At 61.4% G+C, this 57,671-nt stretch carries 52 protein-coding genes (1 of these 52 running past the window's edge); 24 read left to right on the top strand and 28 right to left on the bottom strand.

Annotated features, from left to right (window positions below):
• Positions 1–131, bottom strand: partial view of a M81 family metallopeptidase gene (locus CBB63_RS04115; protein ID WP_286698249.1) — the 5' end (the start) only. The gene continues 1,414 nt to the left of window position 1, outside the view; the window shows 131 of its 1,545 coding nt (coding positions 1–131); it begins with the start codon at positions 129–131; the stop codon falls past the left edge of the window.
• Between the two features lie 134 nt (positions 132–265).
• On the opposite strand from CBB63_RS04115, the gene CBB63_RS04110 reads away from it, so the two are divergent.
• Complete coding sequence (locus CBB63_RS04110; protein ID WP_286698248.1) at positions 266–1,075, top strand: IclR family transcriptional regulator; 810 nt, start codon at positions 266–268, stop codon at positions 1,073–1,075.
• Here the strand turns inward: CBB63_RS04110 and CBB63_RS04105 are convergent.
• Positions 1,072–1,767, bottom strand: coding sequence for a DnaA N-terminal domain-containing protein (locus CBB63_RS04105; RefSeq protein WP_114865642.1), 696 nt, complete (start codon positions 1,765–1,767; stop codon positions 1,072–1,074). The genes CBB63_RS04110 and CBB63_RS04105 overlap by 4 nt on opposite strands.
• Positions 1,768–2,156: 389 nt before the next feature.
• On the opposite strand from CBB63_RS04105, the gene CBB63_RS04100 reads away from it, so the two are divergent.
• The 3 genes from CBB63_RS04100 to CBB63_RS04090 all read left to right on the top strand — a co-directional run bounded on the left by CBB63_RS04100 (position 2,157) and on the right by CBB63_RS04090 (position 6,027).
• Positions 2,157–3,467 carry an AAA family ATPase gene (locus tag CBB63_RS04100; RefSeq protein ID WP_107277637.1) on the top strand — a complete coding sequence of 437 codons (1,311 nt, stop codon included), beginning with the start codon at positions 2,157–2,159 and terminating at the stop codon, positions 3,465–3,467.
• On the top strand, positions 3,464–4,528 hold the full coding sequence (locus tag CBB63_RS04095) for a ParB/RepB/Spo0J family partition protein (RefSeq protein WP_114865413.1): 1,065 nt from the start codon (positions 3,464–3,466) through the stop codon (positions 4,526–4,528). Before CBB63_RS04100 ends, CBB63_RS04095 begins: the two co-directional genes overlap by 4 nt.
• 404 nt (positions 4,529–4,932) lie before the next feature.
• On the top strand, positions 4,933–6,027 hold the full coding sequence (locus CBB63_RS04090) for a TRAP transporter substrate-binding protein (protein ID WP_114865414.1): 1,095 nt from the start codon (positions 4,933–4,935) through the stop codon (positions 6,025–6,027).
• 254 nt (positions 6,028–6,281) lie between these two features.
• Here the strand turns inward: CBB63_RS04090 and CBB63_RS04085 are convergent, their stop codons facing one another.
• Both CBB63_RS04085 and CBB63_RS04080 read right to left on the bottom strand, forming a co-directional pair.
• Positions 6,282–7,673 carry a TRAP transporter large permease gene (locus CBB63_RS04085; RefSeq protein ID WP_005848778.1) on the bottom strand — a complete coding sequence of 464 codons (1,392 nt, stop codon included), beginning with the start codon at positions 7,671–7,673 and terminating at the stop codon, positions 6,282–6,284.
• Positions 7,673–8,251: a TRAP transporter small permease subunit gene (locus tag CBB63_RS04080; protein ID WP_174226630.1), complete on the bottom strand. Its 579-nt coding sequence runs from the start codon at positions 8,249–8,251 to the stop codon at positions 7,673–7,675. Before CBB63_RS04080 ends, CBB63_RS04085 begins: the two co-directional genes overlap by 1 nt.
• A 229-nt stretch (positions 8,252–8,480) precedes the next feature.
• On the opposite strand from CBB63_RS04080, the gene CBB63_RS04075 reads away from it, so the two are divergent.
• Positions 8,481–9,164, top strand: a complete 684-nt coding sequence (locus tag CBB63_RS04075; protein WP_114865415.1) for a YrbL family protein — start codon at positions 8,481–8,483, stop codon at positions 9,162–9,164.
• 15 nt (positions 9,165–9,179) lie between these two features.
• Here the strand turns inward: CBB63_RS04075 and CBB63_RS04070 are convergent, their stop codons facing one another.
• The 10 genes from CBB63_RS04070 to CBB63_RS04025 form a co-directional block, all read right to left on the bottom strand.
• Entirely contained in the window at positions 9,180–10,244 is a 1,065-nt protein-coding gene (locus CBB63_RS04070) for a c-type cytochrome (protein WP_114865416.1), read from the bottom strand.
• Between the two features lie 13 nt (positions 10,245–10,257).
• Positions 10,258–10,842, bottom strand: a complete 585-nt coding sequence (locus tag CBB63_RS04065; protein WP_114865417.1) for a cytochrome c oxidase assembly protein — start codon at positions 10,840–10,842, stop codon at positions 10,258–10,260.
• Positions 10,839–11,246 carry a hypothetical protein gene (locus CBB63_RS04060; RefSeq protein WP_114865418.1) on the bottom strand — a complete coding sequence of 136 codons (408 nt, stop codon included), beginning with the start codon at positions 11,244–11,246 and terminating at the stop codon, positions 10,839–10,841. The genes CBB63_RS04065 and CBB63_RS04060 overlap by 4 nt, the downstream gene beginning before the upstream one ends.
• Positions 11,243–13,810, bottom strand: coding sequence for a cytochrome c oxidase subunit I (ctaD, locus tag CBB63_RS04055; protein WP_286698247.1), 2,568 nt, complete (start codon positions 13,808–13,810; stop codon positions 11,243–11,245). The genes CBB63_RS04060 and ctaD overlap by 4 nt, the downstream gene beginning before the upstream one ends.
• Complete coding sequence (coxB, locus tag CBB63_RS04050) at positions 13,807–14,793, bottom strand: cytochrome c oxidase subunit II (RefSeq protein ID WP_286698246.1); 987 nt, start codon at positions 14,791–14,793, stop codon at positions 13,807–13,809. Before coxB ends, ctaD begins: the two co-directional genes overlap by 4 nt.
• Before the next feature lie 11 nt (positions 14,794–14,804).
• Positions 14,805–16,205 carry an APC family permease gene (locus tag CBB63_RS04045; protein WP_037967033.1) on the bottom strand — a complete coding sequence of 467 codons (1,401 nt, stop codon included), beginning with the start codon at positions 16,203–16,205 and terminating at the stop codon, positions 14,805–14,807.
• 77 nt (positions 16,206–16,282) lie between these two features.
• On the bottom strand, positions 16,283–16,900 hold the full coding sequence (locus CBB63_RS04040; RefSeq protein ID WP_037941363.1) for a DedA family protein: 618 nt from the start codon (positions 16,898–16,900) through the stop codon (positions 16,283–16,285).
• A 45-nt stretch (positions 16,901–16,945) separates the two neighbouring features.
• Positions 16,946–17,692, bottom strand: a complete 747-nt coding sequence (locus CBB63_RS04035; protein WP_286698245.1) for a c-type cytochrome — start codon at positions 17,690–17,692, stop codon at positions 16,946–16,948.
• Between the two features lie 15 nt (positions 17,693–17,707).
• Positions 17,708–19,489 carry a GMC family oxidoreductase gene (locus CBB63_RS04030; protein ID WP_114865422.1) on the bottom strand — a complete coding sequence of 594 codons (1,782 nt, stop codon included), beginning with the start codon at positions 19,487–19,489 and terminating at the stop codon, positions 17,708–17,710.
• 3 nt (positions 19,490–19,492) lie between these two features.
• Positions 19,493–20,170 (bottom strand): gluconate 2-dehydrogenase subunit 3 family protein, encoded by a 678-nt coding sequence (locus CBB63_RS04025; RefSeq protein ID WP_286698244.1) that lies wholly within the window; start codon positions 20,168–20,170, stop codon positions 19,493–19,495.
• Positions 20,171–20,398: 228 nt separating this feature from the next.
• On the opposite strand from CBB63_RS04025, the gene CBB63_RS04020 reads away from it, so the two are divergent.
• A complete protein-coding gene (locus CBB63_RS04020) occupies positions 20,399–21,067 on the top strand; it encodes a L,D-transpeptidase (protein WP_005848752.1) in 669 nt (222 codons plus the stop codon).
• Between the two features lie 82 nt (positions 21,068–21,149).
• On the opposite strand, the gene CBB63_RS04015 is transcribed toward CBB63_RS04020, so the two are convergent.
• From CBB63_RS04015 to CBB63_RS04005, 3 genes are all read right to left on the bottom strand, one after another.
• Positions 21,150–21,446, bottom strand: coding sequence for a hypothetical protein (locus CBB63_RS04015; protein ID WP_005848750.1), 297 nt, complete (start codon positions 21,444–21,446; stop codon positions 21,150–21,152).
• 113 nt (positions 21,447–21,559) lie between these two features.
• Entirely contained in the window at positions 21,560–22,051 is a 492-nt protein-coding gene (locus CBB63_RS04010) for an MgtC/SapB family protein (RefSeq protein WP_286698243.1), read from the bottom strand.
• A gap of 167 nt (positions 22,052–22,218) precedes the next feature.
• Positions 22,219–22,530 (bottom strand): PRC-barrel domain-containing protein, encoded by a 312-nt coding sequence (locus tag CBB63_RS04005; protein ID WP_502695852.1) that lies wholly within the window; start codon positions 22,528–22,530, stop codon positions 22,219–22,221.
• A gap of 136 nt (positions 22,531–22,666) precedes the next feature.
• Here CBB63_RS04005 and CBB63_RS04000 point away from each other — a divergent pair, with 136 nt between their 5' ends.
• Positions 22,667–23,296, top strand: coding sequence for a superoxide dismutase family protein (locus CBB63_RS04000; RefSeq protein WP_502695851.1), 630 nt, complete (start codon positions 22,667–22,669; stop codon positions 23,294–23,296).
• A 138-nt stretch (positions 23,297–23,434) separates the two neighbouring features.
• Positions 23,435–23,680: a DUF1289 domain-containing protein gene (locus CBB63_RS03995; RefSeq protein WP_286698240.1), complete on the top strand. Its 246-nt coding sequence runs from the start codon at positions 23,435–23,437 to the stop codon at positions 23,678–23,680.
• A gap of 44 nt (positions 23,681–23,724) precedes the next feature.
• On the opposite strand, the gene CBB63_RS03990 is transcribed toward CBB63_RS03995, so the two are convergent.
• A complete protein-coding gene (locus CBB63_RS03990; RefSeq protein WP_005848741.1) occupies positions 23,725–24,198 on the bottom strand; it encodes a Dps family protein in 474 nt (157 codons plus the stop codon).
• A gap of 852 nt (positions 24,199–25,050) precedes the next feature.
• Here CBB63_RS03990 and CBB63_RS03980 point away from each other — a divergent pair.
• From CBB63_RS03980 to CBB63_RS03970, 3 genes are all read left to right on the top strand, one after another.
• A complete protein-coding gene (locus tag CBB63_RS03980) occupies positions 25,051–27,144 on the top strand; it encodes a TonB-dependent siderophore receptor (RefSeq protein ID WP_286698238.1) in 2,094 nt (697 codons plus the stop codon).
• Complete coding sequence (locus CBB63_RS03975) at positions 27,144–28,367, top strand: MFS transporter (RefSeq protein WP_286698237.1); 1,224 nt, start codon at positions 27,144–27,146, stop codon at positions 28,365–28,367. The genes CBB63_RS03980 and CBB63_RS03975 overlap by 1 nt, the downstream gene beginning before the upstream one ends.
• Positions 28,360–29,376, top strand: coding sequence for a siderophore-interacting protein (locus CBB63_RS03970; protein WP_286698236.1), 1,017 nt, complete (start codon positions 28,360–28,362; stop codon positions 29,374–29,376). Before CBB63_RS03975 ends, CBB63_RS03970 begins: the two co-directional genes overlap by 8 nt.
• 74 nt (positions 29,377–29,450) lie before the next feature.
• Here CBB63_RS03970 and CBB63_RS03965 read toward each other — a convergent pair whose 3' ends face one another.
• Together CBB63_RS03965 and CBB63_RS03960 are read right to left on the bottom strand one after the other, a co-directional pair.
• Entirely contained in the window at positions 29,451–31,241 is a 1,791-nt protein-coding gene (locus CBB63_RS03965) for a Hint domain-containing protein (protein ID WP_286698235.1), read from the bottom strand.
• A gap of 398 nt (positions 31,242–31,639) precedes the next feature.
• The gene (locus CBB63_RS03960) at positions 31,640–32,389 is read right to left on the bottom strand and encodes a helix-turn-helix transcriptional regulator (protein WP_037941385.1); all 750 of its coding nucleotides are present in this window, start codon (positions 32,387–32,389) and stop codon (positions 31,640–31,642) included.
• Positions 32,390–33,547: 1,158 nt separating this feature from the next.
• On the opposite strand from CBB63_RS03960, the gene CBB63_RS03950 reads away from it, so the two are divergent.
• The 5 genes from CBB63_RS03950 to CBB63_RS03930 all read left to right on the top strand — a co-directional run bounded on the left by CBB63_RS03950 (position 33,548) and on the right by CBB63_RS03930 (position 40,083).
• The gene (locus CBB63_RS03950) at positions 33,548–34,324 is read left to right on the top strand and encodes an enoyl-CoA hydratase-related protein (RefSeq protein WP_114865431.1); all 777 of its coding nucleotides are present in this window, start codon (positions 33,548–33,550) and stop codon (positions 34,322–34,324) included.
• Between the two features lie 101 nt (positions 34,325–34,425).
• Positions 34,426–34,863: an enoyl-CoA hydratase gene (locus CBB63_RS03945; RefSeq protein ID WP_286698233.1), complete on the top strand. Its 438-nt coding sequence runs from the start codon at positions 34,426–34,428 to the stop codon at positions 34,861–34,863.
• On the top strand, positions 34,860–35,765 hold the full coding sequence (locus CBB63_RS03940) for a cation efflux transmembrane domain-containing protein (protein WP_009824232.1): 906 nt from the start codon (positions 34,860–34,862) through the stop codon (positions 35,763–35,765). The genes CBB63_RS03945 and CBB63_RS03940 overlap by 4 nt, the downstream gene beginning before the upstream one ends.
• 110 nt (positions 35,766–35,875) lie before the next feature.
• Positions 35,876–37,006 (top strand): efflux RND transporter periplasmic adaptor subunit, encoded by a 1,131-nt coding sequence (locus tag CBB63_RS03935; protein WP_286698232.1) that lies wholly within the window; start codon positions 35,876–35,878, stop codon positions 37,004–37,006.
• Positions 37,003–40,083 carry an efflux RND transporter permease subunit gene (locus CBB63_RS03930; protein WP_286698231.1) on the top strand — a complete coding sequence of 1,027 codons (3,081 nt, stop codon included), beginning with the start codon at positions 37,003–37,005 and terminating at the stop codon, positions 40,081–40,083. The genes CBB63_RS03935 and CBB63_RS03930 overlap by 4 nt, the downstream gene beginning before the upstream one ends.
• 93 nt (positions 40,084–40,176) lie before the next feature.
• Here the strand turns inward: CBB63_RS03930 and CBB63_RS03925 are convergent, their stop codons facing one another.
• Together CBB63_RS03925 and CBB63_RS03920 are read right to left on the bottom strand one after the other, a co-directional pair.
• Positions 40,177–40,824: an NAD(P)H-dependent oxidoreductase gene (locus tag CBB63_RS03925; RefSeq protein WP_286698230.1), complete on the bottom strand. Its 648-nt coding sequence runs from the start codon at positions 40,822–40,824 to the stop codon at positions 40,177–40,179.
• 123 nt (positions 40,825–40,947) lie between these two features.
• Entirely contained in the window at positions 40,948–42,498 is a 1,551-nt protein-coding gene (locus tag CBB63_RS03920; RefSeq protein WP_286698229.1) for an AMP-binding protein, read from the bottom strand.
• A 201-nt stretch (positions 42,499–42,699) separates the two neighbouring features.
• On the opposite strand from CBB63_RS03920, the gene CBB63_RS03915 reads away from it, so the two are divergent.
• Together CBB63_RS03915 and CBB63_RS03910 are read left to right on the top strand one after the other, a co-directional pair.
• Positions 42,700–43,566, top strand: a complete 867-nt coding sequence (locus tag CBB63_RS03915) for a bile acid:sodium symporter family protein (RefSeq protein WP_114865436.1) — start codon at positions 42,700–42,702, stop codon at positions 43,564–43,566.
• A gap of 10 nt (positions 43,567–43,576) precedes the next feature.
• On the top strand, positions 43,577–45,232 hold the full coding sequence (locus CBB63_RS03910; protein ID WP_114865437.1) for an FAD-binding dehydrogenase: 1,656 nt from the start codon (positions 43,577–43,579) through the stop codon (positions 45,230–45,232).
• A 10-nt stretch (positions 45,233–45,242) separates the two neighbouring features.
• Here CBB63_RS03910 and CBB63_RS03905 read toward each other — a convergent pair whose 3' ends face one another.
• Positions 45,243–45,878, bottom strand: coding sequence for a TetR/AcrR family transcriptional regulator (locus tag CBB63_RS03905; RefSeq protein WP_286698228.1), 636 nt, complete (start codon positions 45,876–45,878; stop codon positions 45,243–45,245).
• Positions 45,879–46,091: 213 nt separating this feature from the next.
• On the opposite strand from CBB63_RS03905, the gene CBB63_RS03900 reads away from it, so the two are divergent.
• Positions 46,092–47,120 (top strand): YeiH family protein, encoded by a 1,029-nt coding sequence (locus CBB63_RS03900; protein WP_286698227.1) that lies wholly within the window; start codon positions 46,092–46,094, stop codon positions 47,118–47,120.
• Entirely contained in the window at positions 47,120–47,995 is an 876-nt protein-coding gene (locus tag CBB63_RS03895; RefSeq protein WP_286698226.1) for a LysR substrate-binding domain-containing protein, read from the top strand. The genes CBB63_RS03900 and CBB63_RS03895 overlap by 1 nt, the downstream gene beginning before the upstream one ends.
• Before the next feature lie 9 nt (positions 47,996–48,004).
• On the opposite strand, the gene CBB63_RS03890 is transcribed toward CBB63_RS03895, so the two are convergent.
• The gene (locus CBB63_RS03890) at positions 48,005–49,273 is read right to left on the bottom strand and encodes a GAF domain-containing sensor histidine kinase (protein ID WP_286698225.1); all 1,269 of its coding nucleotides are present in this window, start codon (positions 49,271–49,273) and stop codon (positions 48,005–48,007) included.
• A gap of 197 nt (positions 49,274–49,470) precedes the next feature.
• Between CBB63_RS03890 and nthA the strand changes: the two genes are divergently transcribed.
• Genes nthA through CBB63_RS03875 form a run of 3 tightly spaced genes read left to right on the top strand, consistent with a single transcriptional unit; the run spans position 49,471 to position 51,079 of the window.
• Entirely contained in the window at positions 49,471–50,097 is a 627-nt protein-coding gene (gene nthA, locus CBB63_RS03885; RefSeq protein ID WP_286698224.1) for a nitrile hydratase subunit alpha, read from the top strand.
• Positions 50,094–50,756: a nitrile hydratase subunit beta gene (gene nthB, locus CBB63_RS03880; protein WP_114865442.1), complete on the top strand. Its 663-nt coding sequence runs from the start codon at positions 50,094–50,096 to the stop codon at positions 50,754–50,756. Before nthA ends, nthB begins: the two co-directional genes overlap by 4 nt.
• A complete protein-coding gene (locus tag CBB63_RS03875; protein ID WP_114865443.1) occupies positions 50,753–51,079 on the top strand; it encodes a nitrile hydratase accessory protein in 327 nt (108 codons plus the stop codon). The genes nthB and CBB63_RS03875 overlap by 4 nt, the downstream gene beginning before the upstream one ends.
• Before the next feature lie 40 nt (positions 51,080–51,119).
• Here the strand turns inward: CBB63_RS03875 and CBB63_RS03870 are convergent, their stop codons facing one another.
• The 3 genes from CBB63_RS03870 to CBB63_RS03860 all read right to left on the bottom strand — a co-directional run bounded on the left by CBB63_RS03870 (position 51,120) and on the right by CBB63_RS03860 (position 54,209).
• Positions 51,120–52,430: a TRAP transporter large permease gene (locus CBB63_RS03870; RefSeq protein WP_005848709.1), complete on the bottom strand. Its 1,311-nt coding sequence runs from the start codon at positions 52,428–52,430 to the stop codon at positions 51,120–51,122.
• A complete protein-coding gene (locus tag CBB63_RS03865; RefSeq protein ID WP_009824216.1) occupies positions 52,427–52,975 on the bottom strand; it encodes a TRAP transporter small permease in 549 nt (182 codons plus the stop codon). Before CBB63_RS03865 ends, CBB63_RS03870 begins: the two co-directional genes overlap by 4 nt.
• Positions 52,976–53,057: 82 nt before the next feature.
• A complete protein-coding gene (locus CBB63_RS03860; RefSeq protein ID WP_005848706.1) occupies positions 53,058–54,209 on the bottom strand; it encodes a C4-dicarboxylate TRAP transporter substrate-binding protein in 1,152 nt (383 codons plus the stop codon).
• Between the two features lie 333 nt (positions 54,210–54,542).
• Between CBB63_RS03860 and CBB63_RS03855 the strand changes: the two genes are divergently transcribed.
• On the top strand, positions 54,543–55,199 hold the full coding sequence (locus CBB63_RS03855) for a TetR/AcrR family transcriptional regulator (protein ID WP_114865445.1): 657 nt from the start codon (positions 54,543–54,545) through the stop codon (positions 55,197–55,199).
• Between the two features lie 9 nt (positions 55,200–55,208).
• On the opposite strand, the gene CBB63_RS03850 is transcribed toward CBB63_RS03855, so the two are convergent.
• Positions 55,209–57,671: efflux RND transporter permease subunit (locus CBB63_RS03850; protein WP_286698223.1), on the bottom strand; the 2,463-nt coding region annotated here is incomplete at its 5' end.

Genomic DNA, 57,671 nt, shown 5'->3' with positions numbered 1-57,671 from the left:
TTCACGTCCTGAAAGGCGTCGATCATCGCGGGGCCACCCACCATAGGGACATAACCGCCACCGGCCTTGAAGGCCGCCATATCCGCAGGCTCGGGCGCAAAGGTATTGGTTTCATGAAGAAATCCGGCCATGGCGACGCGCATCGGGGAACCCACCTTTAAATCATGTAACGCTTCACAAAACTGAATGTATTGCTTGGCGATACGGATGTATTGCCATACGATGCTAGGCACTGACCTATCCTCGCGTCAACCCGGAGTGCTCGATGCCTGACCCCAAACGACCACATTCCTCTGTCGCGTCTAATTTTCAGGCAGATGCCGACAGGCTCTTTGTGCGCTCCGCCGCCCGCGCCATTCACGTGCTTAGCGCGTTTCACGAGGCCGACGGCCCGCTCAGCCTGTCAGACATCGCGATGAAGGCAGAGATCGACCGATCCGCCGCGCAACGTCTTGTGCATACGCTCATGACATTGGGGCACATCCGGCGCAGCCCCGATGACCGCGGCTACCTGCCCGGACTGCGCTTGCTTGACCACACCCACGACACCCTGCGTCTGGACCCTGTGGTGCAGGTCGCCACCCCCGTTATCCTGGAGATGCGCAAATCCATCGCCGAACGGATCGACTTCAGCCTGTATGATGAAACCCGCGTGATCTATGCCCTGCGCATGCAAAGCAAACGCGAAACGTTTTACGCCACACTTGTGGGCCATAGCGTCCCCACCTATTGCACCGCCGGCGGCCGCGCGACCCTCTGCGCCCTGCCCCCCGAAGAAGCGCGCGAGATCATCACCCGCTTCCCGCTGCACAGCTATACCGCTTACACCAACGTGGACCCCGACAGCATCATGAACAGTCTCGAACAGGCCCGTAGAGACGGATTTGCGCAGGTCCAGAATGAATTCGTCTTGGGCGAAGTCGCCATTGGTGTGCCCGTCGTCAACCGTCAGGGCCGCCCCTTGGGGGCCATCCACATCGCCGGCTCGCTTTCTGAATGGAGCGCCGAAGACTTTGCCCGCCGCGCCGCCCCCATCGCCCAAGAAGCCGCCCGCGCCATCAGCGGCAGTTTCTAGGCCTTGAATTCGATCCGCGTCACCGGCCCCAACTCTGCCTCCACCGCCGCGACAAGCGGGCGCAGAAGATGTGTCTCTATATAGCGTTGCGCGAATTTGCTCGGGGTGCGCAGCTCAAGCACGCCCCCTTCGAACGCCACATATTCGAGCTGCGAGAACCACGCCTTGAACTGATCCGCGTTCTCCCGCGATAGGTTCACCATCGCGCGTTGCCACGTACCCGGCCCGCCCTGCGCGGGCTCTGATGCCTCGGGTTTCGCATAATCGGCCAGTTGTACCACCTTGACCGGCGTCTCACTGCGATACCGCTCTTTCATCCGCGCATCGTAATCCGGCCCGACCAGCGGCCAGCACGGCTCTGACAGCCGCGCGATCTGCGCATAGTTCAACCGATAGGCCGCCACCCTGCCCCGCACGCCGCCGCGCGTACAAATCAACAGCTGCGCATCCGTCAGCCGTTTGATCTCGCGTTTCACCGTGCGTTCATTCACCGACCACATCCGCGCCAGATCCCGCTGGCCCACGCTTAGCTCGTCAGCGCGCCAATTATACCGCGAGGTCACCGCCGCGATCAGCCGCATCAACGAGGTCTGCAAGGTCGGTGATCCGTTCAACCCCGCCACGCTCAAAGCGGTCAAAAGGTCGTACTTGATCACCCCGGCTTCAGGGCCGGTCAGCCGCAATGGGTTCATGGTTTTGCCTACTCGATGTATCGTCTTATTTTTATCGGTCAGCTTCTTTGAGCCGATTCCGTTTATGCTTTCTACAAAGCTCTAAATCCCGTCTTCTGTCAACCCGCTGGGAAAAACAGGAATTACCCTTTTCCTTAATCCAAATTCAATTTGGTAAAGGTTAATAGGTTAAGGGGGACGCTAAGGTGTCACCATATCAGGGGATCGCTGTCACCAAAACAGCCTCATATGCCCCTCGCCTGTCACCAAAATCTCTTTGCCCCGCGTTAACCCCAGCGAAATAAACCCGTTCTTCAGGATCAGCGCGCGAATTTCGGGAAAATTAGGTTTTGCCAAATTGCCGAATTCGCGTTATTCGAAATTCGAGGCTTAAAAACGCGAGTAGATAGATGAGAAATCACAACGACCTTCTTAACATGAACGAGCGCAGCTTGGAACAACAGGCCGCCGTGCGCCGCGCCACCTTCTCCCCCGGAGAGATCAAGGCCCTGCGCCCCTTCTCCATCTGGGAGATCAGCCAGTTCATGTTCGACGTCCCCGCCGACACCCTGCGCAAGAAGCTGGCGGACGACCCGACCCTGCCCCAGGGGCTCACCGAAGAGGATGGCCGCCAGCGCTGGTTCAGCCTCGAAGAGATCAACGAGCTGCGCCGCCGTGCCAAATTCCGCGGTCGCAAGCTGCTGCCCGAACGCCCCCGGGGCCGTGCCATGCGCGTGGCCGTGTCGAACTTCAAAGGCGGCGTCGGGAAGACCGTCGTCGCACAACACCTCGCCCATGCAGCCGCCCTTGACGGCTACCGCGTGCTCTGCGTCGACTTCGACCCGCAAGCGACGCTGACCCATTCGATGGGGCTGACCGAGGTCAAGGAAAGCCACACGGTCTGGGGCATCATGTGTCGCGACCTCTGCCGTGAATCCAACCGGATCATGGAAAGCTATGATGACCCCGATGACTGCCCCTACCCCGCCGCGGACGAATTGCCCGAAGACGTGCAATCCATCGGCGCGCAACGGTTTCAGGAATTCATCCAGCCAACCTGCTGGCCCACGATCGACATCATCCCGTCCTGCGCCAACGCGGCTTTCGTGGAATTCGCCTCGGCCCAATACCGCGCGCTGCACAAGGCATGGAGCTTTTTCGGCTGCGTCGCGCGCTACCTCGATGAGCTGCCCGACGATCAATATGACATCATCATTTTCGACTGCCCGCCCGCCATCGGCTACCAGTCCCTAAACGCAGCGTTTGCGGCTGATATTCTCTATATCCCCTCGGGCCCGGGCTACTGGGAATATGACAGTACGACCAGCTATCTGGGCCAGCTTGGCGACGCGATGGCCGATATCTCCGAAGGGTTTGCAAGCCTCGCAGCGGACGCAGGCATTACGCTTCCTAAACAGTTTTCCGACATCCGTTTACTTATGACCCGTTTTGAATCCAACAATCCGCTGCACAGCGCCATGATCGACGCGTTCAAGAACGTCTTCGGCGCCGACGTCTGCGCCCACCCGATTGAAATGACCCGCGCGGTTGAACAATCGGGCCGATTCCAGATGTCGGTTTACGAACAGGACTATCGCCAGATGACGCGCGAAACATGGAAACGGGCGCGGCAAAGTTTCGACCGTGCCTATGACGAGTTTTTGCAAACCGTGCTCGAAGCGTGGAAAGAAAACGGAAAACGTAAGGAGAAGGCAGAATGAGCAGTAAAAACAAATTCGGCTTCGCCCCGGTAGAAGCCCCCACATCCGGCAGCCGCCGCAACCGCCAGCCGGGCCCCATGGGCGCCGCCGTGCGGGACGTGGCCGAAAACCTGCAAGAGGCAACCGAAGCCAAAATCGAACAGCGCCGCCGCAATGCCGAAGACGCCAAGACTTTCCGGCAGGCCCAAGGCGAAGGCCGCGTGCTCTACCAGATCGACCTGTCGGAAATCTTCACCGACGATCTGCCGCGCGATCGCCTCGCGCTGGAAGAAGTCGCCCAGTCCGACGAGATGGAGGAGCTTAAATCCTCGATCCGCGAACGGGGGCAGCGCGAACCGGTCGAGGTCTATGTCGGGCCGAACGGGCGCTACCAGCTCAAGAAAGGTTGGCGCCGGTTCACCGCCCTGTCGCAGTTGTTTTCGGAAACCAAAGACGACCGCTTTGGCACGATCACCGCGCGGGTAGAAGTGGGCGAGGATGACCGCATTTCGCGCTATGTGGATATGGTCGAAGAGAACGTCGTGCGCGAAGACCTGTCCTTTGCCGAGATGGCACAGGTGGCGATCACCGCCGCCAAGGACGACGCGGTAGAAGAGATCGACCCGGCAGAGCTGGTGACCCGTCTTTACAGCGCGCTGCACAAGACCAAGCGGTCTTACATCAAAAGCTTCGTCTTCCTTCTCTCTGCTTTGGAAGGGAGCTTGCAGTGGCCCAAGGCCGTGCCGCGTAATCTGGGTGTCGATGTCGCGCGCGCGCTGCGCACACCGGATCAAGCAAGCGTCTTGCAGGAGAAACTCTTGGATGCCTCGACACCGGACGAGCAGAATAAAATCCTCAAGGATTTTCTGACCACCTCGAACGAGCCGACAGAGAAGCCCGCCTCCAAGGCAGAGCCGAAGCAGAAGTTTGAATTCTACGTCGGTCAGACCAAGGTCACCGCCCGCCACGGCGAATGCCGTTTGATGAGCGATATCGATTTTGCCACCATGCCCAAGAAGCAATTGGAAGAAGCCGTGCGCGCCTTTGAAGAGGTGCTCAGCAACGGGCCGCGCATCCGGTAAACGGTTACCCATGGGTAACCACTGCCCGCCCGGTTACCCATGGGTAACCACCGCGCTTCGGGTTACCTATGGGTAACCGGCAAGGGTAAATGAGAGGGATAGCAGGGAAGGGGGCGCAGAAGCGTCCCCTTTTTTTGTGCGTTGAAGGCGCGAAGAGCGCAATTGCCCCATTTCCCAATAAAACAAGGGGTTTTCGCCGCGAATATCGGCTTAACGCTTTGATTCAAAACAGCTTTGCGGTTGAAAGATGCAGATTTCACCGTGATTCCGCCCTATCAGCACCAGAACCCGACGTTGACCCATGGACATCCCCTGAAACGCGGGATTAACGTGCGCCCATAGGGGAGGGCTGGCAAATGTCAGAAAGACCTTATCGACATATTTTTGATCTCGGGAGAAACATCATGGATCGTCGTTCATTTATTCGTGGCGCAGGCGTTGCGGGGGCAGGGGCCGTTGCTTCATCGCTGGCTGCACCCGCCGTCGCCCAAGGCAACATTACCTGGCGCATGGTCACAACCTGGCCGAAAAACTTCCCCGGTCTGGGTGTCGGCGCGCAGCGTCTGGCCGACCGTATCACAGCGGCCTCCGGGGGCCGTCTGACCGTGCAGGTCTACTCCGCAGGTGAGCTGGTGCCGCCGCTGCAATCGCTGGACGCCGTGATCGATGGCTCCGCCGAGATGAGCCACGGTGCCGCCTATTATTGGCAGAACAAATCGCCCGCGCTGTCCTTCTTTACCGGCGTGCCCTACGGCATGACCACGCCAGAGCTGACAGCCTGGATGCGCTATATGGGCGGTCAGGAAATCTGGGACGAGATCTATGACCAGTTCGGCGTTCAGGGCTTCCTGTCGGGCAACACCGGCACGCAGACAGGCGGTTGGTTCCGCGACGAGCTGACCAGCCTTGACGATGTCAAAGGCGTGCGCTTCCGGACCCCTGGCCTTGGTGGTCGCGTGTGGGAGAAGCTGGGCGCGACCGTGACCAACATGGCCGCGGGCGAGATCTTTCAGGCGCTGCAATCGGGCACGCTGGACGCGGCCGAATTCGTCGGCCCCTACAACGATCTGGCGCTCGGCTTCCATCAGGTTGCCAAGAACTACTACATGCCGTCCTTCGTTGAATCCGGCCTCGCGACCGAGCTTGTCGTTGACAAGAAGAAGTATCAGGAACTGCCCGAAGACCTCCAGGCGATCATTCGTGATGTGAGCCAAGCGGAATACGATCAGGTTGCGGCGGACTTCTATGCCAACGATCCACGCGCGCTGAAAACGCTGGTGGAAGAGCACGGCGTGACCGTCCGCAACTTCCCCGACGACATCATGGAAGCCGGTGCCAAAGCCTCGGTCGAGGTGGTCGAGGAACTGCGCAGCAGCGACGACCCGCTGGTCAAGAAAACCGCCGACAGCTTTGTCGAAGCACTGAACCTTGTCCGCACCCGGACAGAGAACATCGACAGCCCCTACATTCAGGCGCGTCAGAGCTTCCTGAAATACTAAGATCCGTCCCTCGGATACAGAAAAGGCCCGGTGGTAACACTGGGCCTTTTCTCGTGATGGGGCAGGGGCCTAATCCCCGTCCCGCCCGGTGGTACACCGGGCATCGCCCTCCCTCCCCCCGGAGGGCGATATTGCGACGTCGCGCCATCTGCATCGGTCAGCGGTTGATGCACCGGGGGCTGCCACTATCAAACCTGGGCGTCGCCCCCCCAGGGAGGGCGATACCCTTAGCGTGTCAAAAGATAAGGTGGCCTTTAGCCTGCGATCAGTTTGGGCAACCAGGTTACGATCTGCGGGAACATGAACAGGATCGCAATCGCCACCACTTGCAGCATCACGAAGGGCAGGATGCCCTTGTAGATTGCGCTGGTGGGCAGGTCCGCCGGGGCGACGCCGCGCAGATAGAACAGCGCAAAGCCGAAGGGCGGGGTCAGGAACGACGTTTGCAGGTTCACCCCCACAAGCACCCCCAGCCAGATCGGATCGACATCCAGCATCAGCAGCACCGGTGCGGTGATCGGGATCACGATAAAGATGATCTCGAAGGTGTCGAGGATGAAGCCCAGGAAGAACATGATGATCATCACCACCGCGACCGCAGCGAGCGTACCGCCCGGGAGGTTGCTGAGGAATTCATGCACCAGATTGTCGCCGCCCATCATACGGAATACGACCGAAAAGACCGAGGCCCCGAGCAGGATCACAAAGACCATGCTGGTGATTGTGGCCGTCGATACCATCGTCTCTTTGAGCACGCCAAAGGACAGACGCCAGCGCAATGCGGCGAGGATCATGGCCCCGACGGCACCGACGGATGCGGCCTCTGTCGGGGTGGCGATGCCGCCCAGAATAGACCCTAACACGGCCAAAATCAGTGCCAGAGGCGGGACAAGCGCCACAAAGACCTCGCGCAGCAGCTTTGATTTCTCATCCGCTGGAACGGGGGTGGCAGGGCAGGATTTAGGGTCTGTTGCGGCTTTGAACAGCACATAGCCGAGGTAGAGCGACACGAGCAGCAGCCCGGGCAGCAGGGCCCCGGCAAAGAGGTCCCCGACAGAGACGGGCGTAGGGGCAAAGTTGCCCTTGGCCATCTGCACCTGCGAGTTGATACCCGACAGCATATCGCCCATGAAAATCAACACGGTAGAGGGGGGGATGATCTGGCCCAAAGTGCCGCTGGCGCAGATCACGCCGGTGGCCAGTTTCGGGTCATAGCCCGCCCGCAGCATCGCGGGCAGCGAGATCAGCCCCATCGTCACCACGGTCGCGCCCACCACACCGGTTGAGGCCGCAAGCATGGCCCCGACCAGCACCACAGAGATCCCGAGCCCGCCGCGCATATTGCCGAACATCTTGCCCATGGTGAGCAACAGTTGTTCCGCGATCTGGCTGCGTTCCAGCATCACCCCCATGAAGATAAACAGCGGCACGGCGACGAGCACTTCGTTCGTCATAAAGCCGATATAGCGGTTGGGCAAAGACCCGAAGTTGGACGGGTCGAACACGCCCAAAGCCATGCCTACACCGCAGAATAGTAACGATGTCCCGGCGAGGGTGAAGGCTACGGGGAAGCCCAGAAGCAGAAAGCCGATGACCCCAAAGAACATCAGCGCGGCGAGCATCTCGCCAATCATGATCGGGTCCATCAGGCGGCTCCCTCGGTGGTGGCGGGTTTGATGGCGTCCGGGCTGTATTGCATCGCGGCGGGCACAAGATCAGCCCTGCCGCCAAGCACCAGAATGGACCGGATCGCCATGGCAATGCCTTGCGCCGCAATCAGGGCCGCAAAGACGATGATAAAGGTTTTGAGGATATAAAGCCCCGGCATCCCGCCCACATTGGCAGAGCCTTCGTGATAGCCCCATGCGCGCTGCACGAAGGGCATCGAATAGATGTAGACGATCCATGTGAAGGGCAGCAGAAAGACGAACACCCCGATCAGGTCGGTGATGGCGCGGGTGCGCAGTTTGGCGGGACGGTAAAAGATATCGACGCGCACGTGATCGTCGCGCAGCAGGGCAAAGCCTGCCACCGCGGTGAACATCGCCCCGTTCAGCCAGATATAGAGATCCTGCATCCAGACGTAGCTGGTGGCAAAGAGGTATCTTTGTACCACTACGGTAAAGCAGACGACGACAATGGCCAGCGCGAGCCAGGAAAAGACTTTTCCGATAATCAGATTAACAGCGCAGATGAGGGATGCTACTCCAGCGAGAAAACGCACATTCCACCCTTTTCTATGGTTTCTATCGTTCTTAACGCATGTCAATCAAAGTGCCGCAGGGGAATGTCAAGCGGGGTCTCAGCATTTCGCTGTGCGAAATATTGCGCATCCGCGGCGGCCGCCCGCCCTTTTTACGATACTTTTTGACAGTGTTCGCAACTTTAGGTTACGCATGCGCTGTGACACGCTCTGCTTAGTAAGTACCAACAGTTATAGATAAATAGTGTAGATGACACAGTCAGCCGAATTGCTTCAGATGGAAACCGGTACGTTGCTTAAACAAGAGCAGGGCCGGGCGGTCTTTGCTGTGAAAGCGCCCGATGATCTTGTTGTGAAAGTACCGATGGAGGCGCTGCAGGCGGCGGACACCGGGCGGGTCAGACCGTTTCTTTACAAACATTTCCCGACGACGCGACACCGCATGCTGTTGCGCCAGTTGACCCATGACATTGAAGTGCGGATTCGCAGCCATGACGCGGGTATTGCTTCGCCGATTGCATTCACCAACGGGGTGATGCGGACGGATATGGGGCTGGGGCTGTTGATGCAGCGGGTCGGGCCGGAAAGCGGAGGTCTGGGGATGACGCTGGACGAATTCGTCGCGCGGGATCTGCTGGATACGGCGGCGCTGAAGGCGTTGAACGATTTTTCGCGCGCGGTCTTTGCGCTTGGGGTGGTGGCCCCGGGGTTGAACTCCCGTAGCATCGTCTGGGGACAGCAGGAGGGTAAGTGGCAACCGCTGATCGTGGACGGGTTTGGCGACCCCAATGTGATCAAGCTGCGCAGCTGGGTGCCCTATCTGCGGCACCGTGCCCTGCACCGCGGGATGGAGCGGACCGCCCGCGATGTCGGGCTGCATTGGTCGCGGCGCAAAAAGATGTTTCTGCGCAACGATTTTGACGCGCTCAACTAGGGTTGCCCTTTTTGCCTACTCCGCCGGAAGCTGGGAATAATACAGCGCCAGCGCGTCGATCTCGGCATCTGACAGATTGCGAGCGGCTTTTTCCATCAGCTCTTTGCGGGGGCCGCCGCCGCGTGTGCCATCGCGCCAAAGCTTCAGCTGCTGCGCCAAATAGGGGCGCGGCTGGCCGCTGATGCGCGGAAACCCGGGTTTGGTCTGGTCCAGACCGGGGCCGTGGCAGGACGCGCAAGACGGCGCGTCGATATTGCCAATGGCGGCGACGCCGGCCCCTTGCTCCATCAGCTCGAGCTCTGCCGGGGGCAGGGGGGCTGTCGGGGTCGGGCCATCGGGCGCGGATGCGGCATAGTGGCGGATCACGCGGGTCAGGTCATCGGGGGGAAGCTGCGTTGCTGCATGGGCCATAAAGCCGCTGTCCCGTGCGCCGGTGCGATAGGCGGTGATCGCGCCCTGCATGTACCCTTCGTCGAGGATATCGAGGCGGGGGATATGGCCGTTGCCTTTGCTGTCGCCCGTCGCGCCGTGGCAGGAGGCGCAATAGGTCAGCGCGGTGTCGTCGGCTGGTGCGTCTGACGCCAGCAGCGCGTCAAAGCCCGCGCCTTCCATCTCGCGGACATGGGTGAGAAAGGCGACCATGGCCCAGATTTCGTCCTCGCGGTTTTCGGCGGGCCAGTAGGGCATGCCGCTCATCTTGACGCCATCCTTGACGATGGTGAACAGATGTTGCGGCTGCCAGTCGGCGACGGCGTCGGTGATATGGGGCGGTTCCGGCGACATGGCGTCGGAGGTGGCGGAATGGATCCGGTCGGGGGCGGCGTGGCAGAAGCTGCAGGCGCTGTCGAAATGCCCCGCGCCGAGGGCGACGAGATCGGGGTCGGACAGGTCGGGCACCTGTGCGGCGTCAGGGGCGCGGAGTTTGACCGACTGGCGATAGGCGGTGTGCAGCACCCAGGACACGCCCGGAATATGGCCCGCGCGGGCAGAGACGTTGAACAGCCCCAGCCCCACGATGGTCACCGCGCCGACAGCCCCCAGCAGGGCCAGAACGATCAGGGTTTTGATCACGGTTCTCATTGCGTTTGCTCCGTTACGTTTGGGGTGCGGGGTCGGTGCTGCGCAGGTCACGGCCCACCAGCCACAATCCGGCGATCAGATAGACCGGTGTGCCGATGCCCAGCATCAGCAGCCCGCCCAGTTGTTGCCCGCCAAGGTCGGCGGCGCGGCCGCAAATCTCGGCAAAGACATCGCGGGGGGCGAGGATCAGCAACGCCCCCAGTAGGGTCATATGCATCGAGGTCAGCAGCAGCGATCCGGCCCCTGCCAGCCCGTTGTGCGCGCGCAGGGCGCTGACCCAGACGAGCAGTCCGACGATCAGGAAACTGCCCTGTTCCAGCGCAAAGCCCGCGGGCAGCAGATAGGCCATCCCGTGCAGCTGCGGCAGATGCCATGCCCAGATCACCATGAATTCAAGCACCGTCGCGATCAGCGGAGAGATGATCAGCCAGCGCAGCCGGTCACCCAGTCCGAAGGCGAGCAGCGGTGCGACCACGGCGACCAGCCCCATATGGCGCAGCATATGGACGGGGAAGGCGGCGCCGGTCAGCCGTTCCAGCGGCACCAGCCAGAGCAGGCCAAGCAGGACAAACCCCAGATATGTCGCGGCGCGGGTCATGCGCAGCTGGCGATCAGCAGCACGGGGAGCGAGACATAGATCACCCCCACCGCCGAGATCAGCGACAGCAGGAAGGCCGCGTGGCCCATGAACTGGTGGCGGTCCTCGTTGTTGCCCGCGTCGTTTTCCCATTCGCGGTCACGCACCACATCCCATTGCCGCCACGCGCCCCAGCCCAGCCAGACGATCGCCGCCAGAACGCCTATGGTCAGCAGCCCGATGCCAAGGCGCAGGGTGGTAAGGTAATCCACGCCGAGGATGTGATCGGCGCAGAATACGGTTGTGGCACCGTAGCAGATCACGAAATGCAGCGCCCAAAGCGTGGGGCTGAGGGCGAGCCGCCAGAGGCTGTCTTGTTCCTCGAGGAATTCCTCTTGCTCTTCTTCGGTGGAGATCTGGTTCATGCCAGCAACCTTGGGGCCACGCCCAGAATAAAGCCGGTGACCAGCGCGGTCAGCACCATGAAGTGCCAAAACAGCGTCACGTTGCACAGGTCGGCGTCATATTGCGGGGTCACCTTGCCAAAGATCGACCCTGCCAGCGCGTAAAGCTGCATGATGACCCCCAGCAGGGCATGGGCCACCAGCCAGACCATCAGCGCCCACATGGTCGCGGGGTAGACATGAGTTGTGGGCTCAAGTTCGAGGACCGACAGGATGATCAGCCCCGCCCCGCCGACGGTGCAGGTCGCGGCCCCTGCCAATGCGAGGCGTGCCAGCGTGATATGGCTGCGTTTATTGACCTCGCGCGCGAGCACGGTCGCGGCCCATGAGACGACAAACAGCGTAACCCCGAGCGCGACGGCGGCGCCCGTCGCGTGGTCCGCTCCGATGGTGATAAAGTCCGGTCGCGCGGTCCAGTAGAAGAAGAACCCGAAGACGAGGCTGGCGAAGGCGGTGCTGTCGCCCAGCATTGTGATCCAGACCGCCCACCACCCGACAGAGGTCGGCCCCGAGGCGTAGGTCGGCAGGCTGAGGCCTAGGCCCACGTCCTTGCGTTCTTGATCCGGCACCTGTGCCGTGCTGGTCCAGAGCCAGTAGAGCACGCAGACAATGGCGAAGGCGCCGCAGACGATGGCGGGTTCGTAGATGTGGAAGGTGGGGAAGATGAACGCACCGCCGGTGAACAACGCGGCGAGCATGGTGATCCACGCGGGGCCGGTGACGCGCTGCACCATCAGCGGTTTCGCGTCGATGACCGAGGTGATCAGCGTCTCGCGTTTGCCCTCGGGGGCGTCGGGCAGATAGTAGCGGCCCGCGTCCATACGCTCGACCAGTTTGGGCTGGTCCCACAGGGGGTAGCGCGAGGTGATATAGGGCACCGAACGGTTGCCCCATGCCTCTTCGGGCACATCATGGGCCCATTCCAGCGTGCCGCCGGCCCAAGGATTGCGCTTGATCTGGCCTTGGTACGCTTTGGGGCGCAGCAGATCGTAGACGAAGACGGCAAAGCCTGCGGCGGTGATATAGGCCCCGACAGTGGACATCATATTGAGCCAGTCCCAGCCCGCGCTGCCAGGATAGGTGAAGATCCGGCGCGGCATCCCCTTGAGCCCCGTCAGATGCATCGGCAGGAAGGTGACGTTGAAGCCCACAAAGATCAGCCAGAAGGCCCAACGGCCAAGGGTTTCGGACAGAAGCTTTTTGCGGAAGAACGGGAAGAAATAATAGCCCCCCGCCATGACCGGAAAGACCATGCCGCCGAACAGCGTGTAGTGCAGGTGGGCCACGACGAAGTAGCTGTCATGGGCCTGCCAGTTGAAGGGCACGATGGCCAGCATCACCCCTGTCAGACCGCCCGCCACAAAGATCGCCAGCGCTCCCGCGATCCAGAGCATCGGCAGGGTCATCTTGACCCGTCCCACCATCAGCGTCGCGACAAAGGCGAAAAGCTGGATGCCGGTGGGGATCACCACGGCCTCGGACGCGGCCGAAAAGAACCCCAGACTGATCTGGGGCAGGCCGGTGGTGAACATGTGATGCACCCACAGCCCGAAGGACAAGAACCCGGTGCCGACCGCGCTGAGCACGATCCACGAATAGCCCACGATGGGCGTGCGTGCGACAGTGGGCACGATCATCGCGGCGATGGCGATAGAGGGCAGGAAGATGATGTAGACCTCCGGATGGCCGAAAATCCAGAACAGATGCTGCCAGAGCATCGGGTCGCCGCCCCGGACGGGATCGAAGAACGGCCAATCGAAGGAGCGTTCGAGTTCGAACAGGAAATCCCCCGCGATCAGTGGCGGGAAGGCGAAGAGGATCATGCCGCCCACGACCATCACATACCACGCGTAAAGCGGCATGATGTTGACGCGCATCCCCGGTGGGCGGCATTTGAGCGCGCCGACAATCAGCTCGACCGCCGCGGCGATGGAGGCGACCTCGATAAACGAGAGGCCCAGAAGCCAGATATCGGGGCCGATGCCTTCTTCCTTGGTGGCGAGCGGGGGGTACATGAACCAACCCGCCTTGGGGCCGGAATCGAACAGGATAGACCCGAAGACAAAGATGCCGCCGATCAGGAAACACCAGTAGCCATAGGCGCTGAGCCGCGGGAACGGCATGTCGCGCGCCCCCAGCATCCCGGGCAGCAGCAGGATGGAGATCGCCTCGAACATGGGTACGGCAAAGAGGAACATCATCGCCGAGCCGTGCATGGTGAAGAACTGGTTATAGCGGTCGGCGTCGAGGAAATCATTCTCGGGCACGGCAAGCTGGGTGCGCATGAGCACCGCCAGAATACCGGCACAGAGCATGAAAAAGAACGCGGTCATCGTGTACCAGATGCCGACCTCGGTGTTGTTCACCGCCGACCAGTAGCGCCAGCCTTGCGGCGTTTTCCAAGCCGCACGCAGACGTTTTTTCTGCGCCTCCTGAACCTCCTGCGGGACGGGTTCAGCGAGCATATCCTCGGTCGGGGGGTAGGTGCCTTCGGGTTGCAGCACATCGGGGTATCTGCGGGTCATTTCAGCCCCCCCAGATAGGCGGCGAGCGCCGCGAGGTCGTCGTCGGACAGGAAGTCATAGGTGGGCATATTGACCTCGGGTTTGATCGTGTCGGTGTGGCCGATCCATGTGGCGATGGCCTGCGCGTTCAAGGGAAGGGTGCCTGCGGCAAGCGAGTGGCGATTTGCCAGATGGGTCAGGTCGGGGCCGGTCTTGCCGATGGCTTTGGTGCCACGAATGCTGTGGCAAGCGCCGCAGCCTTCATCAAGGAACACGGTCGCGCCGGCTTGGGCCAGCGCGCCTTGGGGCGGCTTGGCATCGCGCGCCTCTGCGCTGAGCCATTGGTCGAATTCATCGGGTGGCATCACCACGGTTTCAAAGGCCATCAACGCATGGGAGGCGCCGCAGAATTCGGCGCATTGGCCACGGTAGATGCCGGGATCGGTGGGCGCGAGGGTCATGCGGGTTTCGCGCCCCGGGAACATATCGGTCTTGCCGCCAAGGGCCGGCACCCAGAAGGAGTGGATCACCCGATGGGCATTCAGCACAAGCTCGGTCCGGGCACCGGCGGGCAGGCGGAGTTCATTCGCCGAGACGACTGTTCTGGTCTCCCCTTGTTGTTGGTATTCGACGCGCCACCACCATTGTTCGGCGGTGATGCGCACGACCAGCCCGTCCCCTTCGGCGCGGGTCGGTCCCATCAGCGGCAGGGAATACATCAGCAGCCCCCCCAGCAGGACCACGGGAAAGACGATGCCCCCGCCGACGATCAGCATTTCGGCGGTGCGGCGGCGCATGGCACCGGGGTTGATGCGTGTGACATAGACAAACAGCAGCGCGACCAGCCCCCACAGGATCACCGCGCCGACCAGCATCACCCAAAAGAGGTTCAGCACATCCGCCGCGTCCTGACCGGCGGGGGCAAGCACGGATTGACGCCCTTCGCAGCCCGCCAGAAGCAGGGCGGCCGGGGCGATTGCACAGATGCGCCAAGGGTGTTGCAAGAGGGCTCCTTTCACTCTGACAATTTGTCCATGTCCGAGGCAAGCGGGTCTTGCCCCTTTGATTTCATGTAGAACACGGTCGCGCCCCAGAGCACGACACCCAAGCCGATCAGCACCGCGGCGATGAGGTATTGCACGCTGTCGCGCCCCGTCCACGGGCCAACGAAAAAGGCGCAGGATATCGCGCCGATATAGGGCAGGCCGAGGGGGCTGGTGAAATGGTCGTGATCCACCGTGTCGCTGCGCAGCACCAGCACGGCGATATTGACCAGCGTGAACACCGCAAGCAGCAGCAGCGCCGTGGTGCCCCCCAGATCAGGCACCGCGCCGACAAAGGTGATCAGCGCGATCGCAAGCCCGGTGGTAAAGACGATGGCCGTATAGGGCGTGCGCCGCTTGGGCAGCACCTTGCCCAGAATGGAGGGCAGCACTTTTTCCTGCGCCATCCCATACAGCAGGCGGCTGGCCATCAGCATGTTGATCAGCGCGGAGTTCGCCACGGCGCACATGGTGATGATGCCGAAGACGCTGAGCGGGAACCAGGGCGCGCCGGCTTCGACGACCTTGAGCAGGGGGGTGGCCCCTTCGCCCAAGGCCTTTGCGTCGACAAGGGCAATGGCGGTGATCGACACCAGCAGATAGATCACGCCGGTGATCAGCAGCCCGCCCAGCAGGACTTTGGGGAAGATGCGCGAGGGGTTCTTGGCCTCTTCGGCCATGTTCACGGAATCCTCGAAGCCGACCATCGCAAAGAAGGCCAGCGTGGTCGCGGCGATCACGGGCCAGAACAGGCCCTGCTCTCCGGCGCTGCTGAAATCGAACGCGCGCCCGAAATCGCCTTGCCCGCCCATGAGCGCGGCGGCGCCGATCATGATGATGATCAGCAGGCCGGTCAGTTCGATGCAGGTGAGCACCACATTTGCCTTCACGCTTTCGCCGACGCCGCGCAGGTTGATCAGCCCCAGCAGCACCATAAAGCCGATGCTGATGGCGGTGATCAGGAAGGCCCCGTCGCCCAGACCGAAACTTTTGCCGAAATTCTCGGCAAAAGCCTGCGAGGCGGTCGAGGCCGAGGTGATCCCGCTCGACATCACAGCGAACGCCACGAGGAAGGTGAGGAAATGCACGCCAAAGGCCTTTTGCGTATAAAGCGCGGCACCGGCGGCCTTGGGGTATTTGGTGACAAGTTCAAGGTAGCTGCAGGCGGTCACGGTGGCCAAGACAAAGGCCACGAGGAACGGCAGCCAGACAATGCCGCCGACCTTTGCCGCGACTTCGCCTGTGAGCGCGTAGATCCCTGTGCCCAAGACATCGCCCACCACGAACAGCAGCAGCAAGCCGGGCCCCATCACGCGTTTGAGTTCGGTTTTCTCGCCGTCTTGATCCGGCGTTGTTGAAACATCCTTGGTCATGGGACACTCCCTTCCCCCCTTGCCGGGGGCGTGGCCCCGACATCACAGCCGTCACCAGTTCACGCCCGTAGCGACGGCTAGCCCGTGGCGTCTTGTGCGCTGCCGCCTTTCTTGCGGATCACGCGGTAGATGTAGGTCAGCACCAAGGCGCCGATGACAACGTTGGACACGGGGTTCATGTAGTCCGCGACCAGATCGTATTGCGACCCGAGCGCGTAGCCGAGCCCGGTCAGCAATGTGTTCCAGATCACCGTACCCGCCAGCGAGAAGGCCAGAAACGGCAGGTGATGCATCGGCGTCAGCCCCGCGGGCACCGAGATCAGTGTGCGGATCGCGGGCACCATGCGCCCCATGAGCACGGCCAGATTGCCGTGGCGGTCGAACCAGTCCGACGCGCGGTCAAGATCCTCGGGGGACATGGTGAGCCAGCGGCCATGCTTTTCCAGAAGGTGCCGCACGCGGTCGTGCCCGATCTTGCGCGCGATGATGTAGTAGAGGTAGGTGCCCGCCAGCGACCCGATGCTGCCCGCGATCACCACGCCGACAAAGTTCATCTGGTCCTGATAGGCCAGAAACCCCGCCAGCGGCATGATCAGCTCGGACGGGATGGGCGGAAAGACGTTTTCCGCGAACATCAAAAACGCGACGCCCAGATAGCCTGCGGCATCCAGCAGGCCGGTGATCCAGTCAAACATGGGGACTCCGGTTCTGTAGCGTTGCGGGGGAGGGGGCGTTGAGGGTCATTGAGGGTCTTTCGTCGTCAGCGGGTTGGCCACACGCTCGTAGTATTCACTGATGGCGCGCATATCCTCGGCGGTCATTTTGCGGGCGATGGCGGACATCATGCCGCCAACGTCATTGTCCCGCTGGCCGCGTTTCCAGCGGTCCAGTTGCAGCACCATGTAGTTGGCGTATTGACCGGCAAGATAGGGGACCGAGGGCGGGTTGCCCGTGCCGTCGGGCCCGTGGCAGTTGGTGCAGGCGGGCAGACCCTTGTCGGGCGATCCGGCCCGCGCGATGGCGGCCCCTTTCTGGATCTCTTGCGCTGAAACCTGCCCGCGCGCCACCCGCAGCGGCGCGGCGAGAGAGGCGTAATAGGCGCTGACCGCGGCGCGGTCGTCTTCAGAGAGGGATTGCGCGACGGGCGTCATCAGGTCGTCGGGCCGCGCGTCGCTGGCATAGTCATCCAGCTGCTTGTCAAGATACCACGCCGGTTGTCCGGTAAGCCGCGGGAAGCTGCCCGACCCGTCCCCCTGACCATCAACGCTGTGGCAGGTCACGCAGGATTGCACATCGCCCGCGCCCTGCAGGGCGATGGCCTGCCCCCGTGCCAGAGTTTCGGCGTCGGGCGGCGTATCGACCGTCATGTTGAACAGATCGCGCGCCGTACCATAGGGCTGATCCGCAGGGATCGCCTGCGCGGTGGCCAGCGCAGGCAAAAAGGCTGCGAGGGCGAGGCAGAGCAGGGGGCGGTGAGGGATTTTCATGGCGGCTCCTCTGCTTCAGGCGTCCATCAGCGGGCGCGGGTTGGCGATATAGTCGTTCTTCATATGATCGAGCGTCCAATAGGCGACGCCCATCAGCGGCCCCGTGGGGTTGTAGCCAAGGTTCTGCGGAAACAGCCCTGCGCCAAAGACAAAGACGTTGTGATGATCCCACATCTGGCCAAAACGGTTCACGACGCTGGTGGTCGGGTCCGTGCCCATCACCGTGCCGCCGGTGTTATGGGTGGTCTGATAGGGCACGATGGAATAATCACTGCCCTCTGCCGCGCGGTTGCTGGCGGAGGTGGATGTCACGTTATCCATATTGCGCGCGATCTCATGCGCCTTGCCCATCACATAGTCGGCCATGCGCCGGTCGTTTTCGGGGAAGTTGAAGGTCATCCGCAGCAGCGGGCGGCCGTAGGCGTCTTTCCATGTTGGATCGAGGTCAAGGTAGTTATCGGGCGTCGCCATGGATGACCCGTGGACGGTCAGGCTGGCGTGGTGCAGGTAATTCTCGCGCACGGCACGTTTCCAGTCGGCGCCCCATGCGGGCGTGCCTTCGGGCGTGGGCTGGTAGTTGATCGGGCGGCCATTGGTCTGCGTGCAGGCGATATAGCCGCCGCCCAGAAACCCCAGATCGCTGTGATCAAAGTTGTCACCGTTGAAATCGTCGATCACCGTGCCAAGTGCCCCCGCCCCCATGAATGGGTTGGTCACCACTTGATCATCGAAAAATACGTTCACACCCGCCATTGTCTGATAGGCATAGTTCCGGCCCACGGTGCCTTTGCGGGTTTTCGGGTCGTAGGGTTTGCCCAGACCGGAGACCAGCATCAGATGCACGTTCCACAGGCCATAGGCGTTCATGCAAACGATGTCGGCGGGCTGGAACACCTCTTCGCCCGCGTCGGTCAGATAGGTGACGCCGGTGGCGGTCTTGCCGTCCTCTGACTTCTCGACCCGCAAGACCTGCGCCTGATAGCGGATCTCGAAGTTCTCGTGGGATTTGATCTGGTCATAGACGCAGATGATCGGGTCGGCCTTGGCATAGTAGCCGCAGCCGAAGCGTTCGCAAAAGCCGCAATAGGTGCAGGGATGCAGCTTGGCACCGTAGGGGTTGGTGTATTCCTTGGTGGCGTTGGCGGCGGGCAGGGGGAAAGGGTGATAGCCGAGCTTTTGGGCCGCCTCGCCGAATTTGGTGGGGCCGATGGGCTGGCGCATGGGCGGGTTGGGATAATCGGCGCTGCGGGGCCCTTCGAAGGGGTTGCCGCCTTCACGCGGGCCGTCTGCCATCTGGCCCGCTGTACCGGAGGTGCCGCAGATCTTCTCGTAAAAATCGAAATGAGGCTCAAGCTCGTCATAGGTGACGCCCCAATCCTGCACATTCAGATCATCGGGAATGAAGTCGGCACCATAGCGGTTTTCATAATGGCTGCGCATTTCGAGGTCGGAGGGTAGGGGCCGCCAAAGCTGGCCGTTCCAGTGGATGCCCGCGCCGCCAAGCCCGACACCGGGCAGGAACGACCCGAGCCTGCGCATCGGCAACGCCTGCTGGCTTGCGTTGTTGCGGAAGGTCAGGGTCTCTTTGCGGGTGTTGATCATATGCGCGTGGTGCACCGCATATTTCAGTTCGTCATGTTCCTTGGGGGCGGCGAAATCATCGGCGTCGTGGCGGTAGGATCCGCGTTCCAGCACCACACAGCGTTTGCCAGCATGGGCAAGTTCATATGCAGCTGTCAGACCCGTCCAACCGGCCCCGATGATGACCACATCTGTTTTCGCCAGCCGCCGTGCCATGATCTACCTTTCCCAGTTGAAGTCGCTTGTGCCCGGTTGATGCCCGATGCCCATAGGGGGCTGCCGGTAGGGGCGATTGTGGGCGTCGACCGTGTCGGTGAAATAGCCGAAGGCCCCGGGGAAGCCGACCATATGCCAACCGGCATAGCCCTTGTTGCCGCCATAGATCGGGTCGGCAAAATAGCCCTGGTTCGTCAGGGCGTGGAGTTCGGTAAAGAATGTTTTGGCCCCGACACGACCGGCAAGCGCGGGCCTATCCTCGGACAGGTCGGTCATCAGCTGGTCGAGCGCGGATTGCGGTTGCCCTTCAAGCGGGCCGATGACGGTCTGCATCGCCGCCAGCCCCTCACGCCAGAGCTCGGCGGGGCGTAGGGGGGATTGATAGCCTTGCTCGGGTGTGCCTTGGGGGTGGGGCCCGTCCATATACANGTGTTCCCCGCGCCCNTATCCGCCCGCNAGTTGCAGGTCGATGAAATCGACCACGCCNGCCTGACTGGCCGAGGGGAAATCNTCNTGCGGGATCAGCGTGTCACACAGCAGNGCGAGGCTTCGGGCCTCGGAATCGGTNAGGAAGGTNAAGGGGGTGCCATCNAGNGCGGCAAAGGCATGGCGCGGCAGGGACGCAAGGCCGACTGCGGCACCGAAGCCGAATAGAACTGATCGTCTGGAATACGTTGGCATACGAAACCCAAATGATTGGTCATTTGTCTAAATAACGCCCGCGTGANCGAGNTGTTCCGCNGTTTTGCAAAAAATTTTGGCGAAACTAGTCGTGGCGTTTCTGCCGGGGGCGGTCTAGTTTGCGCGGGCCGAAACAAACTCACACAGCCATGTGACTGGTTCTTGGGAACAGGGTCGCGCTATTGGGGGTTACATCGTCAAGCACTAACTAAATAGGAGCGTGCACGCATGCTGACCAAACGCCATTTTATCACCAGCTCCGCTGCCGCGTTGTTTTCTGCCCCTCTGGCCCCCAGTCTCGCCGCCGCGGCGACAACAGACAAGTCGATGTGGGACGCATGGGATGCGCAGGTAACGCCTGCGGGCTACGATCCTGCAACGACGAACCCCTGGGGCGTCGCGCCTCGCTTTCTGCCTCGACTGGTCGAGGCGAACCCCGGTTTGACGCCGGGCGATATCCACGTCGATGCGGTTGCGCGGTATCTATATCACATTCAGGACAATGGCACCGCCATGCGCTATGGCGTGGCGATTGCGCGGGGTGACCTGTACGAGCCCGGCACCTATTCGATCAAGCGCAAGGCGAAATGGCCAACCTGGACGCCGACGCAGAACATGATCCGCCGCGATCCAGAGCTTTATGAACAACACGCCGATGGGATGGACGCAGGCCCGCAGAACCCCTTGGGGTCGCGTGCGCTGTATCTTTTTGTCGGTAACCGCGACACCTATCTGCGCATCCACGGGTCGCCTAACCCGCAATCGATCGGCGGGCGTGCAAGCTCTGGCTGCGTGCGGATGATCATGGCGCATATCAACGATCTGTACGAGAACGTGAACACCGGATCGCGCGCGGTCCTCTACCCGCCGGAAGAGCTGGTGACGGCTGCGACCTAAGTCNNGACCTTTGCANACATGAAAAGGCCGCCCGAAGCGAGATGCTTCGGGCGGCCTTTTTACGTCACGACGCGGGGCGCGNTTAGCCCGCCGCAGCAGCCGCGATCGTTTGGGTGCAGATCGGGCGGCCATTGTCGGCGCGCAGGGGCAGGAAGGTGGTTTCGACCGGCCCGCGGTAGCGATAGACGTAGCACCCGTTGCTGGGGTCGATCTTAACCGCGGTCAGATCCTGGTTCTTGGCAGCCACCAGGCGCACCCCTTCGGGCAGTTCCTTGAAGAACCCGTCGTCCGTTGTCATCTTGTCAGTGGTGGTCTGTACATCCGCACAAGCAGCCAGCGCCAATACGGCACAGCCTGCAATCCAAACCCGAACGCTCATCGTGATATTCCTCATATGAATTTGCTATGCAGCTAGGGTATTTCGCCGGAGTTGTAAAACAAGGGCGCGTGTTTCTGGGTCACAAACTGTTGCATTGCTGCCGATGGCCGCGGCTAGTCGTGCTCTTCATAGGTGCCTGCGCGTTTTTCAAGCTTGCGNACCAGCGCGATGATGATCAGCGCGAGGATNACGGTCATGCCCGCAATCGTCCATTCGCCNAAGCCNCAGGCCACGCCAACGGCGGCGGCGACCCACATGCTGGCCCCCGTGGTCAGGCCGCGCACCTTGCCTTGGGAAAAGACNATCAGCCCCGCGGCNAGGAAAGCGACGCCGCTGGTCACCGCCTCGATGATACGCAGGGGGTCCATCCGGATGGTNTCGCCNAATTCGGCGCTGCGGGCGAGCAGGGCGAGGGTCAGCAGACAGTAGATGCATGACGCGAGGCCGATCAGCATATGCGTGCGCAGACCCGCGGGCCGTTTGGAGGTTTCGCGTTCAAGCCCGATCAGACCGCAGAATACCACCGTCGCAAGGGTGCGGGCCACAACGACCGACAGGGGCAGGCTGGGGGCGAGGGAGAATTCGTTCAGCAGATCCTCCCACATCAGCGTGTCTCCTTCGCGCAAGACGGGTGCGGGAGAGGGGGGCAGGGGGCGGAACTGGGCATGGGGGTAATCCGGTCTCTTGAAAGCTATTGGTCTGGATATAGGGCGGTGACAGTAAAAGACCGCCCCCGATGTGGGGACGGTCTGCGGTCGTTAACTTCTGTGGATCAGATCCAGTAGTTCGGCACCATATAGTGTTCGTGGGTCCGGCGTTCCCATTCGCGATCTGTCACCCAACCGTCGCTGCGGGTTGGTGCGCCTTTGACCTGCTCTTCGGTGATGTCGGTCACGAAGCCTTCTTTGGTGGTGTCGTATTCAAGCTTGCCCCACGGCACGGGGTGGTGATCCTCGCCCAGGCCCAGAAATCCGCCAAAGCCCATCACGGCATAGGCGACCTTGCCGGATTGCTTGTCGATCATCAGATGNTCNATGGACCCGATATGCGTGCCGTCGCGGCTGTAAACAGTCGTACCATTCACGTCAGAGGAAGATACGAGGCTAGAATGTGATGTCGCAGTCATGTCGAAACTCTCCTGTGTTGTGGTTACCTGTAGTTGCAACGACAGAGGCGGCGCGGCGGTTCCGCGTCCTTCGGCGGGCGGCTAACTTCTGCCGATGGGCGTTGTTTGGCCGTGCGGGCGAGAGGGCTTGGAACTTTGGGTAAATGCGGCGGGTTGGTCTTTGACCAATCGACCACCGCTGGCCGGTTCAAACCCAAGCATGAAAAGGGAGATTCCAATGAAATTCGCACTCACCACCGCCGTGGCCTGCGNGCTGATGACAAGCGCCGCTTTCGCCGCCGAGACGACTGCGCCGGTTATGGATGCCGANGGNGCAGAGNTCGGAACCGTGACGGTNCAGGATACCGAGTCCGGCGTGGCGCTGGCAAAACTGTCGCTNTCCAACCTGCCCGCAGGGGGCATNGCGGTGCANNTGCATGAAACCGGTGATTGTTCGGGCGACGGGTTCAAATCCGCTGGCGGGCATATCGCGGGGGACCGCGAGCATGGCGTTTTGACCGCCGGTGGCCCACACCCCGGTGATATGCCGAATGTCACGGTGGGCAGTGATGGCACCGTAGAGCAGGAAGTGTTCTTGCCGTTCCTGAATGTCGAAGAGCATCTGATGGATGACGACGGCGCTGCCTTTGTGATCCACGGCGGGCAGGACGATTACAGCTCGCAGCCTTCAGGTGATGCGGGCGACCGGATTGCCTGCGGTGTCTTTGGTGCTGATCCCGCCTGATCCCCCTTCGGCAAACGATGATTTGAACGACCAAGGCCGCGCCCCCACTGGCGCGGCCCTGCTTTTGCTGGCATAGGCTACCGCTGGCACCCTGCACGGACAGGGGGCAAACCGCCGGATCAATCAGCAAGGTTTCCCATGGCAAAAACACCCAGCCCCTGNATCGACGTGTGCAAGTTCAAACGCGAAGGCCATTGCATCGGGTGTTCGATGACCAAGGCGCAGAAATCCATGTTCAAGTCGCTGAAAAAAGAAAGCCACCGCGTGGGCTTTGTCCAGATGCTGACCGCGCAACAGGAACGTCTGGGCAAATACAGCCATTGGGATCTGGCNTATCGCAAGAAGCTGGCAAAACGCAAAATCGCGGCCGAGAAGCTTCTCTAGCCGCGATTTGATTTGGGTGCTGACGGGATCAGCGGGCGGGCTGGTTAGCCTGCGAGGTGTGCGCGCAGGAACCACGCGAATTTCTCGTGCTCTGTCCCGCGTGCGATACACAGATCTTCTGTCAGCGTGTCGCCATGGTCGGCGGCCAACTGGCCCGCNCCCGCGATGGTGGAGGCCAGCGTTTCCTGCGCTTCCATCATGATGCGGATCATTTCCTTGTCGTTGGCGTGGCCATCGTGTTCGTTGATCTTGGACCGCTTCAGCATGCCTGCAAGCATCCCTTCGGCGTGGACATCAAGGGCGCGAATACGCTCTGCCAGATCATCCTGCGCGACAAAGTGGTCTTCGTAGATCTTCTGGAACAGGTCGTGCAGCGGGCCGAAACCCATGCCTTTTACGTTCCAGTGAAAGTTTTGCGCCAGCATTGTCGTCACGGCGGTTTCCGCAACGCATTGGTTCAATGCATCGGCGATTGCTGTTTTTGCATCGGTTGTCAAAGCAGCTGCTGTCTGGTTCATTTTCTCGTCCCCAAGTGATTAAAATTCTGNCTGGCTGGCACGGTACTAGCTTGCTGTCCATTCAACATAGACACCAAAAACGGTTTGCCAAGGTCTTTTTGGAATTATTCTAAACTTGAGAAAACTGCTCGGAAATCTGTCCAAGAAGATAGCCGATATAGCGTCGGTCAGCAGGGGCCACGCGCGACTTGATCAGGAAGTTGAGACTGGCGGGATCGTCCTCGCGGATGCTGGTCAGGCAGCGCAGGATCCATGCTTCGTCAAACGATAGCGTGTCTGTGCCCGGCGCGAACCAGACGACCTTGCGCTGCACCGCATTCGGCAGGCATTTGATCAGCGTATCCACAAATGTGCGTTTCGCGTCCTCGCCATCAAGGCTGAGCAGGGCGCAGGCTTCGTAAAGATCCGTGCGCGCGGCGACGCGGCAGGCCATCGCCGACATCCGCAAATGGGTCAGCGCGGCGCGTTGTTCGGGGGTGATACGGGGGGCGGGAGCCTGTGCCGGAGCGTCGTCGCGGTCGAGGATCGNAAGGGTCGCCAAAGATGCCATATCAAGAGAAGTCCATACATGGGGCAGGGNTCGGNCCTGTCCGGTTGAATATCTTACTTTATTTATAGGGTATAAGNATCGCCCCGACAAGGGGGAGTGTTTTAGTGGGGTATTTGNAAATATTATGTAAATACATGNNTGTAGGCAGGATGCCGCTTGTGNNNGTNAAGTTTGTGACGCAGCGGCTTGCNCCGGCGCGCTGACCTGATTAGGTCTCGGGCANGNGAATACCTTACTATTTCAGTTTGACAATNGCCGCGGGGCGGTTCATTTCCGACTAAAACAGTAAGGGACAGAATTCCATGCAAATTTCAAGGATTGCCTTGGTGGCCGCGCTGGCCGCATCACACCCCGCCTATGCGCAGGAGGCGGATACGCTTGATCTGGGGACGCTCACGCTTGAGGCGGAAAGCGATGCGACGCTGCTGCAAAACGGGTATGTGGCCGAATCGGGGCGTCAGGCCACGCGGGTCGACACCCCCATCCGTGACATCCCCCAAGCGATCAGCACCGTCGGGCAGGACCAGATCGAAGATCANGAGCCGCGCACGCTGCTGGACGCCTTGGGCTATACCTCGGGGACGAATGTCACNAACTTCGGTTTCGACTCGCGCTATGANGCNGTCTATCTGCGCGGTTTCTCGGCCTATTATGACGGGTTGTTCCGCGATGGCCTGCGTCAGGTGAACGGGCCGTCGGCGTGGTTCCAGAACCACCCCTACACGTTCGAGGGGGTTTCCGTGCTGAAGGGNCCATCGTCGTCGATGTATGGCGTCAGCGGTGCNGGCGGTNTGGTGAATATCATTTCCAAACGCCCCAAGGACGACGCCTATAACGAGCTCAAGCTGACCTTTGGCACCGACAGCCGCAAAGAGCTGGCGTTCGATTTCACCGGCCCCGTNGGCACCGACGGACGGCTCAGCTATCGNCTNACCGGTGTGGCGCGGGATGCGGATACGCCGCTGCCGGGCTATAGCGATGATCTGGCGCTGCTGGCCCCGTCCTTCACCTATCANTTGACGGATCGGACCAAGATCACNGTNCTNACNGAATATTCTGAATCAACCCGCGGNGGNACGGCGTCTTACTACAACCCGTCGCAGGGCGAAGCGTCTGATATNTATGTCGGCGATCCTGATTATAATGACTTTGTGAACGAACAATGGCGCGTCGGCTACGAGCTTGAGCACGANATGGACAATGGCGTGACCCTGCGCCANAACCTGCGGTATTCCGAAGTGGATGCGGATCTTGAGTTTAGCGGCATCTATGCGGCGGGCACGGGTTTCGGGCGCTACTGGGGCCATTACCTTGAGAATTCCGAGAATTTCTCGGTCGATACCTATGCCGAGGGGCATTTCTCTACCGGTGCGTTTGACCACACGGTTGTGGCCGGTTTCGATTATACGCAGTCGTCCTATGACGCCTATTATGGCGGTGTCGGCTATGTCTCTGCNGCCGACACGGANGCGGTGGATCAGCCCTATTCCAANGGTCAGGAGATGTANCAGTATGGCGTCTATGTGCACGACCAGCTGAGCTCCGGCCCCTGGACGATGTTCCTGAGCGGTCGCTACGACTGGGTCGACATGACCACCTTTGACGCCAATCAGAACGGCACCGATACATCGCANAACGGNTTCTCGGGCCGTGTCGGGCTGAGCTATGCGTTCAACACCGANCTGTCTGTNTATGCCAATGTGTCGAGCTCTTTCGTGCCGACCACAGGGCTGGTCTATGACGANAGCACCGACCCCAACAGCGGCCGNTCGGCAGAGCCGACACGCGGGCTGCAAAAGGAAGTGGGCGTCAANTACCAGCTGCCGGGCACGGAAAGCCTGATCACCGCGTCACTGTTTGACATCCGNCAAGAGGACGGNGTGGTCTTCCAGACGGTTGATCCGGCGACGTTCAATGGCTTGAACCAGGTGCAGGTACCCTATGACCTGCGCTCGCGCGGGCTGGAGATCGAAGGCCAGTTCAACTTTGCCAATGGTCTGCGCGTGACCAGCGCCTATACCTATCTGGATATGGAGATCGAGGCAGGGTCCACCGGCACCGTGGGCAACCAGCTGTCGGCCACACCGCACCACACCGCATCGATNTGGGGCTTCTACGAGCCGCAAAGCGGGGCGTTCAAGGGCTTTGGCTTCGGGGCGGGTCTGCGCTATGTCGGCGAAAGCTATGGCGANGATGCAAATACCTACAAGAACGATGCCGANGTCTTTGCCGATCTGTCGCTGTCCTATGACTTTGGCGAAGTCGGCTATGACGGGCTGAGCGCGCAGATCAACGTCAAGAACGTCTTTGACAACACNGACCAGACCTGCAGCGCGGACTATTGCTATCGCTACGAAGGGCGCACTGCGACGGCCAGCGTCAGCTACCGCTTCTGATGGCGCGGTCCGGNGGAACTTGGGGTGTCGTCGGCGCGATCGGCGGCATCTATATTGCGCAAAGCGTGATTGCGGGTGTCACATGGTCGGGGCTGCCGGGGGTGTTGCGCGCGCAGAAGCTGCCGCTGGATCAGATCGGGTTGATCTCGGTGCTGGTGCTGCCTTGGGCGCTCAAGTTCCTTTGGGCACCGAGGGTTGAACGGTTCCGGCTGCCGGATGGCGGGCGGGATCGGTCGGTCACAATTGTAACATTGGGCGCTGCGGTGGTGATCGCGGCGCTTTTCGTGGTGGGGCTGATCGGCCCGTCGCCNGTGCTGCCTGTTCTGGCGGTGCTGATGGTGGCGGCCTTTGCGACGGCCACGGTGGATATTGCCTGCGACGGCTATGCCGTGGCGGCGTTGAAGGANACGGAATACGGCTGGGGCAACGCGGCGCAGGTGGGCGGTGCCTATCTGGGGGCTGCGATCGGCGGGGGCGTGTTCCTGATCCTCGTGGACCGCGCCGGATGGCTGGCGGGCGCATGGGGGATGGCGACGGTGATTGCTGTGCTCTGCGTCCCCTTCGCGATCATCGCGCGCGCGAAAAACGCGCAGGCGCGACCGCATCAACCGCGACTTAGAACCGCCTTGGCCCGCGCCGAGGTGCGTCAGGGTTTGCTGGTCGCGGCGCTTTATGTCGTGGCGCAGAAAACCGCGATGGGGATGTTCGGACCTTACTTTATCGATGCGGGCTATGATCTGGGTCAGCTTGGACTGCTCAGCGGGGTCGGCAGCCTGACCTTGGGCTTTGCGGGGGCGATGACCGGCGGTGCAGTGGTGCGCCGTTTTGGCACCCGCGTGGTGCTGGCCGGCGCGGTGGCGCTTCAGGCGCTGATCCTCGGGGTGGTTGGCCTGTCGGCGGCGGGTGGCGTTTTCGCCGCCGCGACGGTGGCCCCGATTGCGATGGTCAGCAGCGCGGCCGTCATGGCCTTTGGGTTCGTTGCCCTTTACGGGCAGTTCATGAACTGGTCCGACCCGCGGCAGGGCGGCGTCGATTTTACCTTGTTCCAATGTATGGATGCGGCGGTGAGCATGGTCTCGGGCATNGTCGCCGGGGTCATCGCCGAGCATCTTGGTTACGGTTTCTTTTTTGGTGTGGCCTGTGCCGTCTCGCTTGCGGCATTGCCGCTGATCTGGCGGGTCTCGGGGCAGCGCGCACCGCAACAGGGGATGGCCCATGTCTGATCACACTGCACAAACCGAATTGCCCGGCGTCACCTTCGCCGCCCTGCGTCAGGCCACCTTGGCCGAAGCGGCAGAGCATGACCTGCACGTCGAACAGGATGGCGCACAGGGCATTGTCGTGGGCACCTATTACGGGCGGATCGCCTTTGCCCCGTCGGGTGCCAATTGCAGGGCCGAGATATCGACCGCGCGCGCCGATTTCCTGCAGACGTTGAAGGACAGTCTGGTGGATCAGATCGGCAGCGTCATGCCCGATGCGGCGCAGGCGATCCGCTGGTCGGATGGTGTACGTCAGGGGGCCTTGCCCGATAACGCACGGTTGATGACGGTGCAGCACCGCGAGATGTTGGACTGCGGGTTTATGCGGGTCACGCTGGCGGGCGATGTGGCGCGGTTTTCTGACAGTGCGATCCATTTNCGCCTTGGCATCGCGCAACCGGGCAAGACCCCCCAATGGCCCCGCATCGGAGAGAACGGGGCAACGGTCTGGCCCAAGGGTGAACACAAGCTGCATCTGCCGGTCTATACCGCGCGGCGGGTGGATCGGGAAAACGGGCTGCTGGTGTTTGACCTCTTTATCCACGAAGGCGGGCGTACCACCGATTGGGCGCGCAGCGTTGAACTGGGGACGCAGATCCTAGTCACCGGACCGGGTGGCGGCGGCTGTACGATCACGGGGCCGGTGTTCGGATTTGCCGATGATACCGCCTTTCCGGCCATTGCCCGTATCATGGAGGCGAACCCCGATCTGACCGGGCGCATCATGCTCTACCCCTCCCATGTAGATGCCGCGCATTATCCGTTGCCAGAGCACAAAGGTCTGGAGGTTGTCATCGCCAGCGAGACCGCGCGTCCCACGATGGGGCAGGCGGCCTGCGACGCGGTGTCATCTGCGGCGGACGGGNTTTTATGGTTCGCGGGGCAAAAGGCGTTGGCGACGCAAGTGCGCAAGACGTGGAAAGAGCACGGCGGCGCTGCCGAGCGGTCCTATATCTCGGCCTTCTGGTAACGCGCAGACATTGAAACAAAAAAGGCAGCCGGTGAAAGGGCTGCCTTTTCGTTACTTGCACCGGATGGCGCGCCTTANGCGGCGCTGGCGGATACCAGCAGTTGCGCCTCNTGNGCGCGCAGNGACCGNCGNGCNGCGACAAAGTTGGACATGCCGTCAGCCAGCTCGAGCTCGGGGAATAGCGACAGGATCTCGCTGCGCTGTTCGGACTGGATGCCGGCCATCGAATGTGCCCCCGGCTGGAAGCTTTCGGCCCATGTGCCATCCGCAAACACGACTTCGTGGTTGTCAAACAGCATGTGGATGTAGCTGACCTTGTCCGGCGTGACAGTGTCGACCCCGTCGAGCCCGACCAGATGTTTCGCCGCGACCAGAACTTCGCGTTCGCTGAACATCACCTCGGCCGTTTCGGAGGCGACAAGCATGCGGTGGTTCGGGCTGACCATCATATCGCGCTGCGGCACGCCTTCACCAAAGGCACCGGCCTTGATCCGAACGGGGTTGAAGCCGGGGGTGCGCAGCAGGTTGTCGCGCCCCAGATTGCGGCGGCCCACCCAGCGAACCGGCTGCAGGCCGTTGTCACGGGTGACGACCAGATCGCCGACCTTGATCTGCTGCACCGGAATCTCGCCGCGTCGCGTGGCAATGGTGGTGCCGGGGGTAAAGCAGATCACGACCTCTTCGATTTCGGAATAGGTTGTGGTGCCGGTCACGTTGCCGTCNGCATCGCGGAATTCGATNGTGCCGGATTCAGGGCCCGTTTTGGTCAGCGTGTACTGCGACCGATCCAGCCCGCTGAGGTTCAGAACGTCGACATCTGTTCCGTCGGCATCTTCGCCACCCACGATGGTGTGATCACCGCCCGAGGTAAAGTTGAACAGGTCGGAGCCTTGCCCCCCTTCGGCGCGGTCGTTGCCGCCACCCGAGGTGATTGTATCCTGCCCGTCGCCGCCTTCGATCTGGTCGTCGCCTTCGCCACCGTCCAGGCTGTCGTTCCCGCCCTGACCAAAGATCGTGTCGTCGCCCTCGCCGCCCAGAATGGTGTCATTGCCCGCTTCGATCGGGGTCACAACGGCGTCATCAATCAGGTCGCCAGACAGGGTGAAGCCCGACTGCGTGGAACGGGTTTCGAGTGTGAACTCGATAAACTCGCGGTTCTCGAACTGGCCCGAGAACCACGCATCCTGATCGTCGGGGGAGTTCGCCTCGGTCCCCGCTGCGGTCACGGTGCCATCGGCATTGGTGACATTCAACGACGTGTCATCGCTGGTCGCGAAGGAGGTGAAGCTGTTGGTGTCCAGCGTCACGGATTCCTGATCGCCGGGGTTGTTGCGGTCGAGATCGTTGAAGGTCGCGGTGGAATTCAGCGCGATCGGCTTGAACTCGCCCGTATCGATGTAGTGCTGGCGGTCGTAGAATTCGAGCCGGAAGGTCGCGGTTTCACCGGCATACCTGCTCCTGCTTCCATCACCGGAGTTCAGCAGGATCTCGAAGCCGGTGCCACCGGTAAGGTCGATGGGCATGTCGTCATTCGAGGTGTCGACCAGCACCAGCCGCGCGAAAACGCCGCCGCCATTGTCCAACGTTGCCACGTTGTCATAAAAGACGCTGTCGCCTTCGTCGGCTGAGTTACCCGTGTTGAAAAGGCGGCTGGCATAAGACAACGTGATCGGAGACGCGTCGTTGCCCGGTGCTGTACCGACGCCTGCATCGCCATACAGCAGGTCATCGCCCGCGCCACCGTCGATACGGTCGTCGCCGCCTTCGCCAGANACGCGGTCGTTGCCGGCACCTGCATCGATCCGGTCGTCTTCTGCTGTACCTTGAAGGGTATCTGTGCCCGTGGTGCCGTTGATCGCTGCCATTGTCGTCTGCTCCGCGTGATTTCTGCAAGAAACCACGGTCCGAAGTCGGCAAAGGTTTCGCAAATCGTGAAAAAACTAACGTTCTTTTTATCGCGGTATGCGCATCTGGCAACGGATTTAACGGCTTTGTGATAAGTTGACGTAGCGGCCTTCTCGCGTCAGTTGTGGATGGGGCGATGGTTCACGTTTTTCGACCAGTGAATACAAAATGGGGGCGGCATTACTGCCACCCCGCGCTTTGGTCTAAGAATTACTTGCGAAGCAATGCCAGTATGACGAGAAAAGGCAGCGTGAATATGCCCTATCTCACCGGCCTGCTTGGAGAAAATCGTGATGCCGTTCTATGCGCCCTACCTGCCAGTAACCCAAGGGTAGATCAAGCGGGGGAAAACCCCCATCTACGGTTGGATTAGCCCTAAAACCAGTGATTTGGCGACCGCATGATCGCGTGTGCTGGCCCGCAGCTTTTCTTTCGCGCCCTTGATGTGTTTCTCGAAGGTTTTTTCGCTGATCTTGAGGGTCCAGCAGATCTCGGCCGGGCGCAGACCGATGGCAAGATAGCTGAGGCAGTCACGCTCGCGCGGGGTGAGGTTAACCAGCACGCTCATGTGATCGCGGCGGATGCCTTCATCCATCGCAAAGGACAAACGTCGTAACGCGCTGCGATGCTGTTGCCAGTAAAGATCGAATTCGCGGTCGGTGCGTGTCTCGCTCACCCAAAGACCGATGCCGGAGATGGCCTGACCCGCGGGCGTGCGGTTCAGCGCGAAAGACGCACCGAACTGCATCCCGATGTCATTCTCAAGCTCGGATTGCATCTGTTGCGGCTCGGTCGCGTGGTCCAGCAGGCTGGCGTCATTCCACAGCACCTCTTTCGTACCATTGGCGATCAACTCGACCGAGATGTCGTCATCCACCAGCGCCTGTTCCTCGACCGCGGTGACCCAGTCTTGGGGGTAGGTGTGGCGAAAGAAACCGGCTTGGGTAAACCCGCGCACGGTCGCATCACTGGCGTAAGGGATGATGCCATAGCCGATGCCGGTGACGCCCAGATCGGCGAAGGTTTGGGTGCAGCTGTCCCAAAACGCAACATCGCCCGTGCCCGCTTTCGCGGCNCCTGCCAAATCAATCAGCTTTTCCAATGACATGTTCGCCCCCCGGCCTAGGCAACATAATGGCAACGGTGTCGCCAAAAAGCAACATAAAATATGGCTGGAACAAGGCGTTCACCCNTTTGCGTAAGGGANTTCNAAGGCNTCAGGCCGGTGCGTGACAAAATACNCTGTTCGGAAAATCGCAAAGCGCGTAAAAGGANACCATGAATATTTGCGCGATCACAATGGTTTACAAAGACTACTGGGCGCTGTCCCAGTGGTACGCGCATTATGGGCGCATGCTGGGGTTTGATAACCTCTATATCGTCGCCCACGGGGCCGATGCCAAGATCGCCAGCCTTTGCCCGCGTGCGACCGTGATCACTGTGCCCCGCGAAACGCTGGAAGGGTTCGACCGGCGCCGCGGGCAGGTGTTGAACAGTTTTGCCGATGGGCTGGCTGTGTCTTTCGACTGGGTGATCCGCACCGATGCGGACGAGCTGATCTGNTANGATCCCGCACTNTATACGTCNCTGCACGCNGTGTTAGAGACGGCAACGGCAAAGTCGATGTTCGCGCTTGGTCTNAATNTGGCAGAGACCTTGGAGGATGATGTGCTNGCAGAAGGGCAAATGGCTCTTGGCCATCGGCGCACGGCGGTGTTCTCGGGGCACTACAGCAAGGCATGGGTGACCAAACGCGGCACGGGCCTGTGGCGCCACGGGATATGGGTCGGGCCCAAGCGCATTGAAACGGCGGTGTTTGACCTGCCGCGCGGTGTCTATCTGATGCACCTGAAATACGCCAATATCGACGCGTTAGAGACGGCAAACCAGCATCGGACCGACGTGGGGAACATGCCGGGGCGCGGCTTGCCCGGTGCCGCGTGGAAAGAGGCGGACCAGACNGCGGCACGGTTCTATGCCCGATTGGCGGGATTTCGCGACGAGACATGGNAGGTCGCGCGCGATCACGCCTATGCCACGATCAGCGCGGATCCGGTGCGCGACACCAAAGAAAACGTGCTGCGGGCGAAATCGACAGTGTTCGAGCAGCGGGTGACCTTGCCAAAGTGGGTCGCCGCGACGTTTGGCGATACCTGATCAGTGAGCCTTCGACGCTGCGGGTTCCGGTGACTGCGCCTTTACCATGCCCTGTTCCCGTGGTGGGATACCCCGACACAGACCGTAGAATGCGTGGGAGGAGAGCAGGATGACGGATAAGATCAAGGTCGAACGGCACGGGCCGGTGACAGTGCTGCGGCTCGATGATGCCGAGACGATGAACGCGCTGACCTCTGCCATGGCGCTAGAGCTGCGTGACCTGCTGGAACGCGAAGCACAGACAGCGCGGGCGATTGTCTTGGCGGGGTCGCCGCGCGCGTTCTCGGCGGGGGCGAACCTCAAGCAGGGGACGATCGAAAGTGGCAAAGAGCTCGATGCGGGTGCCGCCCTTGAGAATGCCTACAACCCGTTGATGATGACGCTTCGCGATCTGCCGGTGCCCGTGGTCTCTGCCGTGCAGGGGGCGGTCGCGGGTGTGGGAGCATCGATTGCGCTGGCCTGTGATGTGATTGTCGCCGGTCGTGATGCCTATTTCCTTGAGGCCTTTGCGCGGATCGGGCTGATCCCCGATGGCGGGGCCACGTGGTTGCTGACACGCGCCGTGGGCCGCGTGCGCGCGATGGAGATGATGCTGCTGGCCGAGAAAGTTCCCGCGCCGACGGCGTTTGACTGGGGGCTGGTGACGCGGCTGGTCGAGAATGACGCGGTTGACGCCACCGCGCTTGAGATCGCGATCAAACTGGCGAACGGGCCGGTGCGCAGCCTTGCCTTGATCCGCAAAGCTGCGTGGAGCGCTGCCGACACTGATTTTGACACCGCATTGGCTAACGAGCGCAAGTGGCAGAAAGAAGCGGGGAATACTCCCGACTTCAAAGAGGGCGTGGCCGCGTTCCTCGAAAAACGGGCACCCCGCTTTAGCGGGTGATCTGTTGTCGAAGGGGCTGTGACCCCTCTGGTTCCTGCGGGTGTCGGTCCGCGGGAACGAAATCATGATCTGTGCAGTTGTCGCCCTGAAGGGTTTTGATCATGTACCGCCACCTCATCGCCGTTGCTCTTTTGGTCGTTCTGGCTGCCTGCCAGTTGCCGAAAGACCCCGAAAACACCACTGATATTGTGGAAGGTGCCGTGCTGAAGGTCGGCGCATTGCAAGATCCGATGCCGGATCAAGACCTGCAGGCGGTGACATTGATCGCCGCGGCGCTGGATGCGCAAATCGAATGGCATCGCGAGAACCCGCACCAGCTGCTTGACGCGCTTGAGGGGGGTGATCTGCATCTGCTGGCGGGCGGGATACCGAAAGATTCACCGCTGACAGAGCATACGGGCATGACCAACCCCATCGGATATGTGACCGTCGGGGCCGACCGTCCCGAACGGGTGTTGCTGCTGCGGCGCGGCGAGAACCGGTTTCTCATGCGGTCCAATATGGCGCTGCGTCCGCTGACACGGGAGGCGCAGGAATGAACCGCTACCCCCCGCTGCCGCAAGAGATCGCCGACAAAATCGCGAAAGCGCGTCGGCTGGAATGGTGGACGCTGTTCTGGCTGGTGACGATCATTTTTGTGATGTTCATGGTCATGGGATCAAGTCAGGCGATGCAGGCGGCGTGGATCGAAGACACGCTATCGCTGTTGCCGCCGATCCTGTTCCTGATCGCCGCGCGGCTTGAACGGATGCCGCCAAGCCCGAAGTATCCCTTTGGCCTGCACCGCATTGGCACCCTGGCCTTTGCCCTCTCGGCGGCGGCGCTGACCTTGATGGGCGGCTATCTGGTGTATGACGCGGTGGTCACGTTGGTGCGGCAGGAACATCCCACCATCGGCAGTATCGAACTGTTTGGCACCGAGGTCTGGATGGGCTGGTTGATGGTGGCGGCATTGGTCTATTCGATCATCCCGCCAGTGATCTTGGGCCGCAAGAAGCTGGCCATCGCGCCCGACATTCAGGACAAGGTGTTGCATGCGGACGCTGACATGAACGCCGCAGACTGGAAGACCGGCGTTGCGGGTATTCTGGGCATCATCGGTATCTCGATGGGGTTCTGGTGGGCCGATGCCGTAGCTGCGGGGCTGATCGGGTTGGACGTGCTGAAAGACGGTGGGCGCAATCTGCGTATCTCGGTCGCGGAGCTGTTGGACGGTGCGCCGCGCAAGCTTGGCTCTGCCGAGCGTCAAGATCTGGCGGATCGTGTTCAGAAAGGCATGGACGGCGCGCCCGTCGTCAAACTGCGCGAGGCCGGACGCTATCTGCACGTGGTGATCGGCGACGACGACGAATTGCTGCCCGATGCGACGCGCGCCAAAGAGCTGGTCGGCGAGGATGACGCCTGGCGCGTGGTCACCCTGAGCGTGAAGCCCGAAAACTAGGCTGCCCCGGGACCGTTGGATTTTTTTCTACATTTATTCGCGTTTTCAGCGACGGAATTTTCAGGGCCCACGTTAAATGGCTTAATGACCTGATCTGGATAGTTGGAATAATGCGGAAATTTGTGAGTTTGCTGGTGGCCGTCGGGCTTTTGTTCGGGGCTTATGCCATCACCTTTGGCCTGCCCGGCACGGATGCCACAAGCGAGGCGGCGCAGCCTCAGTCCGCGGCGGGTGGGCGCCCTGCAGGTGGCCCCCCTGGGGGCGGGCGTGCACGGGGGGCGACTTCGGTGGTGACCACCGCGCTGGAACAACGCCCCTACGAGGTGACTTTATACGCCACCGGCACAGCATCCTCTTTGCGCAGTGCGGATGTGGTGACTGAAACCGCCGGTACAGTGGTCGAAACCCGGCTGANNGCGAACCGCGACGTTGAACAGGGCGANGTCCTTGTGCGGTTGGATGCGCGGACCCAAGAGCTGAACCTTGAAATCGCGCGCGCCAATCTGCAGCAGGCGACCGATACGGTCGACCGCTATGACCGGCTGCGGGCCGGTGGCAACTCTACCATTACCGATGTCGCACAGTCAGAGGCGCGCGTGGCGCAGCAGCTGGCCGATGCCGAAGTGGGTCTGGCTGAAGTCGCGCTGGAAGACCGCACGATCCGCGCGCCCATCTCGGGGCGTCTGGGGCTTAGCGAGGTTGAGGTCGGCGATATCCTTGGCACCAATGACGTGATTGCAACGATTGACCAGACCGAAACGCTGGTGGTCGAATTCGAACTGCCCGAACGCGCTATCGGTGTCCTAGGGCAGGCGCATGAGGTGCTGGTCTCTACCTCTGCCTTTGTCGGTCGGTCGATCACCGGAGAGATCCTTTCGTTCGACAGCCGGATCGATGCGGTCACGCGCTCGGTCACGGTGAAGGCCAAGATCGACAATGCGGAACGCATCCTCTGGCCGGGCATGACCTTTGCGGTGCGCCTGCTGCATGAAAGCGACCCGCTGCCGGTCTTGCCGTCGACCGCGGTGACGTGGTCGCGAATGGGTGCTGCGGTCTGGGTCGATGACGGTGGGACGGCGGTGCGGGTGCCGATCACGATCCTTTACCGTAAAAACGAATTCGTCTGGGTGGAGGCCGATATCGCCGATGGCGCGATGGTCGTGACCGAAGGCGCGCAAAAGCTGCGGGACGGGGCGAAAATCACCGCGGTCGGTGCCGAGACTGAAAAGGCACCGTCATGAGCGATACCCCTGCAAAGCCCCGTGGCGGGCTCGCCGATCTATTCGTCTCGCGGCCTATTTTCGGGATCGTCATCAACCTGCTGATCCTGATCGCAGGTCTCGCCGCGCTTGTGGCTGTGGACGTGCGGGAAATGCCCGACGTTGACCAGCCGGTTCTATCCGTGCGCACCACCTATGANGGNGCGGTGCCCGCNACCGTCGACCGTGAGGTGACGCAGGTNCTTGAGGATGCNCTGAGCGCGCTTGAGGGGTTATCCTATATGGAATCCACCTCGACCACGGGGTCGAGCCGGATCACCATTGATCTGTCCGAAGGCACCGATGTCGATGTCGCGGCAAATGAGGCGCGCGAGATCGTTTCNTCNACGTTGCGTGACCTGCCCGATGATATCGAGGATGATCCGACCGTGACCAAAAGCGACAGCAACGCGGATGCGATCATCCGGCTGGCGCTGATGGGCGACGCGAGCCTTGATGCGTTGACCGAGCTGGCCGAGGGTGTGGTCTATGACCGACTGTCCACCATCGACGGCATTGCAGAGGTCACCCTGCGCGGCGAACAACCCAACGAGTTCCGCGTGACGCTGGATATGCCCGCGCTGCTTAGTCGGGGGATGACCCTGTTCGATGTCTCTGACGCGCTGGCAGCGCTGCGCGATGACACGCCGCTGGGATCGCTAGATTCAGATGCGCAAACCTTGGCGCTGCGGGTCGGCAACGCGAATGTCACCGTTGATACTGTGGGCCAGATCCCGATTGATGCGAATACGCGCGTTTCTGACGTGGCGTTCGTGCGGCTGCTGCCGGAAGAGGACGCNGTGCTGACCCGCGTGAACGGGCANACCGCCGTNGGCATGGACATNACGCGGCAATCCGTGGGCAACACGCTGTCGATCTCGGAAGATGTGGCCGTTGCGGTGGCTGATCTGCAATCGGCGCTGCCNGACGGCGTTCGGCTTTTCGTGACCTCTGACGATGGGACATTCATCAGAGGATCCTTGACCGAGGTGATGAAATCCATCGCTTTGGCGACGGGGATTGTGGTTGTGGTGATCTTTGCCTTTCTACGCTCCCCCCGTGCGGTGATGATCCCGGCGGTGACCATTCCGGTGTCGCTGGTGGGCACGGTCGCCGCGATCTGGCTGACGGGGTTTTCGGTCAATACCATCAGCCTGCTGGCGCTGGTGCTGGCGACGGGGATGGTGGTGGATGACGCGATTGTCGTGATCGAAAATATCGTGCGCAAACGCAAACAGGGGATGGGGCCCTTTGCTGCCGCTGCGGCGGGCACGAACGAGGTGTTCTTTGCCGTCATCTCTACCACNGCGACGCTGGCGGCGGNGTTTATCCCGATCTCTTTCCTGCCCGGTCAGGCCGGTGGGGTGTTCAGCGAATTCGGCTTTGTGCTGGCCTTTGCTGTCACGCTGTCGTCCATCACCGCGCTGACGCTGGCACCGGTTCTGGCGGCCTTTCTTGATCCGGGCAAATCCGCGCTTGAGGCAACGGCAAAGCCGCAAGGCTGGGCCGGGCGGATGTTTGACACGGTGATGGACAAAGCCATCCGCATGCCGTTGGTGGTGCTGGGGGCGGCGGGGGCCTTTGTGATCGTGGCGGCGGGGGCGGCGGGCACTTTGCCCTCTGCCATCACGCCCGACGAGGATCGCGGGTTCTTTCTGGTNCAGGCGCGCGGNGCCTCTGANACCACGATCGACTACCTTGATACCCAGGTTGATCAGATCGAAGAGATCCTGACCCCCTATCAGGAAAGCGGCGAGGTTACCTCGGTTCANAGCATCGTTGGCGTNGGNGGTGGCACCAGCGCCTTCATCATCGTGCGGCTCGATGACTGGAGCAATCGTGACCGCAGCCAATCCGCACTGGTCGCCGAGATCAGCGGCAAGTTGGCGCGGGTGCCCGGCGTTCAGGCCTCTGCGCGGGGGACCAACAGCCTCAATATCCGGGGCGGCGGGCAGGGCTTGCAATTCGCGGTGACGGGCAAGGACATCGCAGCGATGACCACGGCAACCGAGGCTTTGGTCGCGGCGATGGCGCAGGATGAGGCGTTTTTGAACCCGCAACTTTCCAACGACGCGGTGCAGGCGCAATACGAGGTCCGCGTTGATCCCGAAATGGCGAGCGTCTTTGGCCTGACAGAGGCCGAGATCACCCAGACNATCGGCGCAATGACCCAAGGCAAGGTCGCCGTCACCGTCTTTGCGGACGAGATCGAGACGGATGTGAATGTCGTGCCCGGTGGCCCGCCAATTGATGACCCATCTGATCTTGATAACATCCAGCTACAGTTGCCGGGCGGTGCCTATGTGCCCCTGTCCGCGGCGGCAGAGCTGGTGCCCGTGGTCAGCCAATCCACGTTGGAACGGCAGGGCGGGTCGCTGGCGGTTTCGGCGCAGGCGAACCTGAACGACGGTATCGATCTTAGCGTCGCGATGACCCGTCTGACGGCGATAGCCGATAGCGTGCTGCCCGACGGGATGGGGATCATCTTTACCGGCGAGGCGGCGACGCTGAGCGACAGCCAGACAGAGATGTATATGGTGTTCGGCGTCGCGTTGGTGGTGGTGTTCCTTGTGCTGGCCGCGCAGTTCGAAAGCATCGCCAGCGCCGTCGTGATCATGCTGACCGTGCCCTTTGGTCTGGCGGCGGCGCTNTTCGCGATCTCGCTCAGCGGTGGATCGTTGAACTACTACAGTCAGATCGGGCTGGTGATGCTGATCGGGGTGATGGCGAAGAATGGTATCNTGATCGTCGAATTTGCCAACCAGTTGCGCGAGGCGGGGCAGGATATCGANAGCGCCATNCGNGACGCGCTGCGTCTGCGGATNCGNCCGGTGATGATGACGATGGTATCGACCGTCTTTGGCGGCCTGCCGTTGATCCTGACCTCGGGCGCGGGGGCCGAAGCGCGCATCGCCGTGGGCTGGGTGATCGTGGGCGGGCTTGGGTTTGCTACCGTGTTCACCCTGTTCCTCACGCCGGTCTTCTACCGCTATGTGGCGGTATGGGGGGCAGAGCCGGGGATGGCATCAAAACGTCTGACCCGCGAGGCGGCGATCTGACGAAAACCGCGGGGCCGGTCGCAAAGAACCGGCCCCGCGTTGGTATGCTTCTGGCGGTGCGAGAAGGGTGTTTGCCCCTTCGCCCCGCAACAATCAGTCGATATGGGTGACCAGCGTTTCAGCCGACTTGCGTACCTTTTTCATCGGGGCCAGCCAGTCGGATTCCGCGTCGCGATAGCCCAGAGGCAGCAGGATCACCGACCGCAGGCCGCGCTCTTTAAGGCCCAGAATCTCGTCTACCTTGGCTGGGTCGAAACCCTCCATCGGGGTGCTGTCGACCTCTTGTTCAGCGGCGGCAACCAGTGCCACCCCAAGCGCGATATAAGCCTGACGCGCGGCATGGGCGTAGTTTACCTCGGCATCGCGGGGCAGGTAGTTGTTTTTCAGGTTCTCGTAATAGGCGCTGAGCAAGGGCAGGTCGCCACGGGCTTCGACATTCAGATCGGTGACCGCGTCGATGCGGTCTTTGGTGTAGTTATCCCACGCCGCGAACACCAGCAGGTGCGACCCTTCGGTGATCTGGGTCTGGTCGCTGGCGGCTTTCTGGATCTGCGCCAGCTTGTCGGGGTTGGTCACGACCAGCAGCTCGAAGGGCTGGGTGCCGCTTGAGGTGGGTGTCATGCGGATGGCTTCGACGATGGTGTCGACTTTGTCCTGAGGGACTTTCTTGGACGGGTCCATCTTCTTGGTCGCATAGCGCCAGTTCAACTGCTCTAGTAGGGTGCTGGTCATCGTGATCATCCTGTTTTTGGCCCCTCGGGGCGGCGTGTGTACCGGCGCGATGTAGGAATCCCCGCGCCCCAACACAAGGAGACCGGCGCAATTCACACCGGTCCCGGTTGCTGTAAGGGCGTCAGGTCAGGGTCAGATCGACCGGCCCGCCCCGTCCCAGTAGGGCGCACGCAGGCGGGGTTTGAAGATCTTGCCGCTGTCTTCGCGGGGCAGGGCCTCGTGGAAATCGACGATCCGAGGCGCTTTGAATCGGGCCAGTTTGCCGTCAAGGAAATCCAGCACCTTCTGTTTGTCGGCGCTGTGCCCATCGGCCAGTTCAACCGCCGCGACGATCTGTTCGCCAAATTCGGGGTCAGGCGCGCCAAAGACGGCGACATCGCGGATGAAAGGCGCGCGCATCAGCACCGCTTCGATCTCGGCGGGAAAGATATTGGCCCCGCCCGAGATGATCATGTCTTTCTTGCGATCCGTGATGAACAGGAACCCGTCCTCATCCACCGACCCCAGATCCCCGACAGAGAAATGCCCGTGCTTTTCAGCCGAGGCGCGGCTTTCGGGATCGTTGGAATAGTCGAACCCGCCGAAGGCATCCATGCGGGCATAGATCTCGCCCACCTGACCGGCGGGCAGCTCGTTCCCATCGGGGTCAAGGATCATCAACGTGCCGCCCATCTGCATCCGCCCTGCGGTGCCGGGCCGTGCCAAAGCATCTGCCGAGGATACCATCGTCATGAACCCGATCTCTGTCGCGCCGTAGCTTTCCCAGAACACAGGCCCCCACCAGTCGATCATCGCTACTTTCAGGTCATGTGGCCAGGGTGACCCCGTCGAGACGCAGAATTCCACCGAGGACAGGTCATATTTCGCCTTCACCTTTTGGGGGAGCTTCAGCATCCGGCTCATCATGGTGGGGACCAGATAGATATGAGTGATGCGCTGAGCCTCGATCGTGGCAAGGAAGCTTTCCGGGTCGAACTTGGGCGCGACAAAGGTCGATACGCCCGGGGTGACCAGCGCGGCAGAGGTCAGCGTTGACGGTGCCGAGTGATAGATCGGCGCTGCCGTAAAGAACCGCGAGCCGGGTTTGAGCTGCAACATCTCGGTGCCTACGCGCGAAAGCACCTCTTCAAAGTCGCGCTTGGGCCCGCCCCCCAAACGCCGCACGCCCTTCGGCTTGCCGGTCGAGCCCGAGGTATAGCGCATCAGCGGGCGCATCATCTCGCGCGGGGTGATGGGGTCGGCGGCATCTACCAGCGCGGACCATTCCGGTGTCTCGGGGTCGGTCTTAGCGGCGGCGTCATCAATGCCATAGGCTTGACGCAGCGCGGTATCAGGGGTGACCGCGATGACCGTGCGCCCCTCAAGGGCGGGGCGCAGAGCGTCGATCAGGTCACGGTGGATGATCACGAACTGTGCGCCGCTGTCGTCACAAATGGCGCCGGCCTCTTCTGCCGCAGCGTGCCAGTTCTGCGCCACGATGACCGTGCCGGCCATGGCCGCAGCGCGCATGACCTCGAGCTGGGTCAGATCGTTGCGCATGATCAGCGCCACAGGCACATCAGCCCCCGCCCCCAGACGCGTCAACGCCGCAGCGCCCTGCGCCGCGCGCTGTTCAAACGCCTCTCGTGCAAGCTTGCGATCAAAATCCGCAATCACCGTATCCGACATTAGATGTACTCCCATCGTGCCAATGCCCGCCCGCCACCTTCGGGCGCGCAGGTTGTTTCGTTCCCTTACGCTAAGGTAACCTTACTTTGGGGAAGGGTCCATCGGGGGCCCGTGCGCGACGTTACGGCAGAGCGGATTTCTCTTAGGTGAATCGGCACTTGACGGCTATACCGGAAATATATTCTGTTTTTCACAGATGTCTTGGGAGGGATAATCGTGGATGTACTGATTTCGGTCGTCTTGCCGCTCGGCTTGGCGTTTATCATGTTTACCTTGGGTGTCGGGCTGACACCTGCGGATTTCGCCCGTGTCGGGCAGCGGCCGCTTGCGTTTTTCATCGGGGCGCTGAACCAAAGCATCCTGCTGCCGCTCGTGACCTTTATCTGTGTGCTGGCCTTTGGCATCCGCGCGGAAATGGCCGTGGGGTTCATGATCTTGGCGGCCTGCCCCGGTGGGGTGACCAGCAATGTGATCTCGAAGCTGGCGAAAGGGGATGTGGCGCTGTCGGTGTCGCTGACGGCGGTGATCAGCCTTGCCAGCGTGGTGACCGTGCCGCTGATTTTGGGCCTGTCGATGGGATATTTCATGGGCGATGCCGCGCCCGAGATCGACATCACCAAAACCGCTGTCACCATGTTTGCCCTGACGGTGGTGCCTGTCACGCTTGGCTTGGGGGCGCGGGCGATGGCCCCCGCCGCGATGACCCGGGCCGAGCCTAAACTGAGCGCGGTGGCGACGATCCTGTTTGCGGTGATCGTGCTGGCTGCGCTGGCGGCAAATTGGGCGCTGTTTGTGGAAAATATCGTGGTGATCGGGCCCGCGCTGCTGGTCTTGCTGGCCGCGCTGACCACCATCGGCTTTGTCGTGCCGCGGCTGCTTGGCCTGTCGGTGACCGAGGCCAAGACCATCTCGGTCGAGACGGGGGTGCAGAACAGTACCCTGGGGATCGCCGTCGCCGCGATCATTGTCGGCGGCGAGGGTGGCTTCACCGCCTATGCGCTGCCGTCGGCTGTTTACGGTATCCTGATGTATCTGATCATCCTGCCCGTCGTTTTGAAATACCGCCGCATCGGCACAGCGTAAGGAGCTTTGCATGAATACCTCTGACGTTATTATCGTGGGCGGCGGTCTCGCCGGACTGGTCGCCGCAGCCGAACTGGCTGATCGTGGGAAACAGGTCACCCTCATCGATCAGGAACCCGAAGCCTTTCTGGGCGGGCAGGCTTTCTGGTCCCTTGGCGGGCTGATGCTGATCGACAGCCCGGAACAGCGCCGGATGGGTATCAAGGACAGCCGCGAACTTGCGCTACAAGACTGGATGGGATCGGCCCAATTCGACCGGCCCGAAGACGCATGGCCGCGCAAATGGGCCGAGGCCTATGTCGATTTCGCCGCAGGCCCGATGCGCAGCTGGCTGTACGATATGGGGATGCGGTGGTTTCCCGTCGTGGGATGGGCCGAACGCGGCGGCAGCTTTGGGTCGGGTCACGGGAATTCGGTGCCGCGCTTTCACCTGACTTGGGGTGTTGGGCCCGGAACAATGGAACCATTCGAACGCCGCGTGCGGGAACATCAGCAGGCCGGTCGCATCGCGCTTAAATTCCGCCATCGCTGTTCGCATATCATCATGGAAAACGGTGCCGCGGTCGGTGTCTCGGGCGAGGTGCTGGCGGCGCACGGGGCATCACGCGGGCAAAAGACCAACCGTGATATCGTGGGCGATTTCGAACTGCGCGCGCCCTCTGTCGTTGTCACCTCTGGCGGGATCGGCGGAGATTTCGAGCTGGTGCGCAAGTCATGGCCGACGGCACGTCTTGGGCCCGCCCCGAAAGAGATGATCGCCGGCGTACCCGCCCACGTCGATGGCCGCATGATCGCCATCAGCGAGGCGGCGGGCGGCCAGCTGATCAACAATGACCGCATGTGGCACTATACCGAGGGCGTGAAGAACTGGGACCCTATCTGGCCCAACCACGGTATCCGTATCCTGCCCGGCCCGTCGTCGATGTGGTTCGATGCAAAGGGCAACCGCTTTCCCGCGCCGTCGCTGCCGGGGTTCGACAGTCTGGGGTCTTTGAAGATGATCCTTGATACGGGCTTTGATTATTCGTGGTTCATCACGACGCAGAAGATCGTGAAAAAGGAATTTGCCCTGTCAGGGTCAGAGCAGAACCCCGATTTCGCCGACAAAAGCTGGGTCAAAGTCTTGCAGCAACGTATCCTGAACAAGGCCGCGACCCCCGCCGTCGAGGCCTTCAAGGAGCATGGCGAGAATTTCGTCGTCGCCCAAACGCTGCCCGAGCTCATCGCCAAGATGAACGGGATGGAGGGGAATGATCTGTTGTCGCTTGACAAGATCGAAGCCGAGATCAGGGCCCGCGACAGGCAGGTCGACAACAACTTTACCAAAGACGCGCAGATCATGGCGATCCATGCGGCGCGGAATTATCGCGGCGACAAGCTGCAACGCACGGCCAAACTGCACAAGATCCTCGACCCTGAAAACGGGCCGTTGATCGGGGTCAAGCTGAACATCATCACGCGCAAAACTCTGGGCGGGTTGCAGACCAATCTTGACAGCCAGATGCTGGACGCCTCTGGCACGCCGATCACGGGGCTTTTCGCGGCGGGCGAGGTCGCCGGTTTTGGCGGCGGTGGGTATCACGGGTATAACGCGCTTGAGGGGACGTTTCTGGGCGGCTGCATCTTTTCGGGGCGGCAGGCGGGGCGGGCGGATACCATCGCCTGACCCGCAGGCGCTAATCCGACAGGTATTGCGCCAGATAATGCTCAAGCACTTTGGTCAGCTCTTGCGAATAGGGGCGAGAGCTGCGCCGATCCGCCTGCGCCGCGACCAGATCTTCCATCGCAAGGGAGATCTGGATCGTGGTTTTGGCCACCACCACCGGATCGCCCCCCTGAAACCCGTCGGCACCGCTTTCCCATCTGTTGCATAGAAAGCGGACNAGATCATCGTGGTCGTCATCCTCGATCGCGAGCGGNCCGCGTTTCGTCGCGAAATGCAGNAGCAGNGGGCGGTAGTAGGGATGNCGCGCCANATAGCTGCGCTGCACNTNCAGCACGGCACGCAACCGGTCCCGCCATGTCGTATGGGCGTGAACGTCATCAAGGCTGGCAAAAAGCTTGGCGCGTAATTCATTGGCGGTCTGCGAATAGAGCTCAAGCAGCACGTCATCAAGCGTGGGAAAATACCGATAGATAGAGCTGACAGGCACCTCGGCACGGGTCGCGATGGCGGTGGTGGTCAGGTCTTGCAACCGGTTCTCGGCCAGCAGCGCTGCCGTGGCGTTCAGGATGACATGCACGCGGGTCACCGCACGCGACTGGCGCGGCGTTTCACGGGTCCGCAGGGGGCCAAAGATGATCGGGACCATGGGTTTCCCTTTCTGCGCAGCGATGCCGGTTTCGGCAGTCCCTTAACGATAGGGGCGCAGAACCCCAAGCGTAAAGAGAGACGCTGCATCAAGCGACTGCCACGGCCTAACCAATCAATCACATTTTGCGATCATTTGGATAATTATAATCCGTTGGATTGATGTATCGGAATGGCCGATAATGCACGGGACACGACGATACTTAGGCACGCTATGACTGATACGACCCTCTCTGACCTCGTTCACGCTGATAAAACCACGCCATCGATCTGGCCGGGTCTGGCGCTTGCCGCCATGATCGCCGCGCTGGCCTTTGCACTGCGGTATCTGCCGGGGGTGGGCATGCTGAGCCCGTTGATCCTCGCGATCCTTCTGGGCATGGCGCTGCGCAACACCCTTGGCACGCCCGAGGTGGCGAAGACAGGGCTTGCGATCAGCATGCGACCGGTGTTGCGGGCGGGGATTATCCTGATGGGGTTGCAGCTGACGCTGGGGCAGGTTGCGGCTGTCGGCTGGGTGGGGGTCGCGGTGATCGCGCTGTCGCTGGTACTGACCTTCGGGTTCACCACATGGCTGGGCCGCGTGCTGGGGGTGGATGCCAAGCTGACGCAGTTGATCGCGGCGGGCACGTCGATCTGCGGGGCCTCTGCCGTGATCGCAACCAATACCGTAGCCCGTGGCCGCGACGAAGATGTCGCCTATGCGGTGGCCTGCGTGACGATTTTTGGCTCGCTCTCCATGATCCTGCTGCCCTTGGCCGAAAACTGGTTGACCCTTGGCCCGCGCGGCTTTGGCCTTTGGACCGGTGCGTCGATCCACGAGGTCGCCCAGGTCGTTGCCGCCGCCTTCCAGCGCGGAGAGGAGGCCGGCCAGTTCGGCACGATTGCCAAGCTCACGCGGGTGATGATGCTTGCCCCGATGATCCTGTGTCTGGGCGCGTTTGCCGCGCGGCGGCATCAGGGGCAAGGCGGTGGCGGCAAGGCCCCGATCCCGTGGTTTGTTTTCGGGTTCATCGCGATGGTCGGCGTGGCCTCGACCGGTTGGGTGCCGCAGGCGGTGCTGGACCCCGCGACCGCTGTGACGCAATTCCTGCTGGCGATGGCGCTTGCGGCGATGGGGCTTGAGACCGATCTGCGCAAACTTGCCGCGGCGGGGGGGCGTCCGGCCTTGCTGGGGGCGGCGGCTTGGGTCTTTATCATGGGCGTCAGCCTTGCGCTGATCATCCTGACGGGGGCCGCCTGATGACACTGGACCAGTTGCGCATTTTCGTTGCCGTGGCAGAGCGTGAACATATGACCCGCGCCGCCGAAGCATTGAACCAGACCCAAAGTGCGACCAGTGCTGCCATCGCCGCGCTGGAAGAGCGTCATAACCTGCGCCTTTTTGATCGTATCGGGCGGCGGATTGTGCTGACCGATGCGGGGCGTGATTTTCTGGGCGAAGCCCGCGCCGTTCTGGCCCGCGCTGCCATCGCCAGCCAGCGGCTGGATGATCTGGCGGGGGTGAAACGCGGAAAGCTGCGGCTTGCGGCAAGCCAGACGGTCGCGAACTACTGGCTGCCCGCGGTGATCGCGCGGTTCCGCGAGGCGCACCCCGAGATCGCGCTGACGGTGCGGATCGGCAACAGCGACGACGCCGCTCGCGCGGTCGAAGCATTGCAAGCTGACATCGGCATTATCGAGGGGGACTGCCAGCTCACCACACTCCGCGCTAAGGCGGTGGCGGGGGANACGCTGCGGCTGGTGTTCCCAAGCGGTGCCGAGGGGGGCGATCTTTCGCCCGAACGCTTGCGCCAGACCCCTTGGATCCTGCGTGAAGCAGGGTCAGGCACGCGCGACAGTTTTCTGCAGTGGCTCGGGCGGCAGGGTCTGGGGCTGGAGGATCTGGAAAGCACGCTGGAGCTTCCGTCAAACGAGGCGGTGTGCAGCGCGGTCGAAGCGGGCATCGGTGCCGCGCTGCTGTCCGATCTGGTGGTCCGCCGGTCGATCGAGGCGGGGCGGATGGTCGACGTGCCCATCGACACCCCGCAGCGACGGTTTCACATCCTGACCCACGGCGAACGCCAGCCAAGCGCGCTTGAGGCCCGGTTCATCGGCCACGCCGAGACAAGCGCATAAGCGCTGCTCCTAGATAAGCTTCTGCCGCGCATCAGGGACAGTGGCAGGTNCCATTTTGGCAGCCTGGATCATCGCGGTTTTACACCGCCACGCGGGCAGGCGGATGACGGCGCGGCTGTGATCCGCTTCTGCGTGGACCTCGAAATCGCCGCCGTGCATCTCGACCAGCTTGCGGGTCAGGGGCAGCCCCAGACCCANCCCGCCCTTGGTCGCGCGGTGGTCCAGCGACCCGCCCACGACAAAAGGTTTGTAAAGTTCGGCCAGTTCGACATGNTCGTCGAAACTGCCGTTGTCCCGCACCGAAATCTCGATATTCCCGTCCATGTCCTGAAACGTCTCTAGNGTGATGTCGGTCCCGCCGTGCATCACGGCATTCAANACCAANGCTGTGACGGCAAGNTCGATCTGNTCGGCGTCCACATGCAGCGTATCCAGCATCACAGTATCACGAAGCGTGACCGTTTTGGCCGCCGCATCCGTGGTGGGGAACTGCAACCCTGCAACCGCGCTCAGGATCGCGCCAAGGTCGCAGTTTTGTTCGTTCAACCGCNGCTCGCCGGTGCTGGCGTTACTATAGGACAGGATCGTTTCAATCAGTTTCGTNAGGTGATCCACCGACCGACGGGCGGAATGGATCAGCGTGGGGTTGGTGCCGNTGCTTGCTGTCNCCTCCAACAGCTTNAGACTGCCGAAAAGNACGGTCAGCGGCGTGCGCAACTCGTGCCCNACCAAGGTCAGGAAGGTNGATTGCGCGGTTTTATCCTGNTGCACTTCGGGGGCTTCGGGTTGGCTCCGCTCNAGTGCGGCAACGACGATACGACCCAGATCGGTGAGCAGGGCAATCTGCTTTTCCGAAGGGTATTCATGGGGCTTCAGGTCCAGCGCACACAGGCTTCCAAAGCGGTGACCGGAGGACAGGATAAGCGGCACACCCGCGTAATAGCGCGCCTCCGGCCCGCCCTTGGCGACCATCGGGTGCCGTTCAAAGCGGGCGTCCTTGCTGAGATCGGGCACGATCATCGGCGCGTCGGACATAATGGTGTGCGCACAAAAACCGGTGTCCTTGGGCATCGGGTCCAGATGCATGCCCACAACGGATTTATACCACTGGCTGTCCTCTTCGACCACGCTGATATGCGCAATCGGGCAGTCGAGCAGGGTGCGCGCCGCCTCGCATATCGTGTCAAACAACGCTTCGTTTTGTGCGGTCAGTCCCGGAATATCAAAAACGGCGCGCAGGCGGGCTTCTTCGTTAAAGGGGATCGGATAGGTTCTCATGCGGGGCTCCTTGGCTTTGGGTCAACTTGGTTAACAAATTNGGCATTCCTGCGGTCGCTTCGTGTCAGGACGGGGGGATAAGTAAGGTATGTTGACGTCACGGAAGNCGCGGCNGGNCGCCCACACATATGGTGGTTTCCAATCGCGGCGTTCCCTCCTATCGTTGCATCAACACGCAGGGCGAAGGGGGCGGAACGATGACTTCCCACGGACATGATCACGAAGGCGATCATTCACATCNGACAGAGACCGAGGCGCGGGTGAGGGCGCTGGAAAGCCTGNTGAGCGCNAAGGGCTATATCGACAGCGCGGCGGTGGACCGNATCATCCAGACCTACGAGACCAAGATCGGCCCGCGCAACGGCGCGCATGTGGTGGCGAAATCATGGGTAGAGCCGGAATTCGAGGCATGGCTAAGGCGCGATTCCTCTGCANCGATCCATTCGCTTGGGTATCATTCCCGTCAGGGCGAGCATATCGAAGCGGTGTTCAACTCGGACGAGGTGCATCATCTGGTCGTCTGCACGCTGTGCTCTTGCTACCCGTGGTCGGTGCTGGGGCTGCCGCCGACGTGGTATAAATCACCTCCCTTCCGGTCGCGGGCGGTGATTGATCCGCGTGGGGTNCTGGCGGAGTTCGGCGTGACCCTTGATCATGCAACGGGGGTCGAGGTGCATGATTCAACCGCCGAGATCCGCTATCTCGTGATCCCGCAGCGCCCGGCGGGAACCGAAGGCTATTCGATGGAACAGTTGGCCGATCTGGTGACCCGCAATGCGATGATCGGGACAGGGCTGGTGCGCGCGCCGCAGGTGGCATCATGAACGGCGGCGCGGATCTTGGCGGGATGATGGGCTTTGGCCCCGTGGTGCAAGAAGAGGACGAACCGCTGTTTCACGCCCCCTGGGAGGCCCGCGCGCTTGGGATCGTGGTGGCGCTTGGGGCCTGCGGGCAGTGGAATATCGATGCTGCGCGATCCGCGCGCGAAGATATGCATCCGGGCGATTATACCCGCACGCCCTATTACGCGATCTGGCTGAAAGCGGCCAAGCGGTTGATGGTCGAAAAGGGGATGCTCACCGAGGCAGAGATTGCGCAATCGGTGCCGCTGACCCCCGCCGCGCCGATCAAACGCAAGCTTGCTGCCGAAGATGTCGACGACATGTTGGCGGCCGGTGGTCCGGCGGATCGGCCCGCGACAGGGACCCCGGCCTTTGCCGTCGGGGATCAGATCAGAACGATCAACAACCATCCCACCACCCACACCCGCATGGCACGCTATGCCCGCGACAAGGTCGGGACGATCACCAAGGTGCACGGGTTTCACGTCTTTCCCGATAGCAATGCGCAAGGGCAGGGGGAGGATCCGCAATGGCTGTATCAGGTGGCCTTTTCGGCGCGCACGCTTTGGGGCGATCAGGCGCGCGCGGATGACAGCGTGACCCTTGATCTGTGGGAACCCTATCTGAGGACCGTATCATGACCCTGCCCGATCTTTCGCTTTTGCCCGATATTACGCTGTCGGATGATGAACCGGTGTTTGACGCGCCGTGGCAGGCGCAGGCCTTTGCGATGGCGGTGTCCCTGCATCAATCGGGGGCCTTCACATGGGCCGAATGGGCACAAGCGCTGACCGCAGAGGTGCATTCAGGGACAGAGCGTGACTACTACCAGCACTGGCTGACCGCGCTGGAAAAGATCGTGGCGCAGAAGCAGTTGACAACGGCGGGCGAGCTGGCGGCATGTAAAGACGCATGGCACGAAGCGGCGGCACGGACGCCTCACGGGCAAGCTATCACGCTGTGAAGGGCTCCGGCGCAGGAAACTCCGCGCCGGAGGCGATGTCTTAGCGGCCGACCCAATCGGGCAGGAACATCACGATATCGGGCACGGCGATCAACGCCGCCACGATCAACAGATCAACGATGACGAACCAGAACACGCCCTTGAAGATCGTGGACAGCGACGCGGTATTGCCGACCACGCCTTTGATTACAAAGACGTTCATCCCCATGGGCGGCGTGATCATCCCGATCTCGAGCAGTTTGACCAGCACCACACCGAACCACAGCAGGCTATAGCCCGTCTCTTCGACGATGGGCAGAACGATAGGCAAGGTCAGCAGCATCGCCCCGACCGGCTCCAGCATCATGCCAAGCGCAAGATAGACGCAAACGATGCCGATCATGATCAACAGCGGCGCGGCACCAAAGCCCAGAATCGCATCGGATAGCGCGTCCCCGATCCCCGACAGCGCCAGAAAGCGTGTCAGCAGGCTGGCCCCCACGGCGATGATCAGCAAAGCGGCGGTGGTGGTCAGTGTTTCGGTGATCGCCATGCGCAATGCCTTGAACGTCAGCGTGCGGTACAGCAGGGCGACAATGGTCGACAGCATGGCCCCGATGGCACCCGCTTCGGTCGGGGTGAACGCCCCGCCAAACAGACCCGCGAACACACCGATCACGATCAGCAGCACCGGCCATGTCTGACCCAATGCCTTGATCTTCTCTGCGCGCGTCGCGCTGATCTGGACCGGAGGGGCAAGATCAGGGTTCATCTTCACCCGCACGAGGATCAGCACGATATAGGCGACCAGCGTGATCACCCCGACCACCAGCCCCCCCAGGAACAGGGCACTGACAGACTGCCGCGAGATGATGCCGTAAAGGATCATCAGGATCGATGGCGGGATCAGGGCACCAATGGTCCCCGCCGCGGCAACGGTGCCCGTCGCCAGTTCGGGGCTGTACCGGTGACGCACCATTTCAGGCACCGCGATTTTACCCATCGCCGCAGAGCAGGCGACCGAGGATCCGGTCACAGCGGCAAAACCGGCGCAGCCAAAGACCGACGCAATCGCAAGGCCGCCCGGCAGGCTCGACAGCCAGATCTGCGCGGCGTTGAACAGCCCCTGCGTCAGCCTTGTGTGATAACAGATGAACCCCATGAACAGGAAGGCGGGGATAGAGCTCAGCACCCATGAATTGGCAAAGCTGTAGGGCACGATCCCGAGGCTCCCCCAGGCGATGTTCCAGTTGAACATGGACCAAAGCCCGCCAAAGGACACGGCGATCAGCGAGATGCCAATCGGGATACGCATCAGGATCATCGCCAGCAGGATCGCGATAAAGATGCCTGCGATTTGTAACTCGGTCATTGTGCGTCTCCGCCGGCTAGATAGGGGTCTTCAACCTGCAAGGCGTTCAACCCGTGGGGGCGGCCGGTAAGGTGACAGATGAATTTCCACGCGGCGACGATCGACATCAGGCCAAAGCCCAAGGGTAGCGCCAGATAGGTGGGCCATGTGGTCACCTTGCCGCCTGCCTCAATCGAATAGGAGCCGCCGATAAATTTCGCCAAAGCCTCGTCTCCGGTGCGGATCGCGACGGTGGCAGTCACGATGCAGGTCAGCAGCAAGGCCAGCCCCGCGAGAAAGCTTTGTACTTTGGTGGGAAACCTTTCGACCAGCAGTTCAACCGCGATGTGGCTGTCGTTTTGCTCCACCGCGGCGAGAGGCAGAAAGGCGATCGCGACCATATAAAAGGCCGAGACGTAAAGAATAGTAGAGTTCAGCGGCGTATCGAACGCAAAGCGCATGACCACGTCGATGGTGACATGGGCAACCAGCATCAGAACAATGATACCAGCCAGCGAAGCGGTCAACGTGATCACCGCAGAGATCACTGACGCGATAAGTTTCATCGGAGTATCCGTTTGCAAAAGGGGCCGTCGGGGGGCCACGCGCATCGGCGCGGCACCCCGTTGTGATCAGCGGATGGGCGGCTTACTGCGCGTAAGTCGCTGGGTCCACTTTGGAAATCACCTGATCCCAGATCACTTGGTTCAACGCGTCAGCGCTGTCCACGTCGACCACCAGATCGTTCCACTTGGCCAACAGCGGCTCGAAATCGGCGGCGATTTCATCGGCCCGCGCAACGTCGTAAGTGTCTTTGAACAGGGCGGAAACGGTCTTGAGGTCCTGACGGCTGAATTCCTTGACCGCTGCCAGTAGCTCTGCGTCGGGCTCGTGGATGTTGATCCCGGCCCCACGCGCATGTTCGATCGCCGCGGCATCGTCGGTGTAGAAGTTCCATGTGGTATGCGCCGTCATCTGGCTGCCACCCCACAGCAGGGCTTCGCGCGATGCGTCGTCCATGCCCTTCCAGCGGTCCGCATTCACGTTCGCCGAGGAAACGCCCGCAAAAACACCGCCCGGTACGGCCAGCGTGATGTCGGTGACGACCTCGTGCAGGTTGTAGTTTGTCAGCTCGGGCGCGGACAACATGGCGCAGTCGATGATGCCTTGATCCAGCGCTTCATAGGCTTCGGAAACGGGCAGACGCACGCCTTGGGCGCCGAAAGCTTCGGCGAAGCGCACGAAACCGGCACCACCGGCACGCAGACGCAGACCGTTCAGATCCTCGACGGAGGTGACTTTGACGTCCTTGCACAGCAGGTTGTACAGCGGGGTCACGCCGCCGCCGGTATAGACCTGATTTTGTGCGCTATATTCTTCCAGACACTCGGGGCATTTAGTGAATGTGTATTCGACCATCGCGCCGGTGAAGGCCAGCGGCTCTTTACCTGTGGGTTTTTCGACAAGGTTCACCAGCAGGTTCATCTCGTGCAGGAAGAGGTTCGTGGAATATTCCGCCGGGTAGTAGGGCGGCAGCACAAAGCCGACATCCGCCAGACCGTCGCGCACACCGGGCGAGGTTTCAGGCAGGCTCAGCAGCGACATCGCGAAACCGGTTACGTCGACTTCACCGTCAGAGCGTTCGGCCACGGCTTCGGCATAGGCGTCAACCGCCAGACCGATGGCAGAGTTATTCGGATAGCCGTAGGCAAAGTTCAGACGCTCTTTCGCGCTGGCCTGACCGGCGATGGCAACAGCAGCGACCAATGCGGTGACTGCGACGGATGATTTATAAGTCATGTATGTCCTCCCAAACATATATTTCGGGTCAAACAACCGCGCAAAACGCGTGGTTGCCCCTTGATTTTCGGTACTCGGCACACCGTCCATTCCCACGGTCTGATGTGTTGAGCCTGTGATTTTCCGGCACAACATTCCGAGTAGTATGTTACTCTCGTAACAGGGCGCGCAGGTGTCAATAGCTGTCGGTGATGTAAGTGCGCTAACGGATAATTACGGGGGGTCCGGTGACGCAACGGCTTGTCACAACCGTTTTTTTCGGCTCAGTATTCACGCTACACGGGCAAAACCCCCCGTTCTTTACTGCGCACCCGCTGTCGAAGGCTGAACCGAATGGACGAACACATCGATGACGACACGCTGACGGACGCCACCGAGGGGGCCGCGCCCAAGCATGACAGCCGCCGCGAGATCATCGAGGCGGCGGCGCAGTGCTTTATGCTCAAGGGGCTCGACAAGGCGACGATGGACGATATCGCCGATGTTCTGGGCGCGACCAAGGGGCGGGTGTACCACCATTTCCGGTCCAAGAACGCGATCTATTTCGCGGTGTACCGACAGGCGATGCAATATTGTTTTGACGCGGTTACCCCGCTGATATCATTGGATACTTCCAACATCAGCAAGCTTGAATTGATGGCCCATGCCCATGCGCGGGTGATGATGGACACGCTGCCCTATCAGCGCAGTATCCGCTTGGGCGTAGAGGTCTATTTGCGCGGCTCCACCACCGAAGCCGAGCGCGCTGTGCTGCGCGAGCTGATTACCCTGCGCAACGACTATGAAAATCTCTACCGCGAGGTGCTGCGCGCGGGTGTGGCGCAGGGGGAGCTGGACGTGCCGAACATCGAAATCGCCAGCCGTGCGTTGATGGGTGCATTGAACGGGCTGGTTGATTGGTACCGTATCCGTCCCGATCAATCCGAGGGGGAGCGTGACGCGCTGGCCCGTGCTTTGGCGCATGCCGTGGTGCATGGCACCACGGCATAATCCGCTTTCCTAGGCCGGTTTGGCCGCCGCATCCGCGCGGCGCTCTTTCGCGAGATAGGTGTGATATAGCGCGGGCACACCGATCAGCGTCAGAACAGAGGCAAAGCCCAAACCGCCCATAATCGTCACCGCCATCGCGGCAAAGAACGAATCGGCGAGCAGCGGCACCATCCCGAGGATCGTTGTGACCGCCGCCAAAACCACAGGGCGCAAACGGCTGACACTGGCGGTGACAATGGCGTCGTGCTGGTTCAGGCCGTTTTCTTTTTGCACGTCGATCTCTTCGACCAGAACAATGGCGTTCTTGATCAACATCCCCGACAGCGACAGCAGCCCCAGCAGCGCAGTAAAGCTGAACGCCAACCCCGAGAACAACAGCCCCAGTGCCGCCCCGTTGATCGCCATGGGCACGATGGTCCAGATCACCGCGGTCTGGCGCAGTTTGCCGAACAGCAGGATGGTGATCAGCAACATGGTCCCGAAACTCAGCGGCATCTGCTTGCCAAGCGAAGCCTGTGCGTCGCCCGCGTTCTCGAACTCTCCGCCCCATTCAAGGGTATAGCCGACCGGCAGTTCGATCGCCTCGATCAGCGGGCGGATCTGCGGGAAGACGGTGGGCGGGGTGACGCCTTCGATGACGTTGGCCTGTACCGTGATCGTCTGCACGCGGTTACGCCGTTCGATCACCGCGTTTTCGGCGGTGACCTTGAACCCGTCGATCACCTGGCTCAGCGGCAGGTAGTCCCCAAGCGCGGCGGAATAGACGATCTGGTCGGGCAGCTGCCCATTGCTCGCGGATTCCGCACGCGGCACCCGCACGATGATGTCGATCAACCGGTCCCGTTCGCGGTAGGTGCCCGCGGTGATCCCATTGGTCGACAGGGCAATCGCATCCGCCACATCGCTGCGCCCGATGCCCACGGCCTGCGCACGGTCCTCGGCATAGACAGGGCGGGTCACAAGCACTTTCTCGCGCCAATCGACATGTTCGGTATGCAGCAGCGGGGTTGCGTCACGCAGGATATCCTCTGCCTGATCGGCCAGATCGCGCAGCACTTCGGGGTCAGGCCCAGAAAAACGCGCCTCGATATCCGACCCGCCACCGGGGCCGAAAATGATCCGCTTGGTCTGCACCTCTGCCCAAGGCAGCGCGTTGATCGCGAACTGGTCAAGCTCGGCGCGTAGGGCGGGGATCGCATCAGCCGAGGTGGCGCGCACCACCAGCTGCCCGATCGAAGGGTCGCTGTCTCCGGGCGTGTAGGTCAGAACATAGCGCGTCAGGCCGGCACCGATGGTCGTCGTCACAGTGTCCACGTCGTCGCGCGCGAGCAGCCAATCCTCGATCACCGCAAGATCGCGGGAGGTCGACTGGATAGAGCTGCCTTGCTCCGCCTTGTATTCAAAGTAGAACAACGGCGTGTTGGACGCAGGGAAGAACTGCTGTTTGACCTGACCAAAGATCATCACACAGGCCACCGTGGTGCCGATCAGGCCGGCAAACACCAGCCAGCGGAACCGCAGCACCAGCCGGACAAGGTTGCCATAGCTGCGGAAAATCGGGCCGTTATACCCGCTGTCGTCATCTGCCAGCCCGCCGATCTTCAGCATATAATGCCCCAGCAAAGGCGTCACAGTCACCGCCACGACCCACGACATCAACAACGAGATCGCGATCACCGCAAAAAGCGAGAACATGAATTCGCCCGTGGCGTCAGGCGACAGACCGATCCCGGCAAACGCCATGATCCCGATGACCGTGGCACCCAGCAGGGGGATCTGCGTATTCTGCGCCGCTGTATCCGCGGCGGCGACCGAGGGCCGCCCCTTGCGCATTTCTTGCTGCATACCCTCGGCGATGACGATGGCGTTATCCACCAGCATCCCCATGGCGATGATCAAGGCCCCAAGGCTGATCCGTTCAACTTTGACGCCGAACAGATACATGAAGAAGAACGTGGCCAGCACGGTCAGCAAAAGCGATACGCCCACAACAACCGAGGCGCGGACCCCCATGAACAGCGCAAGCACCCCGATCACCACGCCCACGGACATGGCAAGCGACAAAAGGAAGCTGTTGTTGGCTTCGTCCACGACGCGGTGTTGTTCGTAGATCGGCGTGATCTCTACCCCGACGGGAAGGAAGGTTTGCAAGGTCTCAAGCTGCGCTTCGACGCGTTTGCCGACCTCGACGATATTTTCCGATTCCAGTCCCGAAACGCCAAGGGTGAAGACCTCTTGCCCGTCTTGACGCAAAAGGTGGTCGGGGGCGTCCACACGGCCCCGCGACACGGTTGCCACGTCCAGCAGGTTCAGCACCTCGCCCTGAAAGCCGAAGGTCAACGCGCTGATTTCATTGACACTATCATCGCCCGAGGGACCGTCGATCCGCAGGTTGGTATCGCCCGTTTCGACAAAGCCGGTGGGGTTGATCGCTGTGGATTCACTGATCGCGCCGATGATCACGCTGGGATC

The organism is Sulfitobacter sp. TMED3 (genome assembly GCF_002167505.1).
In the GTDB taxonomy this organism is placed as follows: domain Bacteria; phylum Pseudomonadota; class Alphaproteobacteria; order Rhodobacterales; family Rhodobacteraceae; genus Sulfitobacter; species Sulfitobacter pontiacus.
Note: the sequence above shows the minus strand (reverse complement) of the source record. Positions and strands in the feature narration are given on the sequence as shown.

Coding starts and splice junctions, on each gene's coding strand:
- CBB63_RS03860 (WP_005848706.1), bottom strand. CDS start 54,209: ATGACTTATAAATCATCCGTCGCAGTCACCGCATTGGTCGCTGCTGTT.
- CBB63_RS04090 (WP_114865414.1), top strand. CDS start 4,933: ATGGATCGTCGTTCATTTATTCGTGGCGCAGGCGTTGCGGGGGCAGGG.
- CBB63_RS04045 (WP_037967033.1), bottom strand. CDS start 16,205: ATGACCAAGGATGTTTCAACAACGCCGGATCAAGACGGCGAGAAAACC.
- CBB63_RS03950 (WP_114865431.1), top strand. CDS start 33,548: ATGACGGATAAGATCAAGGTCGAACGGCACGGGCCGGTGACAGTGCTG.
- CBB63_RS03910 (WP_114865437.1), top strand. CDS start 43,577: ATGAATACCTCTGACGTTATTATCGTGGGCGGCGGTCTCGCCGGACTG.
- CBB63_RS04040 (WP_037941363.1), bottom strand. CDS start 16,900: ATGTTTGACTGGATCACCGGCCTGCTGGATGCCGCAGGCTATCTGGGC.
- CBB63_RS03875 (WP_114865443.1), top strand. CDS start 50,753: ATGACCCTGCCCGATCTTTCGCTTTTGCCCGATATTACGCTGTCGGAT.
- CBB63_RS03920 (WP_286698229.1), bottom strand. CDS start 42,498: ATGGGAGTACATCTAATGTCGGATACGGTGATTGCGGATTTTGATCGC.
- CBB63_RS04110 (WP_286698248.1), top strand. CDS start 266: ATGCCTGACCCCAAACGACCACATTCCTCTGTCGCGTCTAATTTTCAG.
- nthB (WP_114865442.1), top strand. CDS start 50,094: ATGAACGGCGGCGCGGATCTTGGCGGGATGATGGGCTTTGGCCCCGTG.
- CBB63_RS03925 (WP_286698230.1), bottom strand. CDS start 40,824: ATGATCACGATGACCAGCACCCTACTAGAGCAGTTGAACTGGCGCTAT.
- CBB63_RS04070 (WP_114865416.1), bottom strand. CDS start 10,244: ATGAGAACCGTGATCAAAACCCTGATCGTTCTGGCCCTGCTGGGGGCT.
- CBB63_RS04075 (WP_114865415.1), top strand. CDS start 8,481: ATGACACAGTCAGCCGAATTGCTTCAGATGGAAACCGGTACGTTGCTT.
- CBB63_RS03945 (WP_286698233.1), top strand. CDS start 34,426: ATGTACCGCCACCTCATCGCCGTTGCTCTTTTGGTCGTTCTGGCTGCC.
- CBB63_RS03940 (WP_009824232.1), top strand. CDS start 34,860: ATGAACCGCTACCCCCCGCTGCCGCAAGAGATCGCCGACAAAATCGCG.
- CBB63_RS04030 (WP_114865422.1), bottom strand. CDS start 19,489: ATGGCACGGCGGCTGGCGAAAACAGATGTGGTCATCATCGGGGCCGGT.
- CBB63_RS03865 (WP_009824216.1), bottom strand. CDS start 52,975: ATGAAACTTATCGCGTCAGTGATCTCTGCGGTGATCACGTTGACCGCT.
- CBB63_RS04065 (WP_114865417.1), bottom strand. CDS start 10,842: ATGACCCGCGCCGCGACATATCTGGGGTTTGTCCTGCTTGGCCTGCTC.
- CBB63_RS03900 (WP_286698227.1), top strand. CDS start 46,092: ATGACTGATACGACCCTCTCTGACCTCGTTCACGCTGATAAAACCACG.
- CBB63_RS04085 (WP_005848778.1), bottom strand. CDS start 7,673: ATGGACCCGATCATGATTGGCGAGATGCTCGCCGCGCTGATGTTCTTT.
- CBB63_RS04020 (WP_005848752.1), top strand. CDS start 20,399: ATGCTGACCAAACGCCATTTTATCACCAGCTCCGCTGCCGCGTTGTTT.
- CBB63_RS04060 (WP_114865418.1), bottom strand. CDS start 11,246: ATGAACCAGATCTCCACCGAAGAAGAGCAAGAGGAATTCCTCGAGGAA.
- CBB63_RS03855 (WP_114865445.1), top strand. CDS start 54,543: ATGGACGAACACATCGATGACGACACGCTGACGGACGCCACCGAGGGG.
- CBB63_RS04100 (WP_107277637.1), top strand. CDS start 2,157: ATGAGAAATCACAACGACCTTCTTAACATGAACGAGCGCAGCTTGGAA.
- CBB63_RS04035 (WP_286698245.1), bottom strand. CDS start 17,692: ATGAAAATCCCTCACCGCCCCCTGCTCTGCCTCGCCCTCGCAGCCTTT.
- CBB63_RS03870 (WP_005848709.1), bottom strand. CDS start 52,430: ATGACCGAGTTACAAATCGCAGGCATCTTTATCGCGATCCTGCTGGCG.
- CBB63_RS04015 (WP_005848750.1), bottom strand. CDS start 21,446: ATGAGCGTTCGGGTTTGGATTGCAGGCTGTGCCGTATTGGCGCTGGCT.
- CBB63_RS04105 (WP_114865642.1), bottom strand. CDS start 1,767: ATGAACCCATTGCGGCTGACCGGCCCTGAAGCCGGGGTGATCAAGTAC.
- ctaD (WP_286698247.1), bottom strand. CDS start 13,810: ATGACCCGCAGATACCCCGATGTGCTGCAACCCGAAGGCACCTACCCC.
- CBB63_RS04095 (WP_114865413.1), top strand. CDS start 3,464: ATGAGCAGTAAAAACAAATTCGGCTTCGCCCCGGTAGAAGCCCCCACA.